General features: G+C 70.5%; 54 protein-coding genes (2 of these 54 cut by a window edge). 22 read left to right on the top strand and 32 right to left on the bottom strand.

The features are described from left to right. Positions 1-1,031, top strand: the 3' end of a protein-coding gene (locus tag VHA73_02105) for a sodium-translocating pyrophosphatase (protein ID HVX16800.1). 1,369 nt of this gene lie to the left of the window's left edge; the window shows 1,031 of its 2,400 coding nt (coding positions 1,370-2,400); the start codon falls outside the window, past its left edge; the stop codon is at positions 1,029-1,031. Positions 1,032-1,150: 119 nt separating this feature from the next. On the opposite strand, the gene VHA73_02100 is transcribed toward VHA73_02105, so the two are convergent. Beyond that, the gene (locus VHA73_02100) at positions 1,151-1,858 is read right to left on the bottom strand and encodes a VTT domain-containing protein (GenBank protein ID HVX16799.1); all 708 of its coding nucleotides are present in this window, start codon (positions 1,856-1,858) and stop codon (positions 1,151-1,153) included. A 66-nt stretch (positions 1,859-1,924) separates the two neighbouring features. Here VHA73_02100 and VHA73_02095 point away from each other — a divergent pair, with 66 nt between their 5' ends. Beyond that, a complete protein-coding gene (locus VHA73_02095) occupies positions 1,925-2,347 on the top strand; it encodes an SCP2 sterol-binding domain-containing protein (protein ID HVX16798.1) in 423 nt (140 codons plus the stop codon). A 338-nt stretch (positions 2,348-2,685) separates the two neighbouring features. Beyond that, complete coding sequence (locus tag VHA73_02090; protein HVX16797.1) at positions 2,686-3,522, top strand: DNA-formamidopyrimidine glycosylase family protein; 837 nt, start codon at positions 2,686-2,688, stop codon at positions 3,520-3,522. Between the two features lie 30 nt (positions 3,523-3,552). On the opposite strand, the gene VHA73_02085 is transcribed toward VHA73_02090, so the two are convergent. From VHA73_02085 to VHA73_02075, 3 genes are all read right to left on the bottom strand, one after another. Then, positions 3,553-4,059, bottom strand: coding sequence for a carboxymuconolactone decarboxylase family protein (locus VHA73_02085; GenBank protein ID HVX16796.1), 507 nt, complete (start codon positions 4,057-4,059; stop codon positions 3,553-3,555). A 160-nt stretch (positions 4,060-4,219) separates the two neighbouring features. Then, positions 4,220-5,212, bottom strand: a complete 993-nt coding sequence (locus tag VHA73_02080) for a malate dehydrogenase (protein ID HVX16795.1) — start codon at positions 5,210-5,212, stop codon at positions 4,220-4,222. Between the two features lie 273 nt (positions 5,213-5,485). Then, complete coding sequence (locus tag VHA73_02075) at positions 5,486-6,916, bottom strand: aldehyde dehydrogenase family protein (GenBank protein HVX16794.1); 1,431 nt, start codon at positions 6,914-6,916, stop codon at positions 5,486-5,488. A 168-nt stretch (positions 6,917-7,084) separates the two neighbouring features. Here VHA73_02075 and VHA73_02070 point away from each other — a divergent pair, with 168 nt between their 5' ends. Continuing rightward, on the top strand, positions 7,085-7,540 hold the full coding sequence (locus VHA73_02070; protein ID HVX16793.1) for an SRPBCC family protein: 456 nt from the start codon (positions 7,085-7,087) through the stop codon (positions 7,538-7,540). A 102-nt stretch (positions 7,541-7,642) separates the two neighbouring features. Here the strand turns inward: VHA73_02070 and VHA73_02065 are convergent, their stop codons facing one another. Together VHA73_02065 and VHA73_02060 are read right to left on the bottom strand one after the other, a co-directional pair. Continuing rightward, positions 7,643-9,376 (bottom strand): amidohydrolase family protein, encoded by a 1,734-nt coding sequence (locus VHA73_02065; protein HVX16792.1) that lies wholly within the window; start codon positions 9,374-9,376, stop codon positions 7,643-7,645. A 106-nt stretch (positions 9,377-9,482) separates the two neighbouring features. Then, a complete protein-coding gene (locus VHA73_02060) occupies positions 9,483-10,403 on the bottom strand; it encodes an SGNH/GDSL hydrolase family protein (GenBank protein ID HVX16791.1) in 921 nt (306 codons plus the stop codon). Between the two features lie 85 nt (positions 10,404-10,488). Here VHA73_02060 and VHA73_02055 point away from each other — a divergent pair, with 85 nt between their 5' ends. Next, positions 10,489-12,711 carry an NADP-dependent isocitrate dehydrogenase gene (locus VHA73_02055; protein ID HVX16790.1) on the top strand — a complete coding sequence of 741 codons (2,223 nt, stop codon included), beginning with the start codon at positions 10,489-10,491 and terminating at the stop codon, positions 12,709-12,711. Positions 12,712-12,738: 27 nt separating this feature from the next. Here the strand turns inward: VHA73_02055 and VHA73_02050 are convergent, their stop codons facing one another. The 5 genes from VHA73_02050 to VHA73_02030 all read right to left on the bottom strand — a co-directional run bounded on the left by VHA73_02050 (position 12,739) and on the right by VHA73_02030 (position 17,056). Continuing rightward, positions 12,739-13,221, bottom strand: a complete 483-nt coding sequence (locus tag VHA73_02050) for a protease inhibitor I42 family protein (protein HVX16789.1) — start codon at positions 13,219-13,221, stop codon at positions 12,739-12,741. A gap of 83 nt (positions 13,222-13,304) precedes the next feature. After that, entirely contained in the window at positions 13,305-14,177 is an 873-nt protein-coding gene (locus VHA73_02045; protein HVX16788.1) for a methylenetetrahydrofolate reductase, read from the bottom strand. After that, positions 14,174-15,046 (bottom strand): tetrahydrofolate dehydrogenase/cyclohydrolase catalytic domain-containing protein, encoded by an 873-nt coding sequence (locus VHA73_02040; GenBank protein ID HVX16787.1) that lies wholly within the window; start codon positions 15,044-15,046, stop codon positions 14,174-14,176. The genes VHA73_02045 and VHA73_02040 overlap by 4 nt, the downstream gene beginning before the upstream one ends. A gap of 46 nt (positions 15,047-15,092) precedes the next feature. After that, the gene (locus tag VHA73_02035) at positions 15,093-16,562 is read right to left on the bottom strand and encodes a GAF domain-containing protein (protein HVX16786.1); all 1,470 of its coding nucleotides are present in this window, start codon (positions 16,560-16,562) and stop codon (positions 15,093-15,095) included. After that, positions 16,559-17,056, bottom strand: a complete 498-nt coding sequence (locus VHA73_02030) for a hypothetical protein (protein HVX16785.1) — start codon at positions 17,054-17,056, stop codon at positions 16,559-16,561. The genes VHA73_02035 and VHA73_02030 overlap by 4 nt, the downstream gene beginning before the upstream one ends. Positions 17,057-17,278: 222 nt before the next feature. Here VHA73_02030 and VHA73_02025 point away from each other — a divergent pair, with 222 nt between their 5' ends. Continuing rightward, positions 17,279-17,980 carry a hemerythrin domain-containing protein gene (locus VHA73_02025; protein ID HVX16784.1) on the top strand — a complete coding sequence of 234 codons (702 nt, stop codon included), beginning with the start codon at positions 17,279-17,281 and terminating at the stop codon, positions 17,978-17,980. Positions 17,981-18,108: 128 nt separating this feature from the next. Here VHA73_02025 and VHA73_02020 read toward each other — a convergent pair whose 3' ends face one another. Genes VHA73_02020 through purN form a run of 3 tightly spaced genes read right to left on the bottom strand, consistent with a single transcriptional unit; the run spans position 18,109 to position 20,933 of the window. After that, positions 18,109-18,774 carry a class I SAM-dependent methyltransferase gene (locus tag VHA73_02020; GenBank protein ID HVX16783.1) on the bottom strand — a complete coding sequence of 222 codons (666 nt, stop codon included), beginning with the start codon at positions 18,772-18,774 and terminating at the stop codon, positions 18,109-18,111. Positions 18,775-18,778: 4 nt separating this feature from the next. Then, positions 18,779-20,320, bottom strand: a complete 1,542-nt coding sequence (purH, locus tag VHA73_02015; protein HVX16782.1) for a bifunctional phosphoribosylaminoimidazolecarboxamide formyltransferase/IMP cyclohydrolase — start codon at positions 20,318-20,320, stop codon at positions 18,779-18,781. 46 nt (positions 20,321-20,366) lie between these two features. Continuing rightward, the gene (purN, locus tag VHA73_02010; GenBank protein ID HVX16781.1) at positions 20,367-20,933 is read right to left on the bottom strand and encodes a phosphoribosylglycinamide formyltransferase; all 567 of its coding nucleotides are present in this window, start codon (positions 20,931-20,933) and stop codon (positions 20,367-20,369) included. A 221-nt stretch (positions 20,934-21,154) separates the two neighbouring features. On the opposite strand from purN, the gene VHA73_02005 reads away from it, so the two are divergent. From VHA73_02005 to VHA73_01990, 4 genes are all read left to right on the top strand, one after another. Then, positions 21,155-21,823 (top strand): hypothetical protein, encoded by a 669-nt coding sequence (locus VHA73_02005; protein HVX16780.1) that lies wholly within the window; start codon positions 21,155-21,157, stop codon positions 21,821-21,823. Between the two features lie 69 nt (positions 21,824-21,892). Next, positions 21,893-23,185, top strand: coding sequence for a glycosyltransferase family 4 protein (locus VHA73_02000; GenBank protein ID HVX16779.1), 1,293 nt, complete (start codon positions 21,893-21,895; stop codon positions 23,183-23,185). A 19-nt stretch (positions 23,186-23,204) separates the two neighbouring features. Beyond that, positions 23,205-23,990, top strand: coding sequence for a class I SAM-dependent methyltransferase (locus tag VHA73_01995; protein HVX16778.1), 786 nt, complete (start codon positions 23,205-23,207; stop codon positions 23,988-23,990). After that, positions 23,983-25,077, top strand: coding sequence for a prenyltransferase/squalene oxidase repeat-containing protein (locus tag VHA73_01990; protein HVX16777.1), 1,095 nt, complete (start codon positions 23,983-23,985; stop codon positions 25,075-25,077). The genes VHA73_01995 and VHA73_01990 overlap by 8 nt, the downstream gene beginning before the upstream one ends. Before the next feature lie 49 nt (positions 25,078-25,126). Here VHA73_01990 and VHA73_01985 read toward each other — a convergent pair whose 3' ends face one another. Beyond that, on the bottom strand, positions 25,127-25,684 hold the full coding sequence (locus tag VHA73_01985) for a GtrA family protein (protein ID HVX16776.1): 558 nt from the start codon (positions 25,682-25,684) through the stop codon (positions 25,127-25,129). Between the two features lie 60 nt (positions 25,685-25,744). Between VHA73_01985 and VHA73_01980 the strand changes: the two genes are divergently transcribed. Next, entirely contained in the window at positions 25,745-26,593 is an 849-nt protein-coding gene (locus VHA73_01980; GenBank protein ID HVX16775.1) for an acyl-CoA thioesterase II, read from the top strand. Between the two features lie 17 nt (positions 26,594-26,610). On the opposite strand, the gene VHA73_01975 is transcribed toward VHA73_01980, so the two are convergent. Both VHA73_01975 and VHA73_01970 read right to left on the bottom strand, forming a co-directional pair. Then, positions 26,611-27,045, bottom strand: a complete 435-nt coding sequence (locus tag VHA73_01975) for a CBS domain-containing protein (protein ID HVX16774.1) — start codon at positions 27,043-27,045, stop codon at positions 26,611-26,613. A gap of 65 nt (positions 27,046-27,110) precedes the next feature. After that, the gene (locus VHA73_01970) at positions 27,111-27,554 is read right to left on the bottom strand and encodes a GNAT family N-acetyltransferase (GenBank protein HVX16773.1); all 444 of its coding nucleotides are present in this window, start codon (positions 27,552-27,554) and stop codon (positions 27,111-27,113) included. 69 nt (positions 27,555-27,623) lie between these two features. Between VHA73_01970 and VHA73_01965 the strand changes: the two genes are divergently transcribed. The 4 genes from VHA73_01965 to VHA73_01950 all read left to right on the top strand — a co-directional run bounded on the left by VHA73_01965 (position 27,624) and on the right by VHA73_01950 (position 29,715). Further along, a complete protein-coding gene (locus tag VHA73_01965) occupies positions 27,624-28,571 on the top strand; it encodes a PAC2 family protein (GenBank protein HVX16772.1) in 948 nt (315 codons plus the stop codon). After that, positions 28,568-29,068: a hypothetical protein gene (locus tag VHA73_01960; protein HVX16771.1), complete on the top strand. Its 501-nt coding sequence runs from the start codon at positions 28,568-28,570 to the stop codon at positions 29,066-29,068. Before VHA73_01965 ends, VHA73_01960 begins: the two co-directional genes overlap by 4 nt. 107 nt (positions 29,069-29,175) lie before the next feature. Further along, a complete protein-coding gene (locus VHA73_01955; GenBank protein ID HVX16770.1) occupies positions 29,176-29,367 on the top strand; it encodes an antitoxin in 192 nt (63 codons plus the stop codon). Positions 29,368-29,382: 15 nt separating this feature from the next. Beyond that, on the top strand, positions 29,383-29,715 hold the full coding sequence (locus VHA73_01950) for a hypothetical protein (protein ID HVX16769.1): 333 nt from the start codon (positions 29,383-29,385) through the stop codon (positions 29,713-29,715). A gap of 60 nt (positions 29,716-29,775) precedes the next feature. On the opposite strand, the gene VHA73_01945 is transcribed toward VHA73_01950, so the two are convergent. The 9 genes from VHA73_01945 to VHA73_01905 form a co-directional block, all read right to left on the bottom strand. Continuing rightward, complete coding sequence (locus VHA73_01945) at positions 29,776-30,507, bottom strand: NUDIX hydrolase N-terminal domain-containing protein (GenBank protein ID HVX16768.1); 732 nt, start codon at positions 30,505-30,507, stop codon at positions 29,776-29,778. A gap of 35 nt (positions 30,508-30,542) precedes the next feature. Then, complete coding sequence (locus VHA73_01940) at positions 30,543-32,912, bottom strand: [protein-PII] uridylyltransferase (protein HVX16767.1); 2,370 nt, start codon at positions 32,910-32,912, stop codon at positions 30,543-30,545. 1 nt (position 32,913) lies between these two features. After that, the gene (locus tag VHA73_01935) at positions 32,914-33,252 is read right to left on the bottom strand and encodes a P-II family nitrogen regulator (protein ID HVX16766.1); all 339 of its coding nucleotides are present in this window, start codon (positions 33,250-33,252) and stop codon (positions 32,914-32,916) included. Between the two features lie 55 nt (positions 33,253-33,307). Continuing rightward, positions 33,308-34,585, bottom strand: coding sequence for an ammonium transporter (locus VHA73_01930; GenBank protein ID HVX16765.1), 1,278 nt, complete (start codon positions 34,583-34,585; stop codon positions 33,308-33,310). A gap of 154 nt (positions 34,586-34,739) precedes the next feature. Next, a complete protein-coding gene (locus VHA73_01925; GenBank protein ID HVX16764.1) occupies positions 34,740-36,107 on the bottom strand; it encodes an FAD-dependent oxidoreductase in 1,368 nt (455 codons plus the stop codon). A gap of 29 nt (positions 36,108-36,136) precedes the next feature. Then, positions 36,137-38,479 (bottom strand): ATP-binding cassette domain-containing protein, encoded by a 2,343-nt coding sequence (locus tag VHA73_01920; protein ID HVX16763.1) that lies wholly within the window; start codon positions 38,477-38,479, stop codon positions 36,137-36,139. Beyond that, positions 38,476-40,830, bottom strand: a complete 2,355-nt coding sequence (locus VHA73_01915; GenBank protein HVX16762.1) for an ABC transporter permease — start codon at positions 40,828-40,830, stop codon at positions 38,476-38,478. Before VHA73_01915 ends, VHA73_01920 begins: the two co-directional genes overlap by 4 nt. Beyond that, complete coding sequence (locus VHA73_01910; GenBank protein ID HVX16761.1) at positions 40,827-42,530, bottom strand: hypothetical protein; 1,704 nt, start codon at positions 42,528-42,530, stop codon at positions 40,827-40,829. Before VHA73_01910 ends, VHA73_01915 begins: the two co-directional genes overlap by 4 nt. A gap of 2 nt (positions 42,531-42,532) precedes the next feature. After that, complete coding sequence (locus VHA73_01905) at positions 42,533-43,936, bottom strand: hypothetical protein (GenBank protein ID HVX16760.1); 1,404 nt, start codon at positions 43,934-43,936, stop codon at positions 42,533-42,535. A gap of 218 nt (positions 43,937-44,154) precedes the next feature. Here VHA73_01905 and VHA73_01900 point away from each other — a divergent pair, with 218 nt between their 5' ends. Next, on the top strand, positions 44,155-44,625 hold the full coding sequence (locus VHA73_01900) for an Rrf2 family transcriptional regulator (protein HVX16759.1): 471 nt from the start codon (positions 44,155-44,157) through the stop codon (positions 44,623-44,625). Between the two features lie 26 nt (positions 44,626-44,651). On the opposite strand, the gene VHA73_01895 is transcribed toward VHA73_01900, so the two are convergent. Next, positions 44,652-45,221, bottom strand: coding sequence for a hypothetical protein (locus VHA73_01895; GenBank protein HVX16758.1), 570 nt, complete (start codon positions 45,219-45,221; stop codon positions 44,652-44,654). Positions 45,222-45,244: 23 nt separating this feature from the next. On the opposite strand from VHA73_01895, the gene VHA73_01890 reads away from it, so the two are divergent. Next, positions 45,245-45,550 carry a hypothetical protein gene (locus VHA73_01890; GenBank protein ID HVX16757.1) on the top strand — a complete coding sequence of 102 codons (306 nt, stop codon included), beginning with the start codon at positions 45,245-45,247 and terminating at the stop codon, positions 45,548-45,550. A 101-nt stretch (positions 45,551-45,651) separates the two neighbouring features. On the opposite strand, the gene larE is transcribed toward VHA73_01890, so the two are convergent. Next, entirely contained in the window at positions 45,652-46,491 is an 840-nt protein-coding gene (gene larE / locus VHA73_01885) for an ATP-dependent sacrificial sulfur transferase LarE (GenBank protein HVX16756.1), read from the bottom strand. Next, positions 46,488-47,171, bottom strand: coding sequence for a chlorite dismutase family protein (locus VHA73_01880; GenBank protein HVX16755.1), 684 nt, complete (start codon positions 47,169-47,171; stop codon positions 46,488-46,490). The genes larE and VHA73_01880 overlap by 4 nt, the downstream gene beginning before the upstream one ends. 93 nt (positions 47,172-47,264) lie before the next feature. Between VHA73_01880 and VHA73_01875 the strand changes: the two genes are divergently transcribed. From VHA73_01875 to VHA73_01865, 3 genes are all read left to right on the top strand, one after another. Continuing rightward, entirely contained in the window at positions 47,265-51,284 is a 4,020-nt protein-coding gene (locus VHA73_01875) for an FtsK/SpoIIIE domain-containing protein (GenBank protein HVX16754.1), read from the top strand. 112 nt (positions 51,285-51,396) lie between these two features. Then, positions 51,397-51,672: a hypothetical protein gene (locus VHA73_01870; GenBank protein HVX16753.1), complete on the top strand. Its 276-nt coding sequence runs from the start codon at positions 51,397-51,399 to the stop codon at positions 51,670-51,672. Then, entirely contained in the window at positions 51,662-52,003 is a 342-nt protein-coding gene (locus VHA73_01865; protein ID HVX16752.1) for a hypothetical protein, read from the top strand. The genes VHA73_01870 and VHA73_01865 overlap by 11 nt, the downstream gene beginning before the upstream one ends. A 54-nt stretch (positions 52,004-52,057) precedes the next feature. On the opposite strand, the gene groL is transcribed toward VHA73_01865, so the two are convergent. Next, the gene (groL, locus tag VHA73_01860; protein HVX16751.1) at positions 52,058-53,677 is read right to left on the bottom strand and encodes a chaperonin GroEL; all 1,620 of its coding nucleotides are present in this window, start codon (positions 53,675-53,677) and stop codon (positions 52,058-52,060) included. Positions 53,678-53,826: 149 nt separating this feature from the next. Then, on the bottom strand, positions 53,827-54,102 hold the full coding sequence (locus VHA73_01855) for a ubiquitin-like small modifier protein 1 (GenBank protein ID HVX16750.1): 276 nt from the start codon (positions 54,100-54,102) through the stop codon (positions 53,827-53,829). Between the two features lie 262 nt (positions 54,103-54,364). Here VHA73_01855 and VHA73_01850 point away from each other — a divergent pair, with 262 nt between their 5' ends. After that, positions 54,365-55,453, top strand: a complete 1,089-nt coding sequence (locus VHA73_01850) for a glucosyl-3-phosphoglycerate synthase (protein ID HVX16749.1) — start codon at positions 54,365-54,367, stop codon at positions 55,451-55,453. Here VHA73_01850 and VHA73_01845 read toward each other — a convergent pair. Continuing rightward, entirely contained in the window at positions 55,422-56,405 is a 984-nt protein-coding gene (locus VHA73_01845) for a glycerate kinase (GenBank protein ID HVX16748.1), read from the bottom strand. The two genes, VHA73_01850 and VHA73_01845, sit on opposite strands and share 32 nt — an antisense overlap. A gap of 93 nt (positions 56,406-56,498) precedes the next feature. Between VHA73_01845 and VHA73_01840 the strand changes: the two genes are divergently transcribed. Further along, positions 56,499-57,002: the 5' end (the start) of a trehalose-6-phosphate synthase gene (locus VHA73_01840; protein HVX16747.1), read on the top strand. 873 nt of this gene lie beyond the right edge of the window; only the first 504 of its 1,377 coding nucleotides appear in the window; it begins with the start codon at positions 56,499-56,501; the stop codon falls past the right edge of the window.

Raw genomic sequence — 57,002 nt, 5'->3', positions numbered from 1 at the left:
TGTCGACCACCGGCATCATCGTGGCCGAGGACACGTTCGGCCCGGTCGCCGACAACGCCGCCGGCATCGCCGAGATGGCCGGCACGTTCGAGGGCGAGCCCGAGCGGATCATGGTGGGCCTCGACGCGGTGGGCAACACCACCAAGGCCGTGACGAAGGGCTTCGCGATCGGGTCTGCCGTCATCGCCGCCGTCGGCCTGTTCGCCAGCTACGGCGAATCGATCTACGGAGAGATCTCCGACAAGCTCGGCGTCGACCCCTCCAAGATCAACCACTCGTTCCCGATCAACGTCGCCGACCCCAAGGTGTTCATCGGCGTGCTGCTCGGCGGTTCGATCGCCTTCATCTTCTCCTCGCTGGCGATCCGCGCCGTGTCCCGTACGGCCGGCGTCGTCGTGGGCGAAGTGCGCGACCAGTTCGCCGACGGCCAGATCATGGCCGGCAACAAGGACGCCGACTTCGGGCCCGTCGTCGACATCTGCACCGGCGCCGCACTGCGTGAGCTCACGACCCCGGCGCTGATCGCCGTCCTGATGCCGGTGGTGGTCGGCTTCGGTCTCGGCCCAGTGGCCCTCGGCGGCTTCCTGGCCGCCGCCATCGTGACCGCCCTGCTCATGGCCAACTTCTTGTCGAACTCCGGCGGCGCCTGGGACAACGCCAAGAAGTACATCGAAGACGGTGCCGAAGGCGGCAAGGGGTCCGAGAGCCACAAGGCCGCCGTGATCGGCGACACCGTCGGTGACCCGTTCAAGGACACTGCCGGCCCGGCGCTGAACCCGCTGATGAAGGTCATGAACCTCATCTCGCTGCTGATCCTGCCGGCGGTCATCAAGTTCGCCGACAAGGGCAAGCTGGCCGAGAGCGCCAAGGACGCCATGAACGGCGGTGGCATCGCCATCGCGATCGTGGCGCTCCTCGTGGTGGTCGGTGCCATCTGGTACTCGAAGCAGCACGGTTCCGACGACGAGGTGCCCGCGCCGTCGGCCCCGCCCGCTGCCGACGACGAGCCCACCGCCAGCGTCAGCGTCTGACCCGACCACCCCGGGCGCTCACCCCGACCGGGCGGCAGGCGGCCAACTCTCGCCCCGCCGACCCACGGAGAGACCCACGCTGCTGTGAGCACTTGGCCACGCCACGCGTGCTCAAGTGCTCACAGCACGGTGGGGTCGGTGCCCGTCAGGCCGGCCGTGCCGTGCTTGCGGTGGCGGTAGACCTCGATGACCACCGGCACCAGCGAGAGGGCGACCACACCGACGATCGCGACCTCGATGTTGTTGCGGATGAACGACACGTCGCCGAGGAAGTGGCCGAGCAGCGTCACACCCATCGCCCAGACGCACGCGCCGATCAGGTTGTACGCGACGAACGTGCGGTAGCGCATCTCGCCGACGCCCGCCACGATCGGGGCGAACGTGCGGACCACCGGCACGAAGCGGGCCAACAGCACCGTCTTGGGCCCGTACTTGTCGAGAAACGCGTGGGCCCGGGCGACGTGCGCCTGTTTGAACAATCGTGAGTCGGGACGGCTGAAGAGCGCGGGGCCGACCCGCTTGCCGAACAGGTAGCCGACCTGGTCGCCCGCGGCCGCGGCCACGAAGAAGACGATCAGCAGCACCCACAGCGACGGGATGTGGTTCACCGCCGGCAACAGGTGGTTCTTGGCGGCGAAGTCGTGCGCTCCCGACGACGTGAGGAACCCAGTGAGGAACAGCAGCGAGTCGCCGGGCAGGAAGAAGCCGAACAACAATCCCGACTCGGCGAAGATGATGGCGGTCACCGCCCACACGGCGCTCGCACCGGCCTTCTCGAGCCAGAACTCCGGTTTGAGGAAGCTGGAGGCGTACAGCCAGGCGAGCATCGGCGCATCGTAGCGGCGAGCCGGCCCGTGACCGGATCGGGTCCTGGCCACCGGTAGCGTGCGAGGATGGCGACGTTCCTCAGCCCTGAGTGGGTCGACGAGCTCGACCGCGCCGCGAGCGCGAGCGGCGCCCTGGCGACCGCCACGAAGGACATCGCGCTGACGGTGCAGCAGATCGTGACCGCCGATGCCGCATCCCCAAACGGCGACGCGTCCCAACACCCGGGAAGAGGTGCTGCGTGGCACGTGATCGTCGACCACGGCCTCGTCCGCGTCCGACCGGGCCAGTCGAATCGTCCCGACGTCACCTTCACGCAGGACCGCGCGACGGCCGTGCGGGTCGGGCGGGGCGAGCTGTCGGCGCAAGCAGCGTTCATGCTCGGCAAGCTCCGTGTCGACGGCGACGTCGCTTTGTTGATGACCCACCACGTGGCGTTCGCAGGCCTCGACGACGTGTTCGCCGACGTCCGCACGTCGACCACGTATTGAGATGCCGGTCGCGCGTTCCGTGCTCGTCATCCCGGTGACCTGCCCACCTATTCGGACGAGCGGGCAGGAACCAGCCGTCGTAGCCCCGTAGTCCTAGTGGTGTGCCTGGTAGGTGAGGAGGTGGTGATGGCGAGTCGTTCGGTGCCGCTGGCAAGAGCGCACGACGAAGGCGCGGCCGTAGCTGCGGTGAGGAGAAGAACGCCGTCCCGCGGTGCCGCAGGCCGCCAGTGCCACCCCGCAAGCTGCCCGACGCACCACTGGTGACCCGAGTGGGAGGTTCGTTGATGGAATCTGGCCGGCGAGTGCCCGCCCTCACGTACGGTCCGGGTCACTGACTCGTGCCTGAACTGCCCGAGGTCCAGGCTCACGCCGAACGGCTCGACGCCGCCTACGCGGAGTCGACGCTGGCCGGGTTTCGGCCGATCACGTTCACCGCGCTCAAGACCGCCGCACCCGACCCCGCCTTGGCGGAAGGCAGCGGCCTGGTGTTCGTCGGCCGCCGCGGCAAGCTGCTCCTGCTCGACTTCGGTGTCATCACGTTCGTCGTCCACCTCATGCAAGGCGGGCGCATCCGGCCCGACGAGAAGCAGAGCCCGAAGCCGAAGGGCGGGATCGCCCGCTGGACCTTCACCGACGGTCGAGCCCTGCTGCTGACGGAGCAGGGCACCGAGCGCAAAGCCGGGGTGTGGGTCGTCGACGGTGACCCTGAGGCGCAAGAACCGCTTGCCCACCTGGGCCCCGACGCCGACCGCGTCGACGGGGCGGCGATGGCCGACCTGCTCGAGGCCCATCCCATGCGACTCCACGGCTTCTTGCGCGACCAGCGGATCATCGCGGGGCTTGGCCGCCGCCTGGCGAACGAGGTGTGCCACCGGGCGCGCCTGTCGCCTTTCGCCAACACCGCCAAGCTCGACCGGGCGCAAGCGGAGAGCCTCGTCGAAGCCCTCGGCGAGTGCGTGACCGAAGGGTTGGCCTACGAGCGCGGCCGCGACGAGATGAGCGCGTCGGCCGACCGGCCCGGCAACGTCCACCACCGGGTGGGCGAGGCGTGCCCGGTGTGCGGCGACAAGATCCGCGCGGTCGTGTACCGGTCGTACACGGTGGCCTACTGCCCGACCTGCCAGACGAACGGCAAGGTGCTGGCCGACAACACGACCTCGAAGTTCTTGAAGTGAGGGTCGGGCCGCGGTCGAGCGGCCGGCCCCTCAAGCGTGGCGGTCGGCCGGGGTGTATTCGCCAGCTGGTGACCGGGTGGCGATCTGCATGCGGTTCCATCCGTTGATCACGACGATGGCCATCACGACCTGCGCCAGTTCTTCGGACGAGAAGACCTCGGCGGCGTCAGCCCACACATCGTCGGGAACATGGGTGTCGGCCACGAGCGTGACCGACTCCGTGAGCGCCAACGCCGCCCGCTCGCGGGCGGTGTAGTACGGCGCCTCGCGCCAAGCCGGCAACAAGTTGATGCGGGCTTCGGTCTCGCCGGCCGCACGGGCGTCGAGGGTGTGCATGTCGATGCAGAACGCGCACCCGTTGATCTGCGACGCGCGGATCTTGATCAACTCGTAGAGCACCGGGTCGATACCGGATCGTCGGACCGCCACTTCGAGCCCGTACTGCGCCTTGTACAGCGCCGGCGCGTCGTCGGGCAGCGACATGCGTCGGGGCTCGGCGGGGACGTACGAGGTGGGCGTGGACGTTTCGGTGGCCATCGCTGCTCCTTCAGTCGGCCCCAGCACGGACGTTCCCAGGATGCCGGACCCGGCGCGGTGCGCCACACCGCGCCCGGTGCCGTCCGCCGCGGGCGTGGGTGCGCCGAGCGACGGATCGGCCGGCGCCGGGCGTGACGGTCACGAGGCGGGTGGCCGCGGCTCAGCCGATGAGGCCGAGTCCCTTCACGGTGTCGCGCTCCTCGGCGAGCTCGGCCACCGACGCGTCGATGCGGCCGCGGGAGAACTCGTCGATGTCGAGACCCTGCACGATCGACCAGTCGCCACCAGAGGTGGTGCAAGGGAACGAGGAGATCAGGCCGTCCGCGACGCCGTACGAGCCGTCGGACGGGACCGCCATCGACACCCAGCTGCCCGCCGGCGTGCCCTGGATCCAGTCGCGCATGTGGTCGATCGCGGCCGACGCGGCCGACGCGGCCGACGAGGCGCCCCGGGCTTCGATGATGGCCGCACCGCGCTTTTGTACGGTGGGGATGAAGTCGCTCTCGAGCCACGACTGATCGCCGACCACCTCCGCGGCGCCCTTCCCGCCGACTTCGGCGTGGAAGATGTCGGGGTACTGCGTGGCCGAGTGGTTGCCCCAGATGGTCATGTTGGTGATGTCGTTGACCGGGCAGCCGGCCTTGGCGGCGAGCTGGGCGAGCGCCCGGTTGTGGTCCAGACGGGTCATCGCCGTGAAGCGCTCGCGGGGGACGTCCGGTGCGTTGTGCATGGCGATCAACGCGTTGGTGTTGGCGGGGTTGCCGACCACGAGCACCTTGAGGTCATCGGCGGCGTGGTCCGACAGCGCCTTGCCTTGCACCGTGAAGATGGCACCGTTGGCTTCGAGCAGGTCCGACCGCTCCATGCCCTTGGTGCGCGGGCGGGAGCCCACGAGAAACACGACGTTGGCACCCTCGAAGGCCTTGTTGGCATCGTCGGCAGGTTCGATGCCCGCCAGCAGCGGGAACGCGCAGTCGTCGAGCTCCATGACCACGCCTTCGAGCGCGCCCATGGCCGGCGGGATCTCGAGCAGCTGGAGGATGACCGGTTGGTCCGGTCCGAGCACGGCACCGCTGGCGATGCGGAACAGGAGGCTGTAGCCGATCTGGCCGGCAGCCCCGGTGACAGCGATGCGGACGGGCTGGGTGCTCACCTGCGGATACCTCCGGGAGCGGGTCTGGGGGACCTGCCGACACTATTCCGCTCCCGGAGCCGGCGGCGAAGCCGGGCTGGCGGGCGAAGCGACCCGACAACGCGTGCGCTGGCCGGCCGGCGCGGCGTGCGAGTCGAACGGCTGCGAGCGGCCCGGGCGGCCCGTCGCGTCGAGGTGCGGAGAGTGAGTGGGGACCGAACTCCCCCGAATTCGGTCCCCACTCAATGGCGGACAGCGGCTGGGATCAGCGCGCTGCCGCGATCGGTGCAGCGCTCAGAGCTGCAGCGACTTGGTCTCGAGGAACTCCTCGAGGCCGTACTTGCCGAGCTCACGACCCGAGCCCGACTGCTTGTAGCCGCCGAACGGCGCCAGCGGGTTGAACCCGCCACCATTGATCGACAGCTGGCCGGTGCGGATGCGCCGCGCCACGCGCTTGGCCCGCTCGGGATCCGCGCTCTGCACCGCGCCCGACAGGCCATACGGCGAATCGTTGGCGATGCGGACGGCGTCGTCCTCGTCGTCATAGGCGATGATCGACAGCACCGGCCCGAAGATCTCCTCGCGGGCGATCGTCATCTCGTTGTCGACATCGGCGAACACGGTGGGCTTCACGTAGTAACCGGTGGGCAGGTCATCGGGCTGCTCGGGGCCGCCGGTCACGAGCGTGGCGCCCTCGTCGAGGCCCTTTTGGATGTAGCCGCGCACCCGGTCGCGCTGGACGTCGGAGATCAGCGGGCCAAGGCGACCGGCGTTGGTGGCCGGGTCACCGATGGTCCACGTGTTCTCGACCTCATCGCGGACGATGTCGACCACCTGATCCTGCAGCGACCGGGGAACGAGCATGCGGGTGAGTGCGGTACACGTCTGCCCCGAGTTGAGGTAGGCGTCGCCGACGCCCGCCCGAGCGGCCTTCTCGAGGGACTCACCCTCGAGGTCGTCGAGCAGAATGTTCGCGGACTTGCCGCCGAGCTCCAGCGCCACGCGCTTGACGGTGGCGGCGGCGACCTCGCTGACGCGCTTGCCAGCGCGCGTGGAGCCCGTGAAGCTCACCATGGCGACGTCGGGGTGCGCCGCGATGGCCTCGCCCACCACCGGGCCGGTGCCGGTGACCATGTTGAACACGCCAGGCGGCAAGCCGATGCCGTCGATGATCTCAGCGAGCACGAACGACGCGAGCGGGGCGACCTCACTGGGCTTGAGGACGACGGTGCAGCCCGCGCCGATGGCCGGCACGACCTTGGCGACCACTTGGTGCAGCGGGTAGTTCCACGGCGTGATGCAGCCGACCACGCCGATGGGCTCGCGCAGCACCAGCGAGTTGCCGATCTGCTCCTCCCATTGGAAGTCGCGGATGATCGACGGGTAGCTGCCGGCCACCGCCGCCGGGAGCCCAGCCTGTACGAGCTGGCTGAGCATCATCGGCATGCCGACTTCACCGCAGATGATCTCGGCGATCTCCTGGTTGCGGGCGCCGAGCTCCTCGGCGATGCGCTGGACCGCCTTGGCGCGCTCCTCTGGGTCGGTCTGCGACCAGGTCTCGAACGCCGCCGAAGCCGCCGCGACCGCAGCATCGACATCAGCCGGGGTGCCGTCAGGGACCCGCCCCATCACCTCCTCGGTCGCAGCGTTGATCACGTCGATCGAGCCGCTGCCGGTGGACGGCACCCATGCGCCGTTGATGTAGAGCTTGTCGTGATCGAGCATTCCGATCGCCCCCTGGTGAGATGCGGTCCGGCCAAGCTAGCGACTCCAGGGGGGCGACGCGTCAAAATCCTGACTCTCGGGTCAAGTGCGTGCCGAGGCAGTCCGGCCAGGGTCCGCGGTCGACACTCCGCACTTGTACAGATTGTGGCGAAAGGCAACGATGCGGTCATGAACGACCACCACCTCCAGGGTCAGACCACGATCAACCGCTCGCCGGCGGACGTCTACGACGCCATCGCCGACATCACGCAGATGGGTCGCTGGAGCCCCGAGTGCACCGGTGGTCGCTGGCTCGGACGCGCCAAGGAAGCGACGGTCGGCGCCCGTTTCGTCGGCTTCAACAAGCGCAAGTGGGCGCGGTGGGCGACGGTGTGCAAGGTCGTCACCGCGAACCCGGGCAAGGAGTTCGCATTCAAGGTGGTGCCTTCGGGCGCAACCTGGCGGTACCGGTTCGAGCCATCGGCCGGCGGCGGCACGCTCGTCACCGAGACCCGCGAGCTCGACAAGGAACCAGCCGTGGTCAAGCTCGCCGACAAGGCCATGCTCGGCGGCAACCACGAGGTTGAGCTCGACGAGGGCATCGTCGCCACGCTCGAACGGGTCAAGGCTGAGCTCGAGCGCTGACGCTCTCGCCGCTCGCTCGGCGGTGAAGGTGCACGACAGCGGGGCCGAGCGGGCCTCGCGGTCCGGCTGGGATGTGGGCGTAGAGGCTGGAGCAGGACGCGCTCAGGTCCCGTCGAGCTGGGTGTCGACACCCGAGCGCAGCAGCGCGCCGGGTGTCGCCCCGGTGGCCGAGCCGGCCTCCACCGTGACCACGCCGTTCACGTAGACCCGCTCGACGCCCCGCGAACCGGCGGTGAGGCGGGCGCTGCCGCCGGGCAGGTCGTGCACGAGGGTGGCGTCGTCGGAGCCGACCGTGTCGGGATCGAACAGCACGAGGTCGGCGCGGTTGCCCTCCGCGATCCGGCCTCGCTCGACGAGGCCGAACAAGCGTGCCGGCTCGTCGGTGATCAGCTGCACCGCTCGCTCGAGCGACACCAGCTTGCGGCCGCGGAGGGTGTCGCCGAGGAAGCGGGTCGTGTACGGTGCGCCGGCCATGCGGTCGAGGTGGGCGCCCGCGTCGGAGCCGCCGAGCATCGCACGGGGGTCGTCCCATGTCTGGCGGCGCAGCTCCCACGAGGCCGGGTCGTTGTCGGGCGCGCCGGGCCACAGGATCGTGCGCAAGTCGTCGTTCACCGCCACTTGCACCAGCGCGGCAAACGGATCGAGCCCGCGCTCCGCCGCGATGTCGGCCACCCGCCGACCCTTGAGCCCCTCGTTGGCCGCGGAGTACGTGTCGCCGATGACGTAGTTCGCCCAGTCGGACAGCCGCCGGAACACGCCAGCCTCGGGGCTCTGGCTGCGCGCCACCATCCACCGTTGCGTGTCGGGGTCCTGGAGCTTGGCGATCCGCTCCGGCACCGGCAGCGACATCACGTCACCCCAGCCGGGCATCAAGTTGAACGAGCAGTACGTCAAGAAGCTCATGTTCATGGGGACGAGCACCGGCATGGTGAGGGCCACCACCCGCCCCCCGGCGGCGGCCACGGCCTCGGCGGCGCCGAGTTGGCGCGGGATGCGCTCGGGCACCTTCGAGTCGATCGTCAGCACGTTCCAGTTCAGCGTCCGCCTGGCGGCGCCGGCCATGGCCGCGATGGTGTCGATCTCGTCGTCGCTGAACTGGTCGAGGCCGCCGGAGAACGCCGCTTCGAGGCTGGTGCCGGGGTGTTCGCCGACTGCCGCGCACAACGCGACGAGCTCATCGCGGGTCGCCCAGCGCGACGCGACCGGCCGGCCGTCGCCGTCGGAGTGGGTGTGACTCAACGTCGTCGAGAACCCGAGGCCGCCAGCGTCGATCGCGTCGTGCAGCAGCGCCACCATCGCGTCGACCTGCTCCGGGGTTGCCTCCTGGCCCACGGCGTCGGCGCCCATCACGTAGCGGCGCAGCGCGCAGTGCCCCACCATGAACCCGGCGTTCACGCCCAGGTTCCCTTCGAGCCGGGAGAGGTACTCGGGGTAGGTCTCCCAGTCCCACCGCACGCCTTGCTCGAGCGCGGCGAGGGGCATGCCCTCGACTTTCGCCATCATCTTGCGCAGGTAGTCGGCGTCGTCGGCGTGCAGCGGTGCGAGCGTGAACCCGCAGTTGCCGGCCACGATCGACGTGACGCCGTGCACGTTCGACGGCGTGGCGAGCGGGTCCCAGAACAGCTGCGCGTCGTAGTGGGTGTGCGGGTCGACGAATCCAGGCGCCAGCACCAGGCCTTCGGCATCGGCGGTGGAGGCGGCCGGCTCGTCGATGCCGCCGTCGCGGGCGGCCACCACCCGCGCGATGCGCCCCCCGGCGACGCCGACGTCGCCCACGAAGCGAGCATCGCCGGTGCCGTCGACGACGGTCGCCCCCTTGATGAGGTGGTCCAACATGTCCTCGCCCCCGAGCTTCGGCCGTTTCTGACGCTACGTCAGATTCTCGCAGAACGCGGTCGGGCCCGACAACGGACGCGGCCTGCGCACGGCGTGGGTGCGCGTGTCATGGTGTCGGCAGCGTGTCGACGATCAGCTGCGCGATGAGGTGGTAACCGGCGACCGTGGCGTGGATGTTGTGGTAGCGGCACATGTAGGAGTACTCGCACACTTTGGCGACCGGCACCGGGATCCGGCCGTAGCCCGCCACCTCGGTGGTCTGGTCGAGCGAGCCGTACGCGCCCGATGCCGCGGTGACGTCCACGAACTGCCCGCCGGCCGACGCGTACGACTCCTTCAGAGCCGGGTTGATCAGCGACTTGAAGGCCACCACCGACAGCTTCGCCAGGTCCTGGCTCCCGGCGGACTTCGACAGGTAACCGGCCAGGATCACATCGGGATACGTCGTGCCGACGATCGGCACGTCGGGCCCCGCTGCGGCGCGCAACCGTGCCGCCAGGCGGCTGACGTTCGTCTTCACACCTTTCACGGCGTCGGCCACGCACACCGTCGGCGATCTCGCCTTGGCGCACGCCGTCACGTCGTTGCCGCCGATCGAGACCGTGATCAGGCCGACGTGGCCGCGGTGGGCACGCAAGAACGCTTCGGCGGCGGCGATCTGGGTCTGCTGCGCGTACGCCGTGCCACCGGGCCCAAGCGCGTTCACCGGACAGCCGACCCGTTCGAGGATCGACGTCGTGGTGGCCCCGCCGCAGCCGAAGTTGACGAGCTGCAGGTCGTAGCCCTTGGCCTTGGCGAGGCCGGGCACCTGGTACGCGAAACCCTGGCGGGTGTTGTGGCCCGACCCGTTGGGGTTGACCACCCGCCAGCCCGACGCGTACGAGTCGCCGAGCGACACGTAGTACTGCGCCGCGCTGTTCCCGTCGCCGCCTCCGCTCTTGGACGACGCCGACGACGAGCATCCGACCCCTGCAGCGACCACCATCGCCGCTCCGACGAGCAACGCAACAACGCGACGGCTCGACATGGCACCCCCGTTCCCCGACATCTGGCCGGTCGACGCTACCGCTTCGGCTTCTCAGGCGGCTGGACCACCCCGGTAGCCTGCGCCTGTGACCTCGAAGATCATCTACACGCACACCGACGAAGCCCCACTCCTGGCCACGTACTCGCTGCTGCCGATCATCCAGGCGTACGCCGCGGCGGCCGGTGTGGAGATCGACACCCGGGACATCTCGCTCTCCGGGCGCATCCTGGCCTCGTTCCCCGAGCGTCTGACGGCCGAGCAGCGCCACACCGACGACCTCGCGGAGCTCGGCGAGCTGGCCCAGAAGCCCGAAGCCAACATCATCAAGCTCCCCAACATCTCGGCGTCGATCCCGCAGCTCAAAGCTGCCGTCGCCGAGCTGCAGCGCCAGGGCTTCGACCTCCCCGACTATCCCGACGAGCCGGCCACCGACGAGGAGCACGACCTTCGGGAGCGCTACGACCGGGTGAAGGGATCTGCGGTGAACCCGGTCCTGCGCGAGGGCAACTCCGACCGCCGCGCGGCGCAGTCGGTGAAGCAGTACGCCCGGGCGCACCCGCACTCGATGGGCGCATGGTCACCAGAGTCGAAGACCAACGTCGCCACCATGACCGAGGGCGACTTCTTCCACGAGGAGCGGTCGGTCGTGGTTGGCGACCCCACCGACGTGCGCGTCGAGCACCTGGCCACCGACGGCACGTCCACGGTGCTCAAGCCATCGATCCCGCTGATGGCAGGTGAAGTGCTCGATGCCACCGTCATGCGCAAAGCGGCGCTCGACCCCTTCCTCGCCGCGCAACTCGAACGCGCGCAAGCCGAGGGTGTGCTGTTCTCCGTCCACCTCAAGGCCACGATGATGAAGGTGTCCGACCCGATCATCTTCGGGCACGCCGTGCGGGCCTTCTTCCCTGCGCTGTTCGCCGAGTACGGCGCGACCCTCGACGCGGCCGGCATCAGCGCGAACGACGGTCTCGGCAACCTGCTCACTGCCATCGAGGAGCTGCCGGCCGACACCCGCGACGCGATCAAAGCGGCCGTCGAACAAGGGCTCGCCGACGGACCCGCGCTGGCAATGGTCGACTCCGACCGCGGCATCACCAACCTCCACGTGCCGAGCGACGTGATCATCGACGCCTCGATGCCGGCCATGATCCGCACGTCGGGCCAGATGTGGAACGCGGCGGGTGAGCAACAAGACACGCTCGCGGTGATCCCCGACTCGAGCTACGCCGGCGTGTACCAGGTGGTCATCGACGACTGCCGTGCCCACGGGGCCTTCGACCCGGCCACGATGGGGTCGGTCCCCAACGTGGGCCTGATGGCGCAAAAGGCCGAGGAATACGGCTCGCACGACAAGACGTTCGAGATCGCCGCCGCCGGCACCGTGCGGGTCGTCGACGCCGACGGCCGCGTGCTGTTGGAACACGAGGTCGAGGCTGGCGACATCTGGCGGGCCTGCCAGACGAAGGATCTCCCGATCCAGGACTGGGTCAAACTCGCCGTGACCCGGGCTCGGGCCACGGGCTCGCCCGCCGTGTTCTGGCTCGACTCCGCCAGGGCGCACGACGCGCAGCTCATCGCCAAAGTCGAGCGCTACCTCGCCGACCACGACACCGAAGGCCTCGAGATCGCGGTGATGGCACCAGCCGAGGCCTGCGCCTTCTCCCTGGAGCGCATCCGCCGAGGCCTCGACACCATCTCGGTCACCGGCAACGTGCTGCGCGACTACCTCACCGACCTGTTCCCGATCCTCGAGCTCGGCACCAGCGCGAAGATGCTGTCGGTCGTGCCGCTGATCAACGGCGGTGGCTTGTTCGAGACCGGCGCGGGCGGCTCGGCCCCCAAGCACGTGCAGCAGCTGCTCGAGGAGAACTACTTGCGGTGGGACAGCCTCGGCGAGTTCCTCGCCCTCGGCGTGTCGCTCGAACACCTCGCCCAGACCACCGGCAACCCGAGAGCCCAAGTGCTCGCCGACACGCTCGACGTCGCCATCTCCCGGTTCCTCGAGGAGAACAAGTCACCGACCCGCCGCTTGGGCGGGATCGACAACCGGGGCAGCCACTTCTACTTGGCGCTGTATTGGGCGCAAGCGCTGGCCGCGCAGTCGAACGACGCCGAGCTGGCGTCGAAGTTCGCGCCGCTCGCCGAGCGCTTGGCCACCGACGAGGAGAAGATCGCGGGCGAGCTGCTCGCCGTGCAGGGCCACCCGGTCGAGCTCGGCGGCTACTACCACCCGGACCCGGCGTTGACGTCGGCGGTGATGCGCCCGTCGGGCACCCTGAACGACGCGCTCTCGCTCCTCGGCTGATCCAGCCGCTGGCAGCGGTCCGGCGGGTCACTTCACGTCGACGACGAGCCGCACGGGCGCGTTCGAGCTCTGCGACGGCTTGGCCTGGCAGTCGGGCCCCGGGCTCGAGCGGAAGCAGTACTGGAACTCGACGGTGGTGGTGCCGTTGCCCTTGGCGCGCACGATGTATGCCAACGACCCACCGCAGCCGGTCTCGCCGCTGCGGCACGATGAGTGGTAGTCCTCGGCGACCGACGCCACGCCAGGGTCGGGTTTGCGTGTCACGGTCCATTCGTCGCCGACGCTCGGGTTGACGTCGCCGACCTCCACGCGCACGCCGTGTCCCGCGGCGAGGTGCACGGTCTGGCTGCGCATCGACACGGTCTGGTCAGTCCCACCGCTGCCATCCGAGCAAGCGGACGCGAGCACGGCGAGCACGACGCCGAGCCCGGCGGCCACGGCTGCGGCGCGGCCCGCGGCGACCGGCCGCGGACCGGATCGACGCCTGGCAGGCCGGAGGTACGCGGACATGGTGGTCACCGTACGTGATGAGGCGGTCACGGATGGTCTGACGTCGGGCGGGACCCGCTGGTTCCCGAACGAGGTCGAGGTGGTCAAACAGGCCGCAGGCCGAGCCGCTCGGTGACCTCGGTGACCGAATCGGCGCGGTTCATCGTGTACAAGTGCACCCCGGGCGCGCCGGCGTCGAGGAGCTGGCGGGCCAGCTCAGTGGCCACGTCGACCCCGATGGCGCGCACGGCGGGCGGGTCGTCGGCCACCTCCTCGAGTCGGGCGTTGAGATCGTCCGGCACGCGGGTGTTGTTGATGGCGGCCATGCGACGCAGGCCCGCCACCCCCGTGAAGGGCATCACGCCGGGCAGCACCGGCTTGGTGCAACCGAGGTCGGCCAGCTCCGCGACCAGCGTGGTGTAGTCGGCCACGTCGAAGAAGAACTGCGTGATCGCGAAGTCGGCGACCGCGAGCTTCTCGGTCAGACGCTGACGGTCCGACACGCGATCGGCCGATCGGGGATGGATCTCCGGGTGGCAGGCAACCCCGATGGAGAAGTGGTCGAGCTCACGGACCAACTCCACCAGTTCGCTCGCGTACGTGTAGTCGCCGCCGGGATCGGAACCGTCGGCCGGCGGATCACCCGCCAGAGCCAAGATGTTGTGCACGTCGTTGGCCCGGTAGTGCGCCAACAGCTCCTCGAGCTCCGCGCGGCTGTGACCCACGCAGGTCAGGTGGGCCATGCACGGGAACGTGTAGCGCTTCGAGATCCGCTCGACGGCGTCGCGCGTGCGGTCGCGTGTGCTGCCGAGCGCGCCATAGGTGACCGAGGTGAACGACGGGCGTAGGCGGGCCAGCGCCTCGACGGTGTCGTCGAGGCGCCGCGCCGCCTCGTCGTTCTTGGGCGGCGAGAACTCGAACGACAACGTGGGACCTGCGACGAGCAGGTCGGCGATTCGGGTGACGGTCGCGGTCATGTCGCAGTGGACTTCTCGGCGCGGCGCTCCGCCGCCTGCACGGTGTTCTCGTACAACATCGCCCGGGTCATCGTCCCGACCCCGCCGAGGCGCGGCGACACCCAGCTGGCGACGTCGGCCACGTCGTCCGCCACGTCGGAGAGCACCTTCTTGCCCTCGTACTGCACACCGGCAGCGACCACGACCGCGCCGGGCCGGACCATGTCCTTGGTGAGAATCCCAGGTGCGCCGGCCGCCGCGACCACGATGTCGGCCTGGCGGGTGTAGCTGGCGAGATCGGCGACCCCCGTGTGCACGACGGTGACCGCGGCGTTGGCGTTCGGTCGCTTCAACGTGAGCAGGTTGGCGAGCGGCCGGCCGATGGTCATGCCGCGGCCGATGATCACGACGTGCTGGCCGGCGACCTCGACGCCGTAGCGCTCCAGCAGCACGACGATGCCCGCAGGCGTGCAGGCGAGCGGCGCGTCGACGCCTTGCACGAGCTTGCCGAGGTTCACCGGGTGGAGACCGTCGACGTCCTTGTCGGGGTCGACCCGCAGCAACAGCCGCTCGAAGTCGAGGTGCTTCGGGAACGGGTACTGCATCAGGTACGCGTCGACCTTCGGGTCTTCGTTGAGGCGATCGATCACGGCCTCGACGTCAACGTGGGTGGCGTCGGCGGGCAATCGCTCGTCGACGCTGTCGATGCCCAGCTCGGCGCAGTCGCGGTGCTTCATGGCCACGTAGTTGGCGCTCGGCCCGTCGTCGCCCACCAGTACGGTGCCGAGCCCTGGCGTGATCCCCTGTGCCTTCAACGCCTCGATCCGCTCGAGCAGGCGCACCTGCATCTCCGCTGCGAGGGCCTTCCCGTCGAGGATCTGCGCCGTCATACCTCAAAGGTTACGGCCCGCGGCCCGCGACCCCGTCCGCCAGCGCTCATCTGACCCGATCGAGCTGCAACACGCCGTCGACCCGCAGCCGCAGCTGCCCCCGGCCCGTCTTGTCGAGGCGCATCGGCGCCGCGCGGTCGGCGAGGCGCCGGCGCAACAGGATCAGTCGGCTCTCGAGGTTGTCGCGAAACGCCGGGAGCCCCAGCGACGGGTCGAGACGAAGCTCGCGGTTGGTGAAGTCGACCTGGCCGGCGGCCTGGTAGCGCTCCAAGATCGTCCAGAGCACCCGTCCCGCCACTCCCTTGATCAGGTAGTCGCCGGCGACGAACACGCTGCCATCGACGTCGTAGTGACGCACGAGGATCGCCTCATCCCCTGCTGCACTGCGGACCGGCTGGTGATCCGTCTGCAATGCACGCGACGGTTCGCTGACCGAACGCGGCGCGGCTGCCGGTCGGCCTGACGGTAGCGACCCGGCCGCAGCCTCACGGTTGCGCTCTGCCTCGATGGCCGATCCGATGAGCGTGGCCGCGATGGTCAACCGCTGCTCGTCGGCGTCGGTGAAGGCGGCCACCCGTGAGCTCTCCACGGCGACCACACCCACCAGTTGCCCGCCCGCCATCGCCGGCACGGCGATCCGGCTCTGGGCGCCATCGAGCTGCGGCGTGTCGATCTCGCGACCTGGCAGGTCGTGTCCCTCGGCCTCGAACGACCGGCGGACGGTACGTGTGTACTTGCCGAGCTGGCCGAGGTTCCCCGTCCGGATCGCCGCGCAGCGCGCCGCGGCGAGGCCAACTGTCCCCACGCCCACCGCCACTTCGGAGCCAACCCCCGATTCGTCGTAGCCGCGACTCGCGATCGTGAACAACCGATCGTTGCCTTCATCCGCCAGCAGCAGCGACACGTGTGCGTGGCCGAGCAGATCGACCAGCCCGTCGACCGCGAGGGCCACGATCGTGTCGAGGTCGGTCGCCCGCCCCAGACGTCGGGCGAGTTCCGCCAGCACGTCGAGCCCGACCACCGTCCCCTCGTCGACGTCCGCGGTGGTGGGCGCCGCGGGCGGCTCCGACGTGCGATGGGGCGGGGCACCGGGGGTGAAGCGATGGACGTCGACGACCCGGTAGATGTCGGCGGCACGGAGCTTGAACACGCCTTCCATGCCGGACTCCGAGGCGATCTGCTCGATGTCTTCGCGCAGTGCGTCGAACACGCTGCCTTGGCGTTCTGTGCGCTCGAAAACGAGCGTGAGGCGGTACTCGTCGTACGTGTGCGGGTCGATGAGCAGCACGCTCGCCCGGGGGTTGCTGACCAGGTTCCGTGACGTCTTGGAGAAGAACTGGTTCGACAGCGCGACCCGCTCGTCGTCGACCTGGCGGACCCTCGACAGGTACGTGATGTTCGGCTCGCCGGTGTCCGACGCCGTCGCGATCACGCCCGGTACCCCACCCTGGAAGCAACGGGCGAGGTCGCGGAGCGCCAACGGCGCCTCCGAGGTGCCGGACCGCCCGGTGCTCATCGATGACCTTCCGCAACGTCCGAATCGAGCGTCTCCACCCGTGATCCCGCCGCCGGCCCCGGTGTCTGGTCGAACACCTCATGGGCCACCAGCTCGTAGGGGACCACCTGTCGGGGACGCCACCGCTCGAGCAGCTCGCGATCCGTGTGGTCGGTGGCGACGATGTCGCCGAAGAAGTCGTCGCAGTACCGGCTCGAGCAGTCGGCGTCGCCCTGGCGAACCGCGACGCGGTCAACCACCTCGCCCTTGAGCTGGAGCGAGCGCAGCGTCTCGACGGAGGTGGCGGTCACGGCCACCGATGCGCCCGGCCGAACCAGATCGAGCAACCGCTGATCCGACGCGTCGAGCAAGAGCCGTAACGGCACGCCCGGCCGTGCAGTCTCGTCGGTGGTCATCGACACCACCCGCAGGCCCCAACCCCGACCTGCGCAGGGCAGGCCGTCGTCGTCGACCAGGCCGACGATCAACGCGCACCCGCTGTGCAGGAAGGCCACGTCCTCTGGCTCTAGCAAACGGAACCTCCACCCTCGCCCGCCGCCCGGGCTGCCCTCGTGTCCAAAGCCGCGGTCTGGGACCTGCGCGGACAGGTCGCCCGAGCCGCGGCTCGCCTCCTTAGCGACTTGTGAGCATTCTCTCACGAGCCATTCATCCCCACGTGAAGATGCAGCTGCCGCACGATCGGTCGGACACCTGGAACCCGACCGAAAGGCATCGTCATGTCCCTCATCGAAACCACCCGTCCCCGGCTCGTGCCGGTCACGTTCGACCTCTACCGCGACATCCACAAGGGGATCCGCGCCGAGCTGTTCACGATCACCAGCAGCGCGGGGAGCCTCGATCCCGCCGATCAGGGCGCGCGCGAGCGGCTGGCAGGGCGAGTCCGACGTCTCGTCGACCTTCTCGTCACGCACGCGGAGCACGAGGACGGGGCGATCCAGCCAGTCCTCGAACAGCAGCTGCCGGACCTGGCCGAGCAGGTTGCGACCGACCACGAGACCCTCGAAGCGCGGGTACAGGGTCTCGCCGTCATGGCCGACGAGTGCGTCAACGAGGCCGAGCAGCACCAGCGGGTCGCGGGCCACGTCCTCTACCTGGAGTTGGCATCGTTCACCAGCGCGTACCTGGCGCACCAGGACCTCGAGGAGCGGGTCTTGATGCCCGCGATCGAACGGGCCGTCGGCGTCGACGAGGTCATCGCGATCCACCAGGCCATCATCGGGAGCATGCCTCCAGCGGAACTCGTGCCCGGCCTCGTCGCCATGATCCCGGCGATGAACGTCGACGACCGTACCGAGCTCCTTGCGGGGATCCGCATGTCGGGCCCGCCGGAGGCATTCGACGGCGTGTGGGAGCTGACCGGCTCGCTGCTCGATGCCACCGACCTCGCCGCGCTCCGCGCCCGGCTCGGTCTGGCCTGACCCTCGCCGGGCTGCGGCCCGCAACCGCGGCAACAGGACGGGGCACGTGGATCACACGACCCGCCCCGTCCTGCGCCGTCGAGGCTCCGCGACGTCGCCCGGACCGGAGGGTCGACCAGATCAGCGAGTCAACCCGTTCGCTGGACGACCGACCACAGACCGGCACCGGCCCGGGCGGCGACGCCACCCCACTGCCCCGGAAGCGCGGCCGCGACCTCCTCGGGTGGCAAATGGATCGGGGTCTGCTCCCCGCTCGAGTTCACCCAGACGACCACACCGTCGGGTGCGACCACCCGTGCAACCTCATCGGGGAACAAGAACATGTTGACGAGCACGATCGCATTCGCCGCATCGTCCGCCAACGGCAGCCGGGACGCGTCGGCCAACACCCGGGCAGAAGGTGCCGGCGGCGCGAGCCGCAGCATCTCGGGGGTGAGCTCCACGGCGACGGCCTGGTCCCAGCGGCTCGCCAGCTCACTGGAGTACGCGCCGGTACCGCTGCCCGGCTCGACCGCCAGTCCGGCCGGTGCGTGGCCCAGCGCCGCGAGGCCGCGGTCGAGCGCGTCGACGACCACTTGTCGCCGTTCGGGCGAAGTGCGCGTGTGCCACTCCGACGCCAGCGCGCCGAACAGGTGACGGACCTCGTCGCGGGCACCGTCGTCCCAACCACCGGCCTCCACACCAGCGGCGCGCCGGGTGACGCGTCGCATCGGGTGGTCGTCGCCTTGGCGGTGCTGGGCCGCGTGACCCGCGATTGCCTTGTCATCAAGCCAGCGGATCACGTGATCCTCCACCCCGTCAGTGCAAGAAGTGGCGCTCGCCGGTGAACACCATCGCCACGCCGAGCTCGTCGGCCCGGGCAATGTTCGCCTCGTCGCGCAGCGCGCCACCGGGTTGCACGATCACGGCCGCGCCGGCAGCTGCGGCGGCCTCGATGCCGTCGGGGAACGGGTAGAACGCGTCGGACGCGCACGCGCCGCCCTGGGCCCGGCCATCGGCCTTGGCCGCGGCGAGCTGGCCGGACTCGACCCGGTTCTGCTGGCCGGCGCCGATGCCCCAGGCCGTGCGGTCCTTGACCAGCACGATCGCGTTCGAGCGCACCCATCCCACCAGCCGCCAGGCCAGTGCGGCGTCGGCCATCTCGGCCTCCGTGGGCTTGCGCTCGGTGACGACCTGCCAGTCGGACGGCGCGGCCTGGAACGAGTGGGCGTCCTGCAACAGGTAGCCGCCGCCGATCTGGCGCAGCTCGAACCGCTCCGACGTGGGCGCCGGCGCCGTGAGGATCCTCGTGTTCTTGCGCTTGGCGATCAGCGCATCGACCACGCCGGCGTCGTAGCCGGGGGCGATGATCACGTCCGCCTGCGCGGCCTCGACCACGCGCTCGACGGTGGCGGTGTCGACCGAGCGGTTGAACGCCACGATCCCACCGAACGCCGACCGGCTGTCGCACTCATACGCACGCTGGTACGCCTCGGCCAGCGTCGACGCGATCGACACCCCACACGGGTTGGCGTGCTTCACGATCACGACCGCAGGCTCATCGCCGAGGTCGTGCACGCAGCGCCACGCCGCGTCGGCGTCGTACAAGTTCAGGTAGCTCAGCGCCAGGCCCGAGTGCTGCTCGATGGCGTCCCACCAGCTCCTGGTGTTCGCCCGGCGGTAGCGGGCCCCACGCTGGTGCGGGTTCTCGCCGTAGCGGGTGACTTCGACCCGTTCGAGCGCCAAGTGGTACGTCGGCGGCAGCTGGTCGGCGGGGATCGCCCCTTGGGTGTCGAACCAGTCGACGATCGCGGCGTCGTACGCCGCCGTCACGGCGAACGCCTTGCGGGCGAGCTCGAGTCGCCGCTGGGACGACAGCGCGCCATGCGCACGGACCTCGTCGAGCACCGGCTCGTAGTCGGTGGGATCCACCACCACGCCCACGTGCGCGTGGTTCTTGGCGGCGCCTCGCACCATGGTTGGCCCACCGATGTCGATCAGGTCGACGGCGCCGGCGTTGCCGCCATGGGTGAACACTGCCGGATCGGCGCCGAACGGGTAGAGGTTCACCACGACGAGGTCGAACGGGTCGATGCCGTGGGCCTGCATGTCCGCCTGGTGCTCGGGATCGGTCGGGTCGGCGAGGATCCCGCCATGCAGCTTGGGGTGCAACGTCATCACCCGGTGGCCGAGGATCGCCGGTGAGCCGGTGAGGTCGGCCGTGTCGGTCACCGCGATGCCGGCCTCGGCCAACGCCTTGGCCGTCCCGCCGCTCGACACGAGCTCCCACCCGAGATCAGCCAGCCCCTTCGCGAAGGGCACGATGCCGGACTTGTCGTAGACGGAAAGCAAGGCCCTCACAGATCGGCTCCTCGGCGTTGGTGGGACATCGGGGGATGGGCAGCGTTCACGGCAGCACGCGTCCGCGCGCCAGGACCTCGCGGACGGTCGTGGTGTACAGCGCCCGCTCGACCTCTTTGATGCGCTCGTGCAAGGTCGCCTCGGTGTCGTCGGGTCGCACTTCCACCGCCTCCTGGGCGAGGATCGGCCCGGTGTCGACCTCGAGGCCGGCGACGTGCACCGTGCAGCCAGTGACCTTCACACCGGCCGCCAGCGCATCACGCACCGCGTGCCAGCCGGGGAACGCCGGCAACAGCGCCGGATGCGTGTTGAGGATCCGACCGCCGAACCGCTCGTGCATCGGCTCAGAGAAGATCGTGCCGAAACCGGCCATCACGACGAGGTCGATCCCGGCCTCGTCGAGCACCCCGGCCATCTGTGCGCTGTACGCGCCACGATCGAAGTCGGGGCCGTAGCTGTCGCGCTCGACGAGCACGTGGCCGATGCCCGCGCGCTCGGCCACTTCGAGGCCTCGGCAGGCCCGGTCGGCGGCGACGAGCGCCACGGGCAGACCTGCTTCGAGGAACGCTTCGAGGATCGTGCCGCTCCCTGACACCAGCACCGCCAAACGCACGACGCAGCACGCTACCAGCGCGCTCGACCGGTGATTTCGGCCAGCGACGCGCATGGTCCGCGTTCGTTCGGGTAACGGCGGCGGCTCCACCGCGCAAGATCCCGGTCACGCAGAGCGGGCGTCGCCTATCGTGACGGCGTTCGCCGCGGGCGAACGGGCGACGGCGTACGACACCAACCTGCCGAACTCATGCGACCACTGCACAGGAGGGCTTCGCCCACATGACCAAGAAACCGACGCTCGGCCAGATCCTGGTCATGGCCGGCGGAGTACTCACCTTCATCTTCGGATTCCTCGACTGGTTGAAGTCGCCGATCGGTGGCTCCGGGATCAACGCCTGGTCGAGTGACTCGCTGCCGGGTTTGTTCCCGTGGGCGACGACGTCCGTGGTGCTGTGCCTGGCCGTCGCGGCGCTCGTCGCCGCCAAGGTCTTCGCCGGCAACCTCCCCGAGAAGCTGTGGATCTTCACGCTGAACCAACTCGTGATCATCGTCGGTGCGGGCGGGCTGTGGCTGGTGCTCAGCCTGCTGATCTCCAACAAGCACGGCGCCGACACCGGCATCGGCCTCATCTTGAGCATCTTCGGCACGGCGGCCGTGCTCGCCGGGGGCATCCTCGACGAGCTCGGCATCGATCCGCTGAACAAGCCGGTTGCGGCGGGGGGCCCCGGCGGGCAGCCGTGGGGCCAGCCCGGCGGCCAGCCCCCGCAACCCGGGTGGGGCCAACCACAAGCTCCCCAGCAGCCGCCCGCGCCGGGTTGGGGCCAGCCGCAGGCACCCTCTGCGGCCCCTCCGCCACCCGCTCCGCAGGCGCCCCCCGGCCCGCCGCCAGCACCTCCCGCGCCGCCGACCGGCGACCAGCCGCCACCACCTCCGGGGCAGGCGTTCTGATCGGTTGACCCCTCGGCCAGGCCGTGCGGCTTGACCGGGGGGTCAAATCACCACGAGGCTGTTCGCCGCATGTGTCCGAGCTCCAGCCTCCCGCGCCCCGACGCGCCGCTCCGCGTCGCCCTGCTCGCGTACCGCGGCAAGCCGCACGTGGGTGGCCAGGGCATCTACATCCGGCACCTCGCCAAGGCGCTGGTCGACCTCGGGCACTCCGTCGAGGTGCTGGCCGGCCAGCCGTACCCCGTGCTCGACGAGCGGGTCCCGCTCACCAAGCTGCGCAGCCTCGACATCTACAACGATCACTTTCCCATGCGGATGCCAGGCGTGTGGGAGCTCAAGGACTGGAAGGACGCGGTCGAGGTCGCGTCGTTCATGGGTGGGTCGTTCCCCGAGCCGCTGGCGTTCTCGCTGCGGGCGTGGGACAACCTCCGACACCGGATCGGTGAGTTCGACCTGGTCCACGACAACCAGACGCTCGGCTACGGCCTGCTCGGCATCCAGCGCGACTTCCCGCTGCTGTCGACCATCCACCACCCCATCACCGTCGACCGCCGCCTCGAGCTCGAGCACGCCACCAGCGCCTACAAGCGGCTCACGCTGCGGCGCTGGTACTCCTTCACCCACATGCAGACCCGGGTCGCCAAGCGGATGCAGCGCGTGATCACGGTGTCGGAGAACTCGATGGCCGACATCCACCGCGACCACGGCGTGCCGCTCGAGCGGATGCACGTGGTGCCCGTCGGTGTCGACCCCGAGCTGTTCCGGCCGATGGCCGACGTCGCCCGGGTGCCTGGTCGCCTGGTCACCACCGCCAGCGCCGATGTCACCATGAAGGGTCTCGCGTTCCTGCTCGAGGCCATGGCCAAGCTGCGCACCGAGCGCGACGACCTGCACCTCACGGTCATCGGGCGCAAGAAGGAAGGCGGCGCGTCGGCCCGCAAGATCGACGAGCTGGGCCTCGCCGACGCCGTCGAGTTCATCACCGGCGTGTCCGACGAGCGCATCGTCGAGCTGTACGCCGAAGCCGAGCTGGCCGTGGTGCCGTCGCTGTACGAGGGCTTCTCGCTCCCGGCCATCGAGGCCATGTCGTGCGGCGTCCCGCTCGTGGCGACGACCGGCGGCGCGCTCCCCGAAGTGGTCGGCGCCGACGACGACACCGCGCTGCTGGTCCCCCCCGGCGACGCCGACGCGCTCGCAGCCCGCATCCGTGGCGCGCTCGGCGACCCCGAGCTGCGCGCCAGGGTGGGGGCTGCCGGTCGCCGGCGGGTGATCGACCAGTGGAGCTGGAAGGCCACCGCGCTCAAGACCGTCGACCAATACCGGGCCCTGCTCGCCGAGCGGGCCGAACGAAGCGCCAAGGCGTGACCGAAGGCCGCCACACCTGATGCTCACCGTCGACTACGCCACCCTCGGTGTCGCCGCAGGCGACCGGCTCCTCGACCTCGGGGCCGGCGGGGGCCGCCACGCGTTCGAGGCGTTCCGGCGGGGCGCGCACGTGGTGGCCCTCGACTACAACGGCGTCGAGCTCCCCGAGGTGCGCGGCCTGTTCGGGGCGATGCTCGAGGCCGGCGAGTGCCCACCCGGCACCACGGCGAGCTGCGCCCGCGGCGATGCGTGCTGCCTGCCCTTCCCCGACGGGTCGTTCGATCGGATCATCGCCTCGGAGGTCTTCGAGCACGTGCCTGACGACGTCGCCGCGTACCGAGAGCTCGCACGGGTGCTGCGCCCGGGAGGCACGATGGCGCTGACCGTGCCGTCATGGTTCCCCGAAAAGGTGTGCTGGGCGCTGTCCGACCAGTACCACGCGCCGTTCGTCGAAGGGGGCCACGTGCGCATCTACACCGAGCGCGCGGTCCGCGACCGCCTCGACGCGGCCGGCCTGAACCCCACCGGGTCACACCGAGCGCACGCCCTCCACTCGCCGTACTGGTGGTTGCGCTGCGCGGTCGGGCCGACCAACGAGACGAATCCCCTGGTCAAGGCGTACAAGCAAGTGCTCACCTGGGACATCGTCGGCGCGCCGGTGGTGAGCCAGGTCACGCGCACGACCGAGCGGGTGCTCAACCCGGTGCTCGGCAAGTCCCTCGTCGTGTACGCCACCAAACCGCAAGCCGTCGGCTCCGACGCGGGCGCCGCTGATCGCGACCGAGAGGAGACCGCTCGTGTCTGAGCCTCTGGCCATCCCCGAAGTGACGGGCGTGTTGAGCGCCGACGAGCTGTGCCGCACGGCCGACGCCATCGCCGAGTGGCAGCTCCCCAACGGCATGATCCCGTGGGTGCCTGGCGGCCACGCCGACGTGTGGAACCACGTCGAAGCGGCGATGGCTCTGGCCGTGGCCGGCAACCGTGGTGCCGCAGAGCGGGCCTACGGGTGGCTGGTCGGCATCCAGCGCCCCGACGGCGCCTGGCACCAGTACTACCTGGCCGACCGGATCGAGCAGGACAAGCTCGACGCCAACTGCGTGGCGTACGTGGCGGCCGGCGTGTGGCACCACTGGCTGTTGTACGGCGACCGGGGCTTCGTCGAGGAGCTCTGGCCGGTGGTCGAGCGGGCCATCGACTTCGTGCTCGAGCTCCAGCAACCCGGCGGCGAGATCCTCTGGGCCCGCCACGCCGACGGCACGCCGTGGTCGTTCGCGCTGCTGACCGGTTCGTCGAGCATGTGCCACAGCCTCCGGTGCGCGATCGCCATCGCCGAGCTGCTCGGGCGCGACCGCCCCGACTGGGAGCTGTCCGCCGCACGCCTGGCCCACGTGGTGGCTGCGCACACGCGGGGCGACGCGCCCGACGCCTTCGCCCCGAAGCACCGCTGGGCCATGGACTGGTACTACCCGGTGCTGGGCGGGGTGCTGGTGGGTGAAGAGGCCCTCGCCCACCTCGACGACCGCTGGAAGACGTTCGTGATGCCCGACCGCGGCGTGCGGTGCGTGTCCGACCGGCCCTGGGTCACCGTGGCCGAGACCTGCGAGTGTGCGCTGGCGTTGCTCGCGGCCGGCGACGCGGCTCGGGCGACCGAGCTGTTCGAGTGGGCCCAGCAGTACCGCGAGCCGTCGGGCCGCTACTGGACCGGCACCGTCTATCCCGACGAAGTCCACTTCCCCGGCGGCGAACAGTCGACGTACACCGCCGCAGCGGTCATCTTGGCCGCCGACGGGCTGTCGGGCGCCACGAAGGGCTCGGCGCTGTTCACCGACGCCGATCGCGTGCTGCCAGATCTCGTGCTCGACACGGCCGACCCGGTACCCGACATCGACTGAAGCGCCCACACCCGGTCGCCAGGCTCGTCACCCCGGCTCGACCGGCGGGTCAGGTGATCGAGGTGCGGTTGGGAGACATGGCGCTCGGCGCCACGGCTCCAGACTCGTCATCTCCGCCGAGGCGGCTCTCGGCCGCCAGCTCGTCCTCGATCTCCTCGTCGACCGGGGTGTGGTGGTGTGCCCCCCAGATCAGCCGGTCGAGCACGAGGAAGCGGATCACCCACAGCACGCCGAAGCCCGCCAGGCTCGATCCGTTGATCCACACCAGCGAGTCCGAGTGCTGCTTGACCCAGTGCACGAACACGGTCGACAGCACCAAGCCGGCAAACGCGAAGCCCCAAAATGGCGCCACTTCCTTGAGGAGGTGGCTGCGCCCGTCACGGCCCCACACCCAACGCTTGCTGAGCAGGTAGCACGGGACGGACGAGACCGACACCGCAGCGATGTTCGACACCGCCGCGTCGACGCCGAAGAACTTGTACAGCACGGTCAAGGTGAGCTGCGTGATCACCACACCGACGGCCGACACGAGGCCGTACCGGATCAGCTTCTGGCCCGCATGCGACCGCGCGAGCTCCATGAGCGCCCCGGGGCGCAGCGAGTCCACGGCGTTCAGCGTAGTGGTGGAGATGCCGGCGGTTCCCAACGGGCATGCGAAGATCTCGCGATGACCCAAGCGGCGGTGGACGGCCTGATCGCACTGCTCGACCTCGAGGCGATCGAGGTCAACATCTTCCGTGCCAACAGCCCCGACGAGACCCGCCAACGCGTCTTCGGTGGCCAAGTCGCGGGCCAGGCGTTGGTGGCGGCGGCGCGCACGGTCGACGCCACTCACCGGGTGCACTCCCTGCACGCGTACTTCCTCCGGCCCGGTGATCCCACGGTGCCCCTGCTGTACGAGGTCGACCGCATCCGTGACGGGCGGTCCTTCACCACCCGGCGGGTGATCGCGATCCAACGCGGCAAGGCCATCTTCAACTTGTCGGCCAGTTTCCACGTGGCTGAACCCGGCCTCGACCATCAAGTCGAGATGCCCGACACGCCGGCGCCGGAGTCGCTCCCCGACTTCGCCGAGCGTTGGTCCCCGCATGCCGACTCGCTCGGCGAGTGGTACCACCGGCCCCGCCCGATCGACACCCGCCACGCGGACTGGAGCCCGGGCGACCGGGCACGCCCCCTCCCGCCGCACCAGCGAGTGTGGTTGCGCGCCGACGGCCGGCTGCCCAACGACCCGGTGCTGCACACCTGCGTCCTCACCTACGCATCAGACATGACGTTGCTCGACACCAGCTTGTTGCCCCACGGCGGCAGCTACCACGAAGACCACCTGATGATGGCCAGCCTCGATCACGCCATGTGGTTCCACCGGCCGTTCCGCGCCGACGAGTGGCTGCTGTACGCGCAGGACACGCCATCGGCTTCCGGCGCCCGCGGCCTCGCCCGCGGCCTGGTGTTCACCCGCGACGGATCGCTCGTGGCGTCCGTGGTGCAGGAAGGGCTGATCCGGCCGGTGTGAGGGCCGACGGAACGTCGTCAGCGGCCGTGGGCGATGTAGTCGTGCAGGACCCGGGTCTCGCTCTCGAGGTCGCTGATGCGGTCACGGACCGCGTCGCCGATGCTGACGATGCCGACCAACATGCCTTCCTCGATGACGGGGACATGGCGCACCCGGCGTTCCGTCATCTTGGTCATCAGTTGCTCGACCGTGGTCTCGAGCCGGCACGTGACGATGTCGCGGGTCATCACCGTGGTCACGTGATCATCGAGCACCTCGGCGCCGCGCCGGGCCAGCGCGGTGACGATGTCGCGCTCGGACACCACCCCTCGGATGTCCGATCCTGTTGCGGACACGACCGCGGCGCCGATGCCGTGTTCGGTCAGCAGGGAGGCGACGTCGGCCACCACCGCGTCGGGCGACACGGTGAACACCTGGGTGCCCTTCACGTCGAGCAATCCGCTCACTCGCATGAGGTACCTCCTCGTTCAGGCGACCCATGAAACCAGACTTTGTGCGCTTGTGCCCGCCCGGCTCGTCAGCGCTGGTAGCGGTACACGTTGGTGTCTCGGCGCTCGAACCCGATGCGCTGGTAGAGCCGGTTGGCCGCCTCGCGACTGGCTCGGCTCGTGAGGTCGACGGACGTGGCGCCGCGCTCGGCGGCAAGGTCGAGCGCCCGGCGGTTGAGGGCTTCGCCGACACCGCGCCCGCGTGCGTCACCGTCGACCACGACGTCTTCGATCCACGCCCGCAGACCGGTCGGGATCCGGAACAGGGCGAGGGTCATCGACCCGAGGATCGCGGCCGCCCCTTCGCGCTCGGTGTCCCGCGCGAGCAACAGGACCGTGGCCGGCGAGCCGACGATCTCCGCGAGCGCTTCCGCGCTGGGCGGAGGGTTCGAGGTCGAGAGCTGCGGGATGAGCCGCTCGAACGCGGCAACGAGCTCCGGCGTGACCTCGGTTGCTTCGGCGATCTCGATCATGCGCGCCCATTGTGGCCCAGCGGGGTCCGGCCAGAGGCACGACCGGCGCCGGCCGGTAGCGTGCAGGTGATGGAGCACGTGCGGTGGTCGGCCCGGCCAACCCTCCGCCAGCCCACGCTGGTCGCGGCGTTCGCCGGTTGGAACGATGCGGGTGACGCCAGCACCTCCGCGGTCCGCTACCTGGCCGACCAGTGGGACGCGGAGCCGGTCGCGGAGATCGACGCCGAGGAGTTCTTCGACTTCACCGAGACCAGGCCGTGCGTCGAACTGGTCGACGGCATCACGCGCCAGATCACGTGGCCGTCGACCACGGTCAACGTCGCCACCGCACCGGGCCGGGCCGACGGCCCGGATCAGGATGTCGTGCTGTTGCTCGGCACCGAGCCCCAGCTGCGGTGGCGCACGTTCTGCCGGCAGATCACCGACATCGCGTTCGCGCTCGGCGTCGAAGAGGTGATGGTGCTCGGGGCGCTGCTCGCCGAAGTTCCGCACTCGCGCCCCGTACCGATCACGGGGTCCGCGAGCGACCCTGCGACGGTGCTGCGCCACGGCCTGCGGCGCTCGCGCTACCAGGGTCCGACCGGCATCGTCGGCGTGCTGCACGACGCTTGCAACCGTGAAGGTCTCGCCACCGTGTCGCTGTGGGCCACCGTGCCCAGCTACGTGCCCGGCACGGCCTCTCCGCGAGCCGCACTGGCGCTCGTCGAGCGGGCCACCGCGGTGCTCGACACCGATGTCGACACCACCCTGCTCGCGATGGGCGCCGACCGCTACCTCCACGAGCTCGACCAGCTGGTCGCAGCCGACGACGACTCCGCGGCGTACGTCCGCGGTCTCGAGGAGCGCGTCGACGGTGGCGCGGCCGATGCCGAGCTCACCGCCGAAGATCACGTCGGCGGGCCGGCCGACCACCCGGCCGGCGAGGGCCACCACCCGCCGTTCACCGACGCCGACGCCCAACGGGTTGCCGACGAGGTGGAGCGGTTCTTGCGCGAGCGCCCCGACGAGCCCGGATGAGCCTCACCCCCTCCTGCGTGTGGCGCACAACCGATGAGGTGATTCGCGCCCTCGATCGCCAGCTTGGCGACCCCCTTGACGCGTACGTCAACGGGAGCCAGACCTGGCTCCGCGACGACGGCCCCGGCGGGATCACCCTCGAATGGCGGCTGCACCCCGTGGCGGGTTACGAGCGCCCACCCGACGTGGCGAGCCACTACGACGTCTTCCCGTCGATCGCGTTCGCGCTGGCAAACGACGACGAACCTGCCACCGCCGCAGCAACCTTGTGGGACGGCCTGGAGGCTTTCCCCGCCTACGAGGACGAAGTCGAGCCCGCGCAGCTCGCGGCCGCGGTCACCCAGGCGCTCGGCATCGCACCGGACCGCTGTGGCCTCGTCGACCACGACGCCGTCGCCGCCGAATGGGAACGCGCGGGTGGCTCGACCTCGGTGGTCGACGCGTTGCTGACCCAGCTCGACGCGTACCCATCGAGTTCGGCCGATCCCTCCCCGTAGCGCCGAGTGGGCACTTCCGATTGACCTCAGCCCCTTTCATGGCAAGACTCGGGCCAGTGCCCCGATGGCGGCATCGCTACCGCCCCCACGACGAAAGCAGGTTCCCCATGGGATTCCTCGACAAGGTGAAGAGCAAGATCTCCGGCCACGAAGAGCAGGTCGGCAAAGGTCTCGACAAAGCTGGCGAAGTGATCGACCAGAAGACCGGCGGCCAGCACACCGACCAGATCGACACTGCGGTCGACAAGGCCAAGGATGCGCTCGGCGTCCCCGAGGACGGCGACCAGGCCCAAGCCTGAACCAAGGAGGCCCTCATGGGACTGCTCGACAAGGTCAAGGACACGATCAGCAAAGGTGCGGACAAGGCCAAGCCGTTGGCCGACCGTGCCGCCGAGCTGGCCCGAGAGGGCGCCGACAAAGCCAAACCGCTGGCCGACAAGGCCGCCGGCAAGGTTCGCGAGGGCGCGGAACGGGCCCGCCCGCTCGCCGAGAAGGCCAAGGACCGCGTGACCGGACAAGCGGCCACCGCGGAGGGCGCCGCCGCAGATGCTGCTGGCGGCACCGACCCGGTCTCGGAAGCGCCCGCGAACCCGCCCACCGAGGGCCCGGTCGACACCAACGACGACGGGACCGTCGGGCACGCCTGACGCCGGGTCGGCGGACCCGCCCGCGGTCCGCCGGCCAGGGCGCCTTCCACGCGGGCTGAGCTACGTGACCCCTGGGTGTGGATCCCCGTCGCGCCACGGCTGTGTGCGCGGCAGGTCGAACACCGGCTCGACCGCTTCGCCGCGCAGCACCGCGAACGCGCGCTCGCCCCAGAGCTGCACGCCGGCGAGCGGTTCGGGGAGGTCGTCGGGCGAGAACCAACCGACATCGGCGCACTCCAGCGGATGCGCCCGCAGCTCCCCGCCGATGGCCTGGCAGTGGAAGATCAACGAGTACAACGGCGTCCGCGTGAAGCCCAGCCGGATCCCGTCGAGCACGCCGATCAGGCGGCGCACCTCGATCTCGATGCCGGTCTCCTCACGCACTTCCTTGACGGCCACTTCGGAAGCCGAGTAACCGACGTCGGCCCAACCGGTCGGGTACAGCCACACACCCGAGTCGGCTCGCTTGATGAGCAGGATCTCGCCGAGGTCGTTGCCGACCACCGCGCCGATCGCGACTTTCGGGGTGACGTAGCCCGGCACGCCCTTGCCGACCGTCCGGAGCCACTCGTCGACGGTGGCGTCACGGTCGTAGCCGTGACCCGACTTGGCGCGGATGTCGGCCGCGACGGCCAGCACCTCCTCGAACCGCTCCCGCTCGTAGAGGTTCTCGGTGAAGCCGAGGCCCGTGCGGGCGATCCCCGACAGCGCTTCGGACCACCGGATCAGATCGGCCTCGGAGATCGGACCCTCTCCCCGGTCAGGCGACGACGCGCTCGGTTCCTCGGCCATCCCCCGCACGCTATCTGGCCTGTCCGCCCCGGTCCCTACCCGCCCGGATCGGCGACGGCCATGACCGCCCGCTCGATCTCCGCGAGGTAGCGCGGGTCGTCGATCTTCGCCCCCACGGCGTCGACCACATAGAAGGCGTCGACCACCTGCGCGCCCAACGTCTGCACTTTGGCGGTGTGGACGTCGAGGTCGAGCTCGGCGAGCGCCCGGGTGAGGCGGTACAGCAGCCCCACCGAGTCCGGCGCGGACACCTCCACCACCGTCGAGCCCCGCGACGCCTCGTTGTCGATCACCACGCTCGGCGCCGGCCCACCGAGCACCCGGGGTTGCGGTGGGTACAACCGGGCCCGTTCCTTCACTCGGGCGTCCACGGCGAGCTGGCCGGCGATCGCCCGATGGAGGTCGTCGAGCACGCTCGGCCACCGCTGCGTCCACTCGCCGCCCACATCGCGCGATCCCACACCGGCCGGTCCGACCTTGAACTCCTCGAGCGCCATCCGCTCCCCGGTGCTCACCGCGTTCGCCGAGAGGACGTCGAGCCCGTGCAGCGCCAGGGTGCCGGCCACGCGCGCGAGCAGACCAGGTCGGTCCGGCGCGACCACCGTGAGGAGGTCGTCCGACGCGTCGATCGAGACCACACCGGCCGCGAGGAGCGCGGCCTGCTCAGGGGAGGGGAACTGCACCGGTGGCACCGGCGGCGGCCCGCCAGTGAGCACTTGGCGCGTGCGGGCCACGAGCTCCGCGATCAGTTCGGCCTTCCACGGGCTCCACGCGGCCGGGCCGGTGGCCTGCGAGTCCGCGATGCACAGCGCGTGGAGCAAGTCGAGCACCAGCTCAGAACCGACTTCGGCCGCCACCCGCTCGGCCGTGGCCGGATCCGACGGATCGCGCCGGGTGGCGGTGTCCGGCAACAGCAGGTGCAGCCGCACCAGCGTCGCCAGGACCTCGGTGTCGGCAGCGTCGAAACCCATTCGGGACGCGGCGTCCCGTGCAAGCTCGACGCCCGCCACGACGTGGTCGCCCGGGTCGCCCTTGCCCAAGTCGTGCAAGAGGGCGCCGGCCAGCAGCAGATCAGGCCGCGCCACCGAGTCGGTCAGCGGCGCGGCGTCGACCGCCGTCTCGATGAGGTGCCGATCGACCGTGAAGCGGTGGTACGCGTTGCGTTGTGGCCGATTGCGGACACGCGGCCACTGCGGCAAGAAGCGCTCCCACACGCCGGCTTGGTCCAGCGCCTCGATGACCGCGACGGCGGGGCGACCGGCGCCGAGCAGCGCGATCCACGACTCACGCACGTCGTCGGGCCATGGCTCGGGCGGCGGTGCGGCGCTCTCGGCGAGACGGGCCAGCGAGGCGCGGTCGATCCGTGTACCGCGTGCTGCGGCCGCCGCCGCGGCGCGAAGCGCCAGACCGGCGTCACCGGCCGGGTCGGCCGCCGTTTCCAAGTGCACCACGCCATCGGACAGCACCACCCCGGGACCGAGGGAGCGCTCTCGACCGCTGGAGCCACCGGGCCCCTCGCGCCAGGAGCGCGCCCGGTCCCAGGCCTCGTCGGCGGTCCACGTGATGGCGCGAGCCGCTGCCGAAACCCGGCGCATCAGCGCGTCGGCGTCGGCGTCGCCGAGCGCGGCGGCAAGCGCGTCCTGATACTGGAGCGCCAGCACGTTGCCCCGCCGGCCGGTCAGTCGTTGGAGCTCGACGCGCACTTCGAGCAACACGTCGTATGCCGCGTCGAGCCGCGCGACGTCGCCTTCGGCGTGCAAGGGTCGCGCCAGCTCCGCCCACACCAGCGAGTGCACGTCGCGCTGCCCCCCACGACCATCCTTCAGATCTGGCTCGAGGAGGTACGCGACCTCGCCCGAGCGCGCTTGGCGGTCTTCGACCCGTTGAGCGAGCTCCGCCACCCGTTGGCGGCCGCGCTTGCGCCACCGAGCGAGCGCTGCGTCGGCCGTCTCGGTGGCCAGGAGGGCGTCGCCGGCGATCAGGCGAGGCGTCAGCAGGCCGGTGGCGGTGTCGAGATCGCGGCTGGCCAAGTCCAACGTCTCGTCGAGCGACCGGACGGCGTGACCGAGTGGCAACCCGCCATCCCACGCGGGATACCAGAGCCGCTCGGCGACCTCCGCGACATCGCGGCGGCCACGATGGACGAGCAGGACGTCGACATCACTGCCAGGACACAGCTCGCCGCGCCCGTAGCCGCCGACCGCCAGCAACGCCAGGGCCTCGCTGCCCTGGCGTTGCTCCTTCGTCGCGTGCGCGAACAGCTCCCCGAGCCAGCCGTCGACCAACCCCGACATCGCCGCGGCCCAGCCGCGCCCGGTGAGCGAACGGTCCGCGAGGAACTGGGCCCGCGCGTCCCGGAACCTGGCCGTCGCCAACCGCTCCGGCCCGTCGGGTCCGTGAGGCACGTCAGAGTGCTTCGAGATCTCGCTCACCCGTACGGATCCGCACCACCTGCTCGACGTTGGTCACCCACACCTTGCCGTCGCCGATGGACCCCGTGCGAGCCGCTTCGACGACGGCGTCGACGACCCGAGCGACATCGGCCTCGTCGAGGACCACCTCGATCCGCACTTTCGGGACCAGATCGATGGTGTACTCGGCACCTCGGTACACCTCGGTGTGGCCGGCTTGTCGGCCGTAGCCGCGCACCTCGCTCACGGTGAGGCCCTGGAGGCCAAGGCCCTTCAGCGCATCTTTCACGTCGTCGAGCTTGTGTGGCTTGACGATGGCGGACACCAACTTCATCGCAACGCCTTCCTTTCGATGGGACGAATCCCAGCCGCAACTGCTGACCGGGCGGTCACCGGGCCAGCTCCCCGAGCTGATATGCGGTCTCGGCGTGGAGGCTCAGGTCAAGACCTGCATCCTCTTGTTCCTCGGTCACGCGGATCCCCATCGTCAGGTCGAGCACCTTGGCGATCACGTAGCTCACCACGAAGCTGAAGACGAGCGCCGTGGCCGCGGCGAGGACCTGCTCGCCGAACAGGCCGGCGCCCCCACCGACGAACCAACCCTTGCGGCCGGCTGCCGCGTTGATGGTGGTGTCGGCGAACAACCCGAGCAGGATCGAGCCCACGATCCCGCCCACCAGGTGGACACCGATGACGTCGAGCGAGTCGTCGAAGCCGAACTTGCTCTTCAGGCCGAGCGCCAGCACGCAGACCACGCCGGCGATCAAACCGATGACCAAGGCGGCCCAGGTGTCGACGAAGCCCGCACACGGCGTGATGGCGACCAACCCTGCAACGATGCCGGAGCAAGCACCCAAAGTCGTGGGTTTGCCCTCCCTGATCCGCTCGACGAGCACCCACGACACCATCGCCGCCGACGCCGCGATGAACGTGTTCATGGCCGCAGAGGCAGCGACGCCGTTGGCGCCGAGCGCCGAGCCGGCGTTGAAACCGAACCAGCCGAACCACAAGATGCCCGTGCCCAACATCGTCAGCGGCAGCGAGTGCGGCGGCATGGCCTGGTTGGGCCACCCCTTACGGCGCCCCAGCACGAGGATCACCGCCAAGGCGGCCGCGCCGGCGTTGATGTGCACCACGGCACCACCGGCGAAGTCGAGCGCACCCCGGGCGGCCAGCCAGCCGCCGCCGAACACCCAGTGGGCGAGCGGCGAGTACACCAGCACGGACCACAGCGCGATGAACACGACGTAGGCCGAGAACTTGAAGCGATCCGCCGTGGCACCGGTGATCAGCGCCGGCGTGATCACGGCGAACGTCATCTGGTACGCCGCGAACAGCACGAACGGGATCGTCATCCCCGCGGCAGGCGCCTGCCCGACGTGGTGGAACCCGAACAGCGACAGGTTCCCCAACCAACCGCCGTCACCGGCCTTGGAGAACGCCAAGGAGAACCCCACCAAGACCCACACGATGGCGATCACGCCCATCGCGAAGATGTTCTGCATCAACATGGCCAGGACGTGGCGCGCCCGAACCATCCCCCCGTAGAACAGCGCTAGCCCTGGCGTCATGAACAACACCAGCGCGGTGGAGGTCAGCATCCACGCGGTGTCACCCGAGTTGAGTGAGGGTGCCGCTCCCACCACTCCCAGTACGCCGAAGTCCATCACTTCTCCCGTCGTCGGGCAGGGAGGTCATCGCCGCCCTGCATCTCTGCCGACAGGATTGCGTCAGGTTGTTACGCATCCGTGTGGCGCTTGTTGCACGACTGAGAACCGTGTCTGACGGAAATCTGACGAACGGACCCGAGCGCGCGATCGCTCAGAGGGCGCGCAACGCGACTCGTGCAGCCTGCTGAACCGGGTCCCACACCGACGAGAACGGCGGTGCATACGACAGGTCGAGGTCGATCAAGTCGTGACACGTCAGGTCGGTCCACAACGCCGTGGCGACCGTGTCGATGTGCTTGGCCACGCCTTGGGTCCCGACGATCTGGCCGCCGAGCAGCCGACCGGTGCCCTGCTCACACACGAGGCGCACATGGGCGAAGCCCGGCGCTCGCATGTAGCCGGCCTGCACGGTGGTGTCGGCGGCGCCGACGACGGACTCGAACCCCGCCTCCTCCGCTTCCCGAGAGGTGAGGCCCGTGCGGCCGATGCCGACCTCACACACCTTCGTGATGGCGGTTCCGAGCACCCCCTTGAACGTGGCGTAGCCACCGCCGAGGTTGATGCCCGCGACGCGGCCGGTCTTGTTGGCCACCGTGCCGAGGGCCACGTGCGTGGGTTGTTGGGAGACCCGGTGGTGCACGGCCGCACAGTCACCCGCCGCCCACACCCCGTCGCTTCCCGTGCGTTGGCGACGGTCGACGGCGATGGCACCGCGGGCGCTGAGCGGCACTCCTGCCTCGCGGGCCAGATCGGTGTTGGGACGGACGCCCATGCCGAGCACCACCAGGTCGGCGGGCACGGCGCCCCGGTCGGTGACCACGTTGCCGCCGCCCGACTCCCCGCCGCCGGATGCCGGCTCCAGGGCCCGCAACTCCTCGCCCAGGCGCACGGTGACACCCTTGGCGGTGAGCGCGTCGTGGACCCGGTCGGCGAGCTCGGGGTCGAGCGTGCCCATCACGTGGTCGGCGCGGTCGATCAACGTCACCCGCGCGCCGCGCTCGATGAACGCCTCCGCCATCTCGAGGCCGATGTAGCCCCCGCCGATCACCACCACGTCGCGGGGTGGAGCCGACGCGAGCCCGCCAAGCAGGCGCTGCGCGTCGTCGAGGGTCTGCACGCCGTACACCCAGTCCGCGTCGATCCCCGGCACGTCATCTGGCCGGAAGGGCGTCGCACCCGTGGCGATCAGGAGCTGATCGAACGACAGCCAGAACGTGCGCTCCCTCGCCACCGCCCGGATCTCGATCCGACGCTGATCGAGGTCGATGGCGCGGGCCCGATGAGAGGTCCGCACGTCGATGTGGTGCTTGGCCCGGAACTCGTCGGGGGAGCGGACCACGAGATCATCGAGCCCAGGCACTGCGCCACCGGCGAGGTACGGGATGCCACACGCGGAGTAGCTGACCCACTCCGACTGCTCGAGGACGACGATCTCCAGATTCGGGTTGCCGCGGCGAGCATTGGTGGCCGCGGACATGCCGGCCGCATCCCCACCGATCACGACCAGACGCGATGCCATGATCGAACGCTAGTGGTACGTCGGCTCTGCTACTTGGGGGGCTGCTTGCCCTTGGCGCCAGCGCGTCCAGCCGATTTGCGTGCCGGCGAGGACCCTGCGGCCTTGCCAGTTGCCTTCCTGGCGCCCTTGGCGGCGGTGCCGGTGGAACCGGACGCGCGGACGCTCGGTGTGGCTTTGCGGGCCGTGGCTTTGCGCGCCGTGGCCTTGCGGGGCGCGGCGGCTCGGGCGCCGCCGCCGGCGGCCTTCGCCGATGCGGACCGCCGTGCGGTCTTGGCTGTCGCCTTCGCAGGTGCGGCGGCCGCGGCCGCCGCGACGCTGGCCGGCGGGCGTGAGTCGCCATTGGTGGCGGCGCGCCGCGAGGCCGGATCGTCGGTGGCCGGTTCGCCGCGACGCGGCCGGTCCGGAGGGGGCACCTCGGTGCCCCAGTGGGCCTGGTGTGCGCCGGCGGCGGGCTCGACCCACTCGGGTGCGGCGCCATCGTGGCCGACGCCGGCAACCGACGCGCCCACTCCAATTGCGGCTGCCTCCGGGTCGTGGCCGACCAGGCGGTCGGCGGCGGCACCGTCGCGGGCGGAGCGGTCGCCGGCAGGTGCGTCCCACTGCGACCGCGCGGGGTCGGCCGCCGCCTCGGCCTCGTCGCCGGCGACGGCACGGCTGCCGGATCGGGCGATGGCCACCTCGCTCGTGCCCAGGTAGGACTCGATCACGGCCGGATGTTCGAGCACTTCCGCCGGGGGGCCTTCGGCGATCACCGCGCCGAGCTCCAACGCGACCATGTGGTCGCAGATGTGCTGCAACAGGGGCATGTCGTGCTCGACGACCACGATCGCGCAGTCGGTGTGGTCACGGACCCGCAACAGCAGCGGGCCGAGCGCCTCGGTCTCCTTTTGCGCCACCCCGGCAGAGGGCTCGTCGAGCAAGAGCACCGACGGCTCCTGGGCCAAGATGCATGCCAAGTCGACGATCCGGCGCGTGCCCGTGGAGAGCTCGCCCGTGAGCTTCTCGCGGTACGCGTCGAGACCCATCAGCTCGACGAGCTCGTCGACCTTCGTCCACACACCCAGCTCGCTCTCGTACGACGCCGGCAGGCGGAGCGCCTCGGCCAGCATGTCGCGACAGCCCAAGTGACGCTCGCGCGCCACCGCGACGGTCTCTTCGACCGTCAGCGTCGGGAAGAGCAGCGCATCTTGGAACGACCGGCCGAGGCCACCTCGCGCCCGCTCGTGCGGCGCCCATTCGGTGACGTCGACACCGCGCAACACGATGCGGCCCGCGTCGATCTCGTGGAAGCCCGAGATGCAGTCGAGCAACGTGGTCTTGCCGGCGCCGTTGTGGCCGATCAGCCCGACGATCTCGCCTTGGCGCACCGTCACGGTGGCGCCGTCGACCGCACGGATGCCACCGAAGCGCTTGAGGACCTCGCTGCAGTGCAGGACTTCGGGCGCGTCGGCCAAGGCCGCTGCGCGACCTGCCCGACGGTCGGCGAGGGCTTCGGCGTCCGATGCCACCGACTGCGTTGCCTCGGTGGGCTGATCGGGCTCGTCACCGCCGGCCACGCCCGACGCCCCGGCGATGAACACCGAGCGCAAGATGTCGGGGCGTTCGAGCAACTCGACCGCGCGACCCTCGAAGCGGACCTCGCCTTTCTCCATGAAGACCGCCCGCTCGGCGAGCTCGAGCGCCACATTGACCGATTGCTCGACGATCACGATCGTGGTGCCCCGACGGTGGATCTCTTGCACGACCTCGAGCAGCTGGCCCACCACCGTGGGGGCGAGACCCAAGGACAGCTCGTCGATCAGCAACAGCTCCGGCTTGGTGGTGAGGGCCATGCCCAGCGCCAACATCTGCTGCTCGCCGCCCGAGAGGTCGCCGGCGAGTTGGCCGGCACGCTCCCGCAAGATCGGGAAGAGCTCCTCGACCTGGGCCTTCGCCTCACGCAAGCGCTTGTGCTCACGGCGGATCAACCAGCCGGCCAGCCGGAGGTTCTCAGCCACGGTCAGCGTGGGGAAGACGCCTTTGCCGCCGGGCATCAGCGAGATGCCGGTCCGCGCCACCTTGTCGGCGCTCTGGCCGGTGATCTCGTTGCCGCCGAAGCGGATGGCGCCGCGCTTGGGCTTCATCAACCCGCACACGGCTTTGAGCAACGTGGACTTGCCGGCACCGTTGGTGCCGAGCAGCGCCACCATCTCACCGCGCTGCACGTCGAAGTCGACGTTGAACAGCACCTGCACCGGGCCATACCCCACGTCGAGGCCCGACGTCGACAGCAGCGCGCCGGAGGTCCCCGCGCTCCCCACGGCTCCCGGCACCGCCGCGGTCGGCCGGGCCGGCGCCACGGGTGCGTCGGTGAGGGTGTCGTCGATGCTCATCGGGGAGCGCTCGGCTTGCCCGCGCCCACCGTCTCGCGCTCGGCCTCGCTGGCGGGTGGTGGTGGCGGCGGCGGGGGTGGCGCGCCGCGGGGGGCGCGGGCTGGCGGTTCCGCTGCGAGTGCACCAGCCAGCATCGACACCTCGTCGGCGGCGCCGCGCACGACCCCCTCGTCATCGTCGCGGCGATCGGCGAGCAGGCTGGGCACCACGATGCCGCGGCGCTGCGCGACGTAGCGCAACAGTCGGTCTCGGACGTTGAAGATGATCTGGCCGATGCCACCGGGGATGACGTACAGCACGATCAGGAGCACGAACCCGGTGATGAAGTTCCGCAAGTCGCCGAGCGCGTGCACGGTCTCGAGGTACTTGAAGAAGAAGACCCCGGCGAGGGCGCCGGCAATGGAGCCGAGACCGCCGATCACGGCGTACGAGAACACGCTGAGGCTGTCGGCCGAGGGGACCGAACCACTGCCGAGCTGGTTCAGCAGCAGCACGTACAAGCCGCCACCTGCGCCGGCGATGGCGCCCGACATCACGAAGCCCACCAACTTCGCGGTGCTGGTCGACACGCTGGCCGACGACGCCGCACGCTCGTTGTCGCGGGTGGCGATCAGCACTCGCCCACCGCGGGCCTTGCGGACGCCGCGCGCGGCGCCGATGGCGATGAACAAGAACGCGAGGCACACGAGGTAGGCGGTGTAGTTGCCGGCCATGTCGAACCGGTTCCAGATCACGGGACGGTTCACGTCGTTCGGGATCAGCCGATCGAACTTGAGGCTCCCGAACGAGTTGACCGGGTTCAAGAAGTAGTCGTTGAACGCTTCGGCGAGCGCCAGCGTGGTCACCGCCAGGAACAAACCCCGGATCCGCAGGGCTGGCAACCCGACCAGCAACGACAGCAGCGCGCCGACCGCGGCAGCCACCAGCATCACCAAGAAGAAGTCGAGGTTGTGGTCCATCACGAGCTTGCCGGCCACCGCCGCGCCCACACCCACGATGGCGAACTGACCCAACGAGATGTTGCCGGCCCATCCGGTGAGGACGACCAGGGAGACCGCGACCATGGCCCACACGATCGCGATGGCTGCCAGCAACTGGTTGGAGGCGCTCCACGTGGCCGGCACCCAGATCAGCGCGGCCACCGTCAACACGATGACCACCCCACGCCCGATCCGGACCTCGGGGAGGCGACGCAGCTCCCGGGGGATCGGCTTGACGTTGCCGATCGACGACCAGCTCGACCCAGATCCGTCGAACGCCCGCGACAGCTTCCCGCGCTGAGCCAGCAGCGCGACGAGGATCACCAGCAGGTACATGACCCACACGAACGTGGGCGAGCTGGAGTTCCACTGCACCAGTTGTTCCATCACCCCGAGGGCGAGACCGGCCGCCACCGCGACCGGCATCGACTCCATGCGGGCGAGCACGGCGGCGGCGAGTCCGGGCAGCAGTGCCGTGGCCGCCACGCCTTGCGCGGCAGCCGGGTTCACCCCAGCCGAGGGAGCCTTCAAGATGAACGCCAGCGTGGCGAGCCCACCGGCGATCATCCACACCAACGTGGACAGGCGCCGGATCGGGATGCCGAGCAGCAACGCCCGGTCGGAGTTCTCTGCGGCCGCCCGCACGGCCATGCCCGAGTCGGTCTTGAGCAAGAACCAGCCCAACCCGATCAACACCCACGGCACGACCAGCAAGATGAGCACCTGGTCGCCGTGGAAGGTGGCGGGGCCGAGGTTGAACTCCCACGTGATCGGGCTGCTGAAGCCGCCGGTGAGACCGATGAAGCCGATCTGCTTGGCGATCAGGAAGCCCATGCCGCCGAGGAGCTGGGCCAGACCGATCGATGCCACCGTCAGCACCAGCCGTGACGAGTTCCAGAACCGTCGGATCACGATCAGCTCGACCAGGCCACCGACCAAGATGCCCGCCGCGATGGCGAGCGGGAAGACGGTCCAGTAGCTCCAGTGGTGCACCGTGATCAGGCCCACCCCGATCATGCCGACCATGGCACCGGGCGCGGCGTACGCGAAGTTGATGAAGCGGTTGGCCCGGTAGATCAGGATGAGGCCGACGGCGTCGAACGCGGTGATGGCGCCGAGCACCAAGCCGAGCACGATGATGCCGAACGGCGCCTTGTCAGAGAGCCACGGACCCGAGCCCGGCAAGTTGTAGAAGATGGCGTAGAGCGCGGCGACGGCGCCGAGCGCGATCGCAGCCTGCAGCCGGTTGTCGAGCCCGCGGTAGCGGCGCCACCCGTCGACGAGCCCCGGCGGCAAGCCGTTGTCGGGCGGCGGGCTCGCGAGCAACGGCACGTCGACTTCGGTTGGTTGCGCGTCGCGCAGGTCGCTCACGAGGCCGGCACCGGACAACCGGGCGGCCCCTTGGGCAGCGTGGCGGCCGTGTAGCGCTTCCCCGGGTTGGGGTCGATGTAGGCGCCCTTCTTCGAGTTGTACGCCGAGATCGCGTTGGGGCTCCAGCAGATCTCGCGGAAGTCATCCGTGCCCGTGAAGTCGCCCGGGCCGAACCCCCACTTGCCCACCGGACCGAGCGAGGGCGGGTAGTGGAACATCCCCTGCTCGTACGTGTCCGGTGTGAGGTGCGGGCCCGCCATCTCGATGCCGATCGCCAGCATGTACAGCTGCTGGTAGATCAAGTCGACGGTGAACGCCGGTTCGTCGTTGCGGATCGACTTGTAGGCCTTGTAGCCAATGGTCTGGGTCGACGCGACCGGCGCTTCGAGCGGGCTGATGCCGAAGGCGTGGGCGGCCACTCGCTGGTCCCACAGCTGGCCGACCACGTCGAAGTCCGTGAGCGCCACACCCGTGAGCACGATCTCGGGGAAGTAGTTGGCCCGCGCCATCGCGGAGGTCATGAACACCATCATCACGGGGTCGCAGCCGCACAAGATCGTGGTGATGCCGTCGGACTTCAGCTTCGGCACGAGCCCGGCGGCCTGATTCGACATGGTGCTGAGGTCGAGCTGGTACTTGTAGTTGGTGCCGGGGCTGACGCCGGCGTTCTGCAGGATGGCGCGACCTCGGTCGACCGACTCCTGGTACCAGGGGTTCTCCGGGGCGAAGGTGCCGAGCTTGCGGGGCTTGCCCTTCAAGTCACCGCCGGCGTACGTCGCGTTGCCACCCGCGAGCCGCTTCAGGTAGTAGTTGGCGGCCTCCTCGGTGACGGTGGTGCCGTCGACCGCCACCGACCAGGTGTACGGCGCATGATCGGTGTGCCATTTCGCCGACATGTACGGATCGCCGAGCGCCAACACCTTCTTGCGCGCCAAGGCATCCGAGTAAGGCTCACTGGTGGCCGACACGTCGGCGAACGCCTTGATCTGGGAGGCCACCGTGGTGGCGTCCGCCTGCGCCTTGTCGACACCGCCGCCGAGCAGCTCGGTGGTGTTCGAACCGACGCCGTTGTAGTAGTCGATGACGATCTTGCGGCCGTAGAACTGGAAGTTCTTGTTGAAGTAAGTGACGAGCGTGTTGATCGTGCGCTTGACGTCGGCCGCCGAATCGAGCAGCTTGCCGCCGGCGATCGAGGCGAGCGTCTGCTGGAAGCCCTGCTCGTTGAGTTGCCGGTACGCGACCTTGATCTCGGTCGACGTGACACCCTGATACGTCGCCCCGCCGTTGCCGCCAGCTGAGCTGAAGGCGATGCACGGCGGCGAGTACGGGTCATTGGTGACCTGCTTCGCCCGCCCAGGGCACGCCGTGGTGCCCGCAGGCAACACCCCGCTGCCGCGGCTCGTCGGCGCCGAACCACCGCCGCCACCCGAGCCACCGCCGCTACCGCCGCCGCTGCCACCCCCCGTCGCCGCGGCGCCGCTCGGGGTCGTGTCGCCCGATGCCGACCCCGTGTCGCCGGCGGAGCCCGACCCGGATCCGCTGGCGCTGTTGTCGCCGTACGCGTTGTAGTTGTCGCTGGTCTTCGCCTGCGTCTCTTTCGCCTTCGACGGCACGATGATGGCGACGAGCACGATCAGTAGAGCCAGCACGGCCATCGGCCCGTAGCCCCGAAGAATCCGGGACCACACGGTGGGCTGCATGTTCAGGTACCTCCGGGGATCTGATGCGCCGACTTGAGCATCCGGCGGCGATCGGCCTCCGCCATGCCGAGCAACGCGGCGAACGCCAACAAGCCGATGCCCAGCAGCGCGCCACCACGCGCACCCTTGGACAGCTTGTGGTGCGAGGCGGCCGGCCGCGCGGTGCTGCTCTCGGCCGGTGCCGACGCAGGACTCTCGGTGTCGCTCGGCGCGGTGCCGGCGTCAGCGCCGAGGTCGCCGGTGGTTCCGTCGCCGAGGTCGGACCCACCGTCGTCGGAGAGCGACACGCTGCCACCGTCGCCCGTACCGACCGCGCCACCGCCGCCCAAGAGATCACCTGCGCCACCGAGGAAGTCGCTGTAGCTGACATCGCCCGACGTGGCCTGCACGCCGCCCAGCTCGAGGTTGAGCGAGCCGCCACCGGCGATGGCGCCCAAGCCGATGTCGGCCAACGTGAAGGCGGTGGCCGCCTGACAGGTGGCCTTCAGCACCGCGGCGCTCAGCTGGTCGCGCAACGGCTGGAGGCCGATCAACACCCCATTGGTGATCGAGTCGCGCAGCTTGTTCGGCACGACCGAGATCTTCAGCGGATCGACGAACAGCGTGCCGTTGTCGACGTGGATCGTCGGCTCGGAGATCTCGAGCCCCAGCAACTTGTCGGTCTGCGCAGAGATGGCGCTGAGGATCTTCGCCGGGTCGAGCTTGCCGACCAGGCCACCGAGCGAAGCAAGCGGGCCGGTCGCCGTCCCCATCGTGAACGTGCCCGTCGGCTTCGCCGACGTGTTGCCCGTGGGGTACGTGGCCTCCCAGTGGAGCCCGGTCAGCGTGTAGCCCCCCGGCAAGGCGATCGACGACAGGTCGACCGTTGCGATCGAGGTGCGCACGCCGTTGACGAACTTGCTCGTCGCAGTGGCCGTTCCGGGTCCGATCGACACCACGCCGGGGATCGCGATGGGCTTCGTGGTGGTGACGGCGTTCGACGAGGGGGTCGGGTCGGCCTGTGCGTACTGATCGACGAGGCCGTACGTGTTGGCCGTCTGGCCCTTGGCGGAGCTGGCGCTACGGGAGTCGACCTGCAACGGCTGGGGCTGCTTGTCGAGCGGCAGCGTGGGTGCGCCGCCGGTGCAGCCCTCGGCTCCGAGGGTGGTGCCGATCACACCGAGGTTGACGCCCTGGCTCGACGCCGTGGCGGTGTCGTTCGTGTAGTGGGTGTCGGCCGTGCCGATGGTGAGCCCGACCGAGAGCTCGGCTTGACGAGGGTCGATCTGCATGGTGGTGGCGTCGGCCGTGGAGGTGCCGTTCGAGACGGTGGCGGGCGCGCTGCGGGCGGGTTGTCCGTACAAGGCGACGCTGCCGGCGCCGGCCAGCGACAGCGCGCCGACGCAAGCCAGGCCAAGGCGCGTCAAACGACGCCATTGGCCATGATGCAAGTGGTTCCCCAGGTTCCCCATCGCCTCCCCCGAGTGCGGTCGGCCGGCTACATCCTCGTGCCCGCCAACGTACGGTGGTTCGACGCCCCTGGCGCCAATCCTGCCGTCGGCCGGAATCTCACCATTTCGTCGTCGGACCGGCCCGCGCCTGCCCCGTGCGAGACTGCGCCGATGACCGACGGTTCGCCGAGCACATGAGGATCACCGCGCAAGTCGATTACGCGGTCCGCGCCCTCGTCGAGCTGGCCCGCCGAGAAGCCGACCCGGCCGCGAAGCTCCCGGTCAAGGCGCAGCTCGTCGCCGAGGCGATCGGCGTGCCGACGACCTCTCTCGAGGACGTGCTCGCCGGGCTGCGACGCAGCTCGATCGTCCGCAGCCAGCGAGGTGCCGACGGCGGCTGGCGGCTGCAGCTGCCCGCGGAGGACATCGACATCGCGCGGGTGATCCGCGCGATCGAAGGGCCACTGGCGGCGATACAGGGACTCCGGCCCGACCAGCTCGACTACCCGCCGAGCGACGCGGCGCTGCAACGGATGTGGATCGCGGTGCGCGCCAATCTCCGCGACGTGCTGGAGCACACCACCATCGCCGACTTGCGAGACGGCAAACTCCCCGGCGCCGTCGATGCCTTGGCCGACCCCGCCGAGAACTGGCTGCCGCATTGAGGCGTGCTTCGTCGCCACGGTGGCGATCAGCGACGCCCTTCCGCCCGGCGCCGGCTCAGCACCACATGGGCCTTCGCCGCGCCCCACACGAGGCCCGGCTCGTGCACCGCGGAACCGACCTCCCCGAACGACGCGGGCGACAGGTCGTACACGTCGTCGGGAAACAAGCGGGCCGCCACCTCGTCGCGCACCACGGGCGGCACCCCCGCCCGCTGCAGCACCTCGGTGGGGTGGCGCACCGCGGCACGCACGATTGCGAGCGGGTTGGCCCGCTGGCGGTCGACGTCGGTGGCGAGCAGCGTGCGCAGCTGCGGCATCACCTCGTCGCGCGCCGCCACTCCCGCGGCGCGGGCCTCGGCTTGTTGTTCCGGCGTCGCCCTTCCGTAGGCGTCGCCGAGCAGCTCGACCACACAGCGCTCGACCCATTGCGGGATGGCCGCGTCGAGCGCACCAGCCAACGCGTCGGCGTACGTCCGCAGCTGCTCGGCCGCGTCACGCCCTTCGACGGGCTCGGCGGCCACCGGTGGGCCGGACCCAGAATCGTCGAACCCAGACTGGTCAGGCGCAGGCTCGTCGGACGCAGGCTGGTCGGGCACGGCATCCATCGTGGCGCGCGCTGATGCGCATCCGCGCCATGGCCGTGTTCGAGCGAGTCGTCTACCACGCGGTCGTCGTCGACCCCGCGAACCCATGCACACCGACGCTCGAAGTCGACGCGGTGCTCCGACCTGGCGACGCCGACGGCCCGTTGTTGTTGTCGGTGGCGGAGTACCTCGCCATGGCTGGCAGCGAGGCTGCCGACCGCTGCCTCCCCGACCTGCGGCGGCGGGGTCGCGTCGCGGATCACCTCGGCGTGGCGCATGTGACGTTTCCGTTCTGGGAACCCGTCGACGTCACCGGACCGCGCCCGTCGGACCCCGCCTGACCTGCCCCCGACCGGGCCATCTCCCCCTTTCCCTTCGCGTTCTGGGCACCAGAACGACGGAGCGGAAGGCGGTCGGGTGGCGAGATGGGCGAGGGTTCGGGTCAGCTCGCGCGGTCGTCGAGCGCGAGGTTCAAGTTCCCCGACCGGAGGCCCTCGAGATCGACCGTGACGTAGTCGAAGCCGGCACCGTGGACCGCAGCCACCACCGCCGCGCGCTGTTCGACCATCGCGGCCAACTCGTCCTCGGGCACTTCGATGCGAGCGGTCGTGCCGTAATGGCGGACCCGCAGTGAACGGAAACCCAACGCCTGCAAGGCCGCTTCGGCGCGCTCGACCTGGCTCAAGCGACCCACGGTGACCGCGGTGCCGTACGGCAGGCGCGACGCCAGGCATGCCGCGGCGGGCTTGTCCCAGGTGCGCAGGCCGAGACTCGCCGACAACGCGCGCACGTCGGCCTTGGTGAGGCCGGCCTGAACGAACGGGAAGCGCGCCCCGCGCTCGCTGGCCGCTCGCTGGCCGGGCCGGTGGTCGCCCAAGTCGTCGACGTTGACCCCCAACACCACGACCGCTTCCCGCTCGGCCGCGAGCGGCGACAACGCGTCGAGCAAGGCGTCCTTGCACCAGTAACAGCGGTCGGCGTCGTTGCGCCGATACGCGGCATTCGCCATCTCGTCGGTGGCGATCGGGGTCCACGACAGACCCCACTCGGCCGCCAGTGCTCGGCAGTCGGCTTCCTCGGTGCCCGCGAGCGAAGCCGACACTGCGGTGACCGCCAGCGCCCGCTCGGGACCCAACGTCTGGTGGGCGACGTACGCGAGCAGCGCCGAGTCGGCACCGCCGCTGAACGCCACCACCACCCGATCGAGCTCCCTGAGGACGTCGCGCAACGCGCCGAGCCGAGGGTCGACCCCGGCACCGCTCGGCGATGGTGCCAGGGTCACGACGTGCCGACTGTCGCGTCGAGCACTTCGTCGAGCGGCGCGACCATGCCGGTGAAGAACGGGCCGAACTCGGCGTAGCGCGCGGATGCGACGTCGTACCGCAGCGTGTACACGACTTCCTTGAGGTCGTCGGGCCGCTGTGCGAACAGCGTGACGCCCCACTCGTACTCGTCGAGGCCGGTGGAGCCGGTGATGAGTTGCAGGACCCGTCCGCGAAACTTCCGTCCGCTCGAACCGTGCTCGTACATCAGGTCGCGGCGGTCGTCGAACGGCAGCTCGTACCAGTTCTGGTCGACGTTGCGGCGCTTCGACATCGGATAGAAGCACCACGCCGGCTTCCCCTCGGGCGGCAGCTGCGGGTAGAGACGGGCCTGCTTCATCTCGTCGGGCACACCGGCCGCGTACTCGCTGAGCTCGGTGAGCGACACGTAGGAATCGGCGAGCTCCAACCCGGCGGCGACGAGGTCACGCTGCAGCGCCCGGAGACGCCACACGTCGGGCGCCAGGGCCATCACGGCCAAGTCGGCCTTGTGCCCCAAAATGGCGACCGGCACCACCTGCACACCGTCGGCCTCGGCCTTTTCGACCGCGGCGACGACTGCGGCCCGATCGGCGCGACCGGCCCGGAAGAAGAGGTGTACGACCGCCAGGCCGACCGAAGGCTCCAACGCAGCTGGCATGCGGCCAGTGTAGGACGCGCCCGCCGCCTGCTCCCCAGCCGACCGGCCGAGCGACGGCCATCCCCGGCCAAGGGTGTCATAACATGAAACAACATGAAAGATGCAACCGGCCCAGGCGCCCTTCCCTGCGTCGTCCGCTGCCCCGATGGCGACGTCGAGGTCCTGCTGCGGTGGAGCGACGACCGGGTGACCGTTGCCGACGTCGTCGCCGAGATCACCGACCGGCTCACCGAGGTCGCTGCCCTCTCGCCGCCGCCCTTGCAGGTGACGATCGGCGGGCACCCGCTCGACGGGGCCACGCCAGTGGGCCAAGCAGGCATTCGGCCAGGCGAGGTCCTCACGTTGCGCCGCGCCGGGCCAGGAGCGGCGCCGCGGCGCGAGCCCAGGCCCAGCGGACCCGTGCCGGCACGGCGGCCGCCGCGCCCGCCGGCATGCACGCTGCCGCCTCCGATCCGGCTCCCCGACGCGCCCCGCCCCGCAAGCGGATCGAGTGCCATCAGCGTCGCCGGCGTCGTGGTGCCCGCCGTCATGGCTGCGGTGTTGGTCGTGGCGCTGCACAACGTCGTGTGGGGGCTGTTCTCGCTCCTCGGGCCGGTGGTCGCCGTCGCGACGGGCATCGAGCAGCATCGCCGCGGAAGCCGGCGACTGCGGCGGGACGAACAGCGCTTCCGCGGCGACCTGGTGGCCCTCGCACACGACCTGCACGGCATGGCGGCCACGGAACGGCGGCGGCGTCGCCGGGAGTCGCCAGCGGCCGCAGAGGTCGCGAGCTGGCCAGCGGATGAGCACCCCCGCATGTGGGAGCGGCGCGCCGGCGATCCCGATTGGTTGCGCCTGCGGCTCGGAACCGGCGACGTCGGCTGGCAGGTCCCCACCGCAGCCGGCACCGGCGCCGGGACCGCGGCGGGGCCCGGTGACGTTCCCGAGCTCGATGCCATGCTCGGCGCCGCGAGCGTCCTGAGTGACACGCCGGTGACGGTCGACTTGTCCGCGCGCGGCGTGATCGGCCTCGCCGGGCCGCGCCCGGAAGTGCTCGGCGTGGCCCGCTCCCTCGTCGTCCAAGCAGGCGTCCTCCACGGCCCCGGGGATCTGGCGCTGGCCGTCGTGACCGACGAGAGGGCCAGCAGCGATTGGGCGTGGTCGCGGTGGCTTCCTCACGTCGTCGATCCCGACGCGGGCCCTCGACGCGTCACGGGCGGACCCGCGGGGATCGAGGCGCTCCGCCGCGCCTGCCGCGACCAGCGAACGACGCACGGCATGTTGGTCGTGCTCGACGACCAAGGTCACGAGCCGATGGACCGTGCCCGGGCCAGGACGTCGCTGCGCGCGAGAGGAGCCGGTGTCGCCGCCATCGTCGTTGCCGAGACCGAGCGCGACCTGCCGTCGTGTTGCACCGCGGTCGTGCAGATCGACGCGAGTGGCCGTGGGGAGCTGCGGACACCCGAGACCGCGCCGAGCAAGGTGTCCTGCGAGCGGCTGCCGGTCGCCATTGCGCGGGCAGCGGCGAGGGCGTTGGCCCGGTTCGAAGACCCTGACTCGCCCCAGGCCGGCGTCCACCTCCCCGCCGACCTCACCCTGAGCCAGGCCACCGGTGCTGCCGCGGGCAGCCCTGAGGCCATCGGTCGGGGCTGGGATGCTTCGGCTGACCACCCGCCCGCGGCCGTCGTCGGTGTCTCGCTCGATGGCCCGCTCGTCGTCGACCTCGCGCTCGACGGACCCCATGTGCTGCTCGCGGGGACCACGGGGTCAGGCAAGAGCGAGCTGTTGCGCACCCTGGTCGTCGGTCTCGCGCTCGCCTGCCCGCCCGAGCAGCTCTCGTTCGTCCTCATCGACTTCAAGGGCGGCTCCACCTTCGATCGGTGTGGCGCGCTCCCCCACGTGGTCGGCACCATCACCGACCTCGACGGCCACCAGGTGCAACGCGCGATCGAGGGGCTCGAAGCAGAGTTGGTGCGCCGCGAGGAGTTGCTGCGCGCGGCCGGCGCGGACGATCTCCCCGCCTACCGGGGTGCACCCCACCGGGACCACTTGGCTCGACTGGTGGTCGTGATCGACGAGTTCGCCACCTTGGCCACCGAGCACCCCGGAGCCCTCGAGGCGCTGGTGGGCATCGCGCAACGGGGTCGCTCGATGGGCGTGCACCTGGTGCTCGCCACCCAACGGCCGACCGGTTCGGTCAGCGACCACATCAGGGCGAACACGAATCTGCGGATCGCCTTGCGAGTGCAGGACGCCGCGGACTCGACCGACGTGATCGGTGTGCCCGACGCCTCCACGCTCAGCCGCAAGCGACCCGGTCGGGCGCTCGTCCGACTGGGTCCGGGTGAGGTCATTCAGGCCCAGGTCGCCCGCACCAGCGGTGCGCCGCCCGGCGACCGCCCGTCCGTGGTGCTGGAGCCGTTCGAGCCCGCCCGCGACGGACCCGGCCCGACGCCGCTGCTGGCTCGGGCGGTCACACGCCCTCGCCCACACGAGGCAGGTCCGGACGTCCGGGAGCTCGACCAGCTCGTCGACGCCATCGTGGCGGCGCACGCTCAGCGGGGAGGGCCCCCACCGCACCGCCCTTGGCCCGATCCACTGCCCCACCTCTTGCCGCTCGACCAGGTCGAGCCGCCAGGCGCCCGGGACGAAGACCGCGCGGCGCCGTACGGCCCGGCCAGCACCGGCATCGTGTTCGCCCGCGCCGACGAGCCGAGTCGCCAACATCAGATCCCGATCGGCTGGGACCCCGAGCGCGGCAACCTCCTCGTCGCCGGCGCCGTGGCAAGCGGAACGACCACCGCGCTCGCCGCGATCGCGCTGCGCGCCTCGCGCGGGATCGTCGGGTCCGCCTGCCACCTGCACGTCCTCGACTTCGGGAGCGGCGAGCTGAGCGCGCTCGCGGACCTCCCCGTCGTGGGCAACGTCATCGGGCCGGGCGAGCGCGAGCGTCAACGCCGCCTCGTGGATCACCTGGCGCGAGAGCTCGCGCGCCGCCAGTCCGCCGGCCGCGCCTCCCGCGAGCTGCCGGCGACGGCAACCGGCCCGCGCATCGTGGTGTTGGTCGACGGAGCCGAGGCATTCGCCGCTGCCTGGGGCGACCCGCAAGAGCTCGTGTTGGAGCGGTTCGGGCGGGTGCTGGCCGACGGCCCTCGCGTGGGCATCCACGTGGCGTTCACGATCGCGGCCACGGGAGGCGTGCCTCGTCGGTGGATCGCCGGGACCCGACAACGGGTGGTGCTGTCGCTCGCCGATCCCGCCGACGAAGCACACCTCGGCGTGCGCCGACCGGCGACCACCACCACGCGTCCGGGACGGGCGACCTGGGTCGAACATGGCCTCCTCGGCCAGATCGGCTGGCCCGGCCACGACCTCGCAGCCGCGGTCGCGACGACCCGGGCGCACGCCCCCACCCCGTGCTTGGCGCCCCCGCGCATCGCCACGCTCCCCGCGCGAGTGCCCACGAGCTCGCTCACACCGGGCGATGTGTCGCCGACGGATCGCACCGGACCCGACCCTTGGCGGCTCCCGGTGGGCATCGGCGACCATGACCTCGGCACCGTCGCCGTCGTGCTTCACCCTGGCGAGCACGCGCTCGTGGCTGGTCCGGCACGCTCGGGCCGCACCTCCGCGTTGACCACGTTGGCCACCGTCGCTCGCGCCGCGGCCGGCCGCGACCTCGCCGTCGTCGCGATCGCCGCCGACCGCTCACCGCTGTGCAGAGCTGCCGTCGTCGACGAGTCGCTCACGCCTGACCGCCTCGCCGCGCTCGCCGACCTGGTGCGCGAGGCGACCGCAGCGTCGCCCGTGCTGGTGGTGGCCGACGACATCGAGACGATCGACGACGCCGACCGGCACCTCGCCACGCTGCTTGCCGAGCACCCACCACACGCCCACCGCATCCACGTGATCGGGGCCGGCAGGGCCGAGGCGCTGCGCGGTGCCTACCAGCACTGGTCGCGGCCGCTGCGCGCCGCGGGAGTCGGCATCTTGTTGCGCCCCTCCCTCGACTTGGACGGCGATCTGCTCGGCGCCACCCTTCCTCGCCGCCACCCGGCCGAGCCGGGACCCGGCCGCGGCTGGCTGGTGGACCACGGCCGGATCGAGTTCCTGCAGGTAGCGATCATTGATTGACATGGAACAGATCGAAAGTTAGGGTCAGCGCCCGAGTCGACCGAGGCCACGGCCCGCCCGACTCCCCCACCCTTCCTCCCGCACCACATCTCACCTGACCGGGAGGTCGACCATGGGCCGAGTCGCATGCGACGGCGACGCCGTCGCAGCCAGCCAACAGCTCCATGCCGTGATCGGCGGGCCGTTCGAAGAAGTCCTGGCCCAGTTCCGTGCCCAAGGCGCGATCCTCGGCGACCCCGTCCACTGGGACGGCCGCCACGCCATCGAGTTCCGCTCGGCATGGGAACGGGCAGAGGCCGACTTGCGCAACTTCCACGGCTCCCTGCAGGAGGTCCTGGCCGCCGCCTTGCGCGTCCAGGGCGACATCTTGTCCGCGGGTGGCAACTGACCAAGGGGCGTTCGACCACGCAGCTGCCGCGGAGGCGACGGCGGCCTGCGATCGGTTGATCGCCACGCTCGAGTCCAGCGCCGCCGTGGCAGCCGTCCGCGCCGCTACGGCCGAACGCGACTGGTCGGGTCCGTTCCACGAGCGGTTCCGCGCGGCCTACGACCACCAGCGCCGGGACACCAACTCGCTGGTCGAGGGCCTCACCTGGCTCGAGACCTGGATCGCCCATGCCGCCGACACCGCGCGCGACCAGCAGTGGCAGCGCTCGCATGCCGCGCCGCAGGGCGGTGACGTCGCCCTCGCGGCCCGGGCGCGGCGAGCCGGAACGTGAACGGGAGGCCCCGGAGGGCCTCCCGTCGCGTGGTGCGTTGGTCGGACGGACGGATCAGAAGTCGTCCATGCCACCGGGCATGGCGGGCGCCGCGTCCTCGGGGGCGTCGGCGATCACCGCTTCGGTGGTGAGGAACAGCGCCGCGATCGACGCGGCGTTCTGAAGGGCCGAGCGGGTGACCTTGGTGGGGTCGACCACGCCCGCTTTGATGAGGTCCTCGTATTCGCCGGTGCCGGCGTTCAGGCCCTTGGCGCCCTTCAGGTTGCGCACGTTCTCGACCGCCACGCCGCCTTCGAGGCCGGCGTTGACCGCGATCTGCTTGAGCGGCTCCTCGATGGCCTTGGCCACGATCCGAGCGCCCGTGGCGTCGTCGCCCTCGAGCTTGTCCGCGGCGTCGAGCACGGCGGCCTGGGAGCGCAGCAGCGCGACCCCACCGCCGGGAACGATGCCTTCCTCGACCGCTGCCTTGGCGGTGCTGACCGCGTCCTCGATGCGGTGCTTCTTCTCCTTGAGCTCCACCTCGGTGGCGGCGCCGACCTTGAGGACGGCCACGCCACCCGACAGCTTGGCGAGCCGCTCCTGCAGCTTCTCGCGGTCGTAGTCGGAGTCGGTGTCCTCGATCTCCCGCTTGATCTGGGCGATGCGACCCTTGATGTCGTCCTCGGTGCCGGCGCCGTCGACGATCGTGGTCTCGTCCTTGCTGACCGTGATCTTGCGGGCCTGGCCGAGCAAGTCGAGGGTGACGTTCTCGAGCTTGAGGCCGACTTCCTCGGCGATGACCTGACCGCCGGTGAGGATGGCCATGTCGCTGAGCATCGCCTTGCGGCGCTCACCGAACCCGGGCGCCTTCACGGCCACCGACTTGAACGTCCCGCGGATCTTGTTGACGACCAGCGTGGCGAGCGCCTCGCCCTCGACGTCCTCGGCCACGATCAGCAACGGCTTGCCCGACTGCATGACCTTCTCGAGCACCGGGACGAGGTCGCGGATCGCCGAGATCTTGGTGCTCACGAACAGGACGTACGCGTCTTCGAGCACCGCTTCCATGCGCTCGGGGTCGGTCGAGAAGTAGGGCGAGATGTAGCCCTTGTCGAACCGCATGCCCTCGGTGAAGTCGAGCTCCAGCCCGAAGGTGTTGGAGTCCTCGACGGTGACCACGCCGTCCTTGCCGACCTTGTCGATCGCTTCGGCGATCAGCGCGCCGATCTCGGCGTCGTTGTTGGCCGAGATCGAAGCCACCTGCGAGATCTGGTCGGTGGACTCGACGTCCTTCGACAGCGACGCCAGGTTGGCGACGGCCGCCTCGACGCCGGCCTCGATGCCGCGCTTGAGCGCCATCGGGTTGGCGCCGGCCGCGACGTTGCGCAGCCCCTCACGCACCATCGACCAGGCGAGCACCGTGGCGGTGGTGGTGCCGTCACCCGCGACGTCGTCGGTCTTCTTGGCGACTTCCTTGACCAGCTCGGCGCCGATCTTCTCGTACGGGTCCTCGAGCTCGATCTCCTTGGCGACCGACACGCCGTCCTTGGTGATCGTGGGTGCGCCCCACTTCTTCTCCAACACGACATTGCGGCCCTTGGGCCCGAGCGTGACGCGCACCGCGTCGGCGAGCTGGTTCATGCCGGCCTCGAGCGACCGGCGGGCCTGCTCATCGAAGGAAATGATCTTGGGCATTCGGCGCGAGCCTCCAGATGACGTTCGTTAGCACTCTCAGGTTGAGACTGCTAACAGGAAACCACGCGACGACGCCCGTCGCAACACCGCGCCACCGAATTCGGCGCAGCCCGGCGGCCCGGTGGCCACCGCGCCGGGCACCCCTGCGATCAGCCGCCCGCGACGGCAGGGATGATGGCCACCACGTCGCCGGCGGGCACCGCGGTCTCGAGGCCGTTCAGGAACCGCACGTCGTCGTCGGCGACGAAGACGTTCACGAACCGGCGCAGGCCACCGTCGTCATCGAGCAGGCGGCTGGTGAAGCCTGGGTGGGTGGCGTCGAGGTTCTCGAGCACCTCGCCGACCGTGGAGCCCTCGACCTGCACCTCCGACGCACCGGCCGTCAAGGTGCGCAAGGTGGTGGGGATTCGGACGGTGACGGTCATGGGCTCGCCTCGGGAGTGGCTTCGGTCGGGGTCGGCGCCGGTGGCGCGGCTTGATCGTACCGGCCGAGTCCCCATGACCGGCAAGGTGGGGCGCGACGCGATCAGGAGGCGGGCCGACGGGCGAGCCGGCTCATCGCCATGGGGTGGGTACGCCAGGCGGAGTCTGGCGCACCAACACGGTGTCCCACGATCGCAGCGACCTGCCCGCGCACCGCCAACTGCGGCCTACCCTGGCCATTGCGCCCTGGTCGCCCCTTTCGTGATGTCGTTCCCCTACCTCTCCCCCTCCCAGCTGGTCGAACGGAAGGGGGATCTGCGCGTCTCGGTGTGCCTCCCCGCGCACAACGAGAGCCCCACCATCGCCGGCATCGTCGGGCGCATTCGCGCCGATCTCATGGACACCGTGCCGTTGGTCGACGAGGTGCTGGTGGTCGATGATGCGTCGACCGATGACACGGCGGAAGTGGCGAAGGCCACGGGCGCACGGGTCGTCAGCGCCGCTGACGTGCTCCCCGAGGAAGGCACCCGCAGGGGCAAGGGCGAGGCACTGTGGAAGTCGGTGGCCGCAGCCGACGGCGACCTCATCGTGTGGCTCGACGCCGACTTGGAACAGTTCGACACCTCGTTCGTGACGGGTCTGGTCGCCCCCTTGCTCGGCGACCCCGACGTCGCGCTCGTGAAGGGCTACTACGAGCGCCCCGGCGGCGAAGGGGAGGTGGGGGGCGGACGAGTGACCGAGCTGGTCGCCCGGCCGGTGCTCACCACCTGGTTCCCTGAGCTGGTCGACATCATCCAACCGATCGGCGGCGAGTACGCGAGCCGGCGCGAGGTGGTCGAGCGCGTGCGGTTTGCCGGCGGATACGGGGTCGACATCGGCCTGTTGATCGACATCACGGGCGGGTGGGGCGTCGAAGCGGTCGCGCAGATCGACCTCGGTGTCCGCAAGCACCGCAACCGCCCGCTGCACGAGCTCGGGCCCCAGGCCCTGGCCGTCATGACGACTGCGCTGCGGCGTGCGGGGCTCGACGTCACCGACACGCCGGTGTACCGGCGACCGGACGGTCTCGTGGCGCCGGTCGACGTGCGCGACCGGCCGCCGCTGGTGCACGTCGCCGGTTACCGCCCGGCGAGCGAGATCGGCCCTGCGCCGGCTTCGACCACCGCCAGCCGCGGCGCCGCGGGCGCCAGCGACGGCCGCCTGGCCGAGTTCGTCGACGGGCTGGCCGGGCCGGGCGCTCGCGCGGCGATGCCGCCGATCGGGGAAGGCGACGACCCGTTGGAAGGCGTCGCACGCGCGATCGCCCGCCGTCGGGACGGGCTCAGCGAAGGCCCTCCGCGAGGCGACGACTGACCGCTTCGGTGACACACGTGAGCGTGTCGCCGCGGGCCCGCTCCTCGCCGAACTCCTCGACCAGTGAGATCGCGCGCACCCGGTCGTCGGCCCCATCGAACACCTGGCCCACGACCGCGAGCACCGGCACGCCGACCTCCGCCGCGAGGTCGACCACGCCGCCGACGACCTTCCCCTCGAACGACTGCTCGTCGAGGAACCCCTCGCCGGTGATGACGAGGTCGGCCCCTTCCAGCGACTCGAAGAGCTCCACTTCGTCGGCAACCAACTCGAAGCCGGGCTCCAGGCGCGCACCCGCCGCGGCCAGGCCGCCGGCCAACCCCCCGGCCGCACCCCCGCCCTCGAGCGTGCTCACATCGACCCCGTAGTCCTCGCGGTACACCTGCGCCAACCGCTCGAGCCGGCGGCGCAGCAACTCGACCTGGTTCGGGCTGGCGCCCTTCTGTGGCGAGAAGCGCTCGGCGGCGTCGATGAAACAAGTCCGGACATCGCACGCCGCGACGAGCTCGACCGCCCGGTAGCGCTGCAACGGATACATCGCCCGTAGCGCACCCAGCCCCCCGTCGGTGGTGGCCGACCCGCCCATCCCGACGATCACCCGCCGGGCGCCGGCGTCGACCGCCAAGCTGACGAGCTCGCCGACGCCCTGGGTGGCCGCGGCAACCGGGTCGTTGCCCGCCGGCCCGCCCACCAACTCGAGGCCGGCCACCCGGGCCATCTCGATCACGGCCGTCCCCCGCGCGAGGCGCCACTCGACCTCGACCGGATCACCCAAGGGGCCGCTGACCGTGGACGTGCGATTCGGGCCACCCAGCGCGTCGAGGGTGCCCTCGCCGCCGTCAGCCATGGGTACCTGCGTGCACGACCATCGGGCGCGGTCGGCAGCCGCGGCCACCGCGCTCGCGACCTCGCGGGCGGTGGCAGTGCCACGGAACTTGTCGGGAGCGGCCACGACTCGCACCGCCACATTCCAGCACCGGTCGGGAGGGACGGAGGCCCGAGGGCGTCGGGACGGCCAGCCTCGCTCCCGTAGGGTGGGGCGCTCATGGACGCAGGTCGCCGACCCATCGTGGTGGTCTCGAACCGGGGTCCGGTGTCGTTCCGCCGCGACGGTGACCAGCTGCGAGCCAAGCGGGGCGGCGGCGGCCTCGTCTCGGGTCTCGGCCCGCTCGTCGCCGGGACCGACACGGTTTGGATCGCGGCGGCAATGTCCGACGACGACCGCGCCGCGGCGAGCGGCGCGCCCGTGGACGCCGACGGGTTCCGCGCCCGCCTGCTCGCGCTCGACCCGGTGCGCTACCGACAGGCCTACGACGTGGTCTGCAACGCCACGTTGTGGTTCGCGCACCACGGGTTGTTCGAGCTGGCGCGCCGCCCTCGCATCGACACTCGATGGCGACAAGCGTGGGACTCGTACCGCTACGTCAACGAGCAGTTCGCCACGGCCGTCGCCCACGACGCGCCCGTCGGCGCAGCCGTGCTGGTGCAGGACTACCACCTGTGCCTGCTCGCCCCGATGCTCGCAGAGCAGCGACCGGACCTCCGCCTC

This window comes from Acidimicrobiales bacterium (assembly GCA_035547835.1).
In the GTDB taxonomy this organism is placed as follows: domain Bacteria; phylum Actinomycetota; class Acidimicrobiia; order Acidimicrobiales; family Iamiaceae; genus DASZTW01.
The sequence above is the reverse complement of the archived record's forward strand: the minus strand, read 5'-3'. Positions and strand labels throughout refer to the sequence as shown.

Excerpts from the sequence above, each read along its gene's own strand:
- VHA73_02100 (HVX16799.1), bottom strand. The coding sequence starts at position 1,858 with ATGCTCGCCTGGCTGTACGCCTCCAGCTTCCTCAAACCGGAGTTCTGG.
- VHA73_02095 (HVX16798.1), top strand. The coding sequence starts at position 1,925 with ATGGCGACGTTCCTCAGCCCTGAGTGGGTCGACGAGCTCGACCGCGCC.
- VHA73_02085 (HVX16796.1), bottom strand. The coding sequence starts at position 4,059 with ATGGCCACCGAAACGTCCACGCCCACCTCGTACGTCCCCGCCGAGCCC.
- VHA73_02075 (HVX16794.1), bottom strand. The coding sequence starts at position 6,916 with ATGCTCGATCACGACAAGCTCTACATCAACGGCGCATGGGTGCCGTCC.
- VHA73_02070 (HVX16793.1), top strand. The coding sequence starts at position 7,085 with ATGAACGACCACCACCTCCAGGGTCAGACCACGATCAACCGCTCGCCG.
- VHA73_02065 (HVX16792.1), bottom strand. The coding sequence starts at position 9,376 with ATGTTGGACCACCTCATCAAGGGGGCGACCGTCGTCGACGGCACCGGC.
- VHA73_02060 (HVX16791.1), bottom strand. The coding sequence starts at position 10,403 with ATGTCGAGCCGTCGCGTTGTTGCGTTGCTCGTCGGAGCGGCGATGGTG.
- VHA73_02050 (HVX16789.1), bottom strand. The coding sequence starts at position 13,221 with ATGTCCGCGTACCTCCGGCCTGCCAGGCGTCGATCCGGTCCGCGGCCG.
- VHA73_02045 (HVX16788.1), bottom strand. The coding sequence starts at position 14,177 with ATGACCGCGACCGTCACCCGAATCGCCGACCTGCTCGTCGCAGGTCCC.
- VHA73_02040 (HVX16787.1), bottom strand. The coding sequence starts at position 15,046 with ATGACGGCGCAGATCCTCGACGGGAAGGCCCTCGCAGCGGAGATGCAG.
- VHA73_02035 (HVX16786.1), bottom strand. The coding sequence starts at position 16,562 with ATGAGCACCGGGCGGTCCGGCACCTCGGAGGCGCCGTTGGCGCTCCGC.
- VHA73_02025 (HVX16784.1), top strand. The coding sequence starts at position 17,279 with ATGTCCCTCATCGAAACCACCCGTCCCCGGCTCGTGCCGGTCACGTTC.
- VHA73_02005 (HVX16780.1), top strand. The coding sequence starts at position 21,155 with ATGACCAAGAAACCGACGCTCGGCCAGATCCTGGTCATGGCCGGCGGA.
- VHA73_02000 (HVX16779.1), top strand. The coding sequence starts at position 21,893 with ATGTGTCCGAGCTCCAGCCTCCCGCGCCCCGACGCGCCGCTCCGCGTC.
- VHA73_01995 (HVX16778.1), top strand. The coding sequence starts at position 23,205 with ATGCTCACCGTCGACTACGCCACCCTCGGTGTCGCCGCAGGCGACCGG.
- VHA73_01980 (HVX16775.1), top strand. The coding sequence starts at position 25,745 with ATGACCCAAGCGGCGGTGGACGGCCTGATCGCACTGCTCGACCTCGAG.
- VHA73_01975 (HVX16774.1), bottom strand. The coding sequence starts at position 27,045 with ATGCGAGTGAGCGGATTGCTCGACGTGAAGGGCACCCAGGTGTTCACC.
- VHA73_01970 (HVX16773.1), bottom strand. The coding sequence starts at position 27,554 with ATGATCGAGATCGCCGAAGCAACCGAGGTCACGCCGGAGCTCGTTGCC.
- VHA73_01965 (HVX16772.1), top strand. The coding sequence starts at position 27,624 with ATGGAGCACGTGCGGTGGTCGGCCCGGCCAACCCTCCGCCAGCCCACG.
- VHA73_01960 (HVX16771.1), top strand. The coding sequence starts at position 28,568 with ATGAGCCTCACCCCCTCCTGCGTGTGGCGCACAACCGATGAGGTGATT.
- VHA73_01955 (HVX16770.1), top strand. The coding sequence starts at position 29,176 with ATGGGATTCCTCGACAAGGTGAAGAGCAAGATCTCCGGCCACGAAGAG.
- VHA73_01950 (HVX16769.1), top strand. The coding sequence starts at position 29,383 with ATGGGACTGCTCGACAAGGTCAAGGACACGATCAGCAAAGGTGCGGAC.
- VHA73_01945 (HVX16768.1), bottom strand. The coding sequence starts at position 30,507 with ATGGCCGAGGAACCGAGCGCGTCGTCGCCTGACCGGGGAGAGGGTCCG.
- VHA73_01935 (HVX16766.1), bottom strand. The coding sequence starts at position 33,252 with ATGAAGTTGGTGTCCGCCATCGTCAAGCCACACAAGCTCGACGACGTG.
- VHA73_01930 (HVX16765.1), bottom strand. The coding sequence starts at position 34,585 with ATGGACTTCGGCGTACTGGGAGTGGTGGGAGCGGCACCCTCACTCAAC.
- VHA73_01925 (HVX16764.1), bottom strand. The coding sequence starts at position 36,107 with ATGGCATCGCGTCTGGTCGTGATCGGTGGGGATGCGGCCGGCATGTCC.
- VHA73_01920 (HVX16763.1), bottom strand. The coding sequence starts at position 38,479 with ATGAGCATCGACGACACCCTCACCGACGCACCCGTGGCGCCGGCCCGG.
- VHA73_01910 (HVX16761.1), bottom strand. The coding sequence starts at position 42,530 with ATGCAGCCCACCGTGTGGTCCCGGATTCTTCGGGGCTACGGGCCGATG.
- VHA73_01900 (HVX16759.1), top strand. The coding sequence starts at position 44,155 with ATGAGGATCACCGCGCAAGTCGATTACGCGGTCCGCGCCCTCGTCGAG.
- VHA73_01890 (HVX16757.1), top strand. The coding sequence starts at position 45,245 with ATGCGCATCCGCGCCATGGCCGTGTTCGAGCGAGTCGTCTACCACGCG.
- VHA73_01880 (HVX16755.1), bottom strand. The coding sequence starts at position 47,171 with ATGCCAGCTGCGTTGGAGCCTTCGGTCGGCCTGGCGGTCGTACACCTC.
- VHA73_01875 (HVX16754.1), top strand. The coding sequence starts at position 47,265 with ATGAAAGATGCAACCGGCCCAGGCGCCCTTCCCTGCGTCGTCCGCTGC.
- VHA73_01870 (HVX16753.1), top strand. The coding sequence starts at position 51,397 with ATGGGCCGAGTCGCATGCGACGGCGACGCCGTCGCAGCCAGCCAACAG.
- groL (HVX16751.1), bottom strand. The coding sequence starts at position 53,677 with ATGCCCAAGATCATTTCCTTCGATGAGCAGGCCCGCCGGTCGCTCGAG.
- VHA73_01855 (HVX16750.1), bottom strand. The coding sequence starts at position 54,102 with ATGACCGTCACCGTCCGAATCCCCACCACCTTGCGCACCTTGACGGCC.
- VHA73_01850 (HVX16749.1), top strand. The coding sequence starts at position 54,365 with ATGTCGTTCCCCTACCTCTCCCCCTCCCAGCTGGTCGAACGGAAGGGG.